This is a genomic window from Pseudodesulfovibrio halophilus DSM 5663 (assembly GCF_059568665.1).
In genome coordinates this window covers 1-57,671 of record NZ_JCANTV010000010.1, presented here as the reverse complement: position 1 = coordinate 57,671, position 57,671 = coordinate 1, and the positions used below count along the sequence as shown (strand labels likewise).

Here is a 57,671-nt window from a genome sequence, read left to right as displayed (position 1 = left end):
CTGAAGACGTGGCCTATACTCTCGAGCGCCTGAAGAAGTCCGATGACTTCAAGGGCCTGTTCGAGCCGTTTGAAAAGGCCGTGGCCGTGGACTCCCACACCGTGGACCTGATCACCAAGAAGCCCTACGGCCTGACTCTGGCCATGTCCACCTACATCTTCCCGCTGGACAAGAAGTTCTACGAAGGCAAGGACGAGATCGTTAAGTCCGGCCCCTCCTTCGCCAACGAGAACGAGTCCGGCACCGGTCCCTACGAAGTGACCAAGTACGTTCCGGGCGAACAGGTCGTCATGAAGGAATTCGACGGCTACTGGGCCGACCGCGGCAACGTCGAGGAACTGGTCATCAAGGCCATCCCCAACGCTCCGGCCCGCGTCGCCGCCCTGCTGTCCAAGGACGTGGACTTCATCATGCCCGTCCCGCCGACCGACATGAAACGCATCGAGGAAACCGAAGGTCTCAAGCTGACCACCCTGCCCGGCTCCCGCGTCATCACGTTGCAGCTCAACCAGGAGCGCCGCCCCGAGTTCCAGAACCAGAAGGTTCGTCAGGCCATCGTGTACGCCATCGACAACGTGGGCATCGTCAAGAAGATCATGAAGGGCTTCGGCACCCCCGCCGCCCAGCAGGGTCCGAAGGGCTACGCCGGCTACGTCGAAGAACTGCAGCCGCGCTATGACCTGGAAAAGGCCAAGCAGCTCATGAAGGAAGCCGGTTACGAAAACGGATTCGAGTGCACCATGATCGCCCCGAACAACCGTTACGTGAACGACGCCAAGATCGCGGAAGCCGTGGTTTCCATGCTCTCCAAGATCGGCATCACGGTGAACCTGAAGACCATGCCCAAGGCCCAGTACTGGGATCAGTTCGACGCCCGCTCCGCCGACATCCAGATGATCGGCTGGCACTCCGACACCGAGGACTCCGCGAACTTCTCCGAGTTCCTGCTCATGTGCCCCAGCAAGGAGACCGGCTACGGACAGTACAACTCCGGCGAGTACTGCAACCCCAAGGTTGACGAACTCGTCATCGCTTCCCAGTCCGAAACCGACATGGCCAAGCGCGCAGAAATGCTGCAGGAAGTCGAGCGTCTGCTCTTCGAAGACGCAGCGTTCGTGCCCCTGCACTGGCAGGACCTCGCCTGGGCCTCCAAGGACAACATGAACACCGAAGTCATCGTCAACACCATGAACTTCCCGTACTTCGGCGACCTCGTGGTCGAATAAGGGAAGCACCCAGAAGACGTCATCAAAAGGGGAACCTCCGCTCGGAGGTTCCCCTTTCACAACAAAACATACTGGATTAGACGCACATGTTCGCCTTTATCGTAAAGCGAGTCGCGCAAGCCTTGCTGGTCATGATGATCATCGGCTTCATCGGCTTCGCCATCAAACACAACTTCGGCGACCCCGTCCGCGATCTCGTGGGACAGCGGGTCACCCCCGAAGAGCGGGCGGAGATTCGAGAGCGCCTAGGACTGAACGATCCCTTCTTCGTGCAGTACGGCCGCTTTCTGAAGAACGCCGTTCAGGGGGATCTGGGCCGGAGCTTCTTCTTCAAGAAGCCCGCCATGGATGTCATCATGCAGAAGGCTCCGGCCACTCTGGAGCTCGTATTCGCCAGCGCCTGCATCATAGTATTTCTCTCCGTTCCGCTGGGAATATTCTGCGCAATACGACCACGACACTGGTTTTCGAGATTCACGATGGGGGGGTCCATCGTCGGGGTTTCGATGCCGGTCTTTTTGACGGCCATCCTTCTCATTTATGTATTCTCGGTCGAACTCGGCTGGCTGCCGTCATATGGTCGCGGTGAAACCGTCACCCTTTTCGGATGGTGGAAGAGCGGTCTCCTGACTGCCGACGGACTCGAACATCTCATCATGCCGTCCATCGCGCTTTCCTCCATCATGCTCCCGCTGTTCATCAGGCTCATACGTTCAGAAATGATGGAAGTGCTGGAGTCCGAGTACGTCAAGTACGCGTGGGCCAAGGGCATCAAGCCCAGCCGCGTCTGGATCGTGCACGCCTTCAAGAACACCTTGCTGCCTGTCATCACCGTGGGCGGCGTCCAGCTCGGCATCATGGTGGCGTTCACCATCCTGACCGAGACCGTGTTCAACTGGCAGGGCATGGGATCCATGTTCATCGAATCCGTGGAACGCGCCGACACGTCGCTCATGGTCGCGTACCTCGTCTTCGTCGGCTTCATCTTCGTTATGGTAAACACCTTGGTTGACATCATCTACGGACTGATCAACCCCATGGTCAGGGTTACGGGGCGGAAATAATGAGATCCAAATGGCAACGCTTCAAGGAATCCTACTTCCTCTACAGTTTCCTCCGGGACCCCATCGCCTACATCAGCTTCGGCATTCTCCTGGTCCTGGTGGTATCGGCCTTCGGCGCACCCATCATCGCGCCGCACGACCCCTACAACCCGACCACCATCGACATCATGGACGCGGAGATGCCCCCGGCCTGGTATGAGGGCGGCACCACCGAATTCCTGCTCGGCACCGACGCGCAGGGCCGCGACATGCTCTCCACCATGCTCTACGGCATGCGCGTGTCCATCATCATCGGTCTCGGCGCCGTGGCCCTTCAGGCGGTCATCGGCATCGTGGTGGGCCTGCTCTCCGGCTACGTGCGCAAGCTGGACAACATCCTCATGCGCATCGCGGACGTGCAGCTCTCGTTCTCGACATACATGGTGGCGATATTCATCGGGGCCATCTTCCAGACGGTCTTCGGCGTGGGCAACTACGCCAAGGTCGCCATTCCGCTGCTGATCATAATCATCGGTCTGGCCGAGTGGCCCCAGTACGCCCGTACCATCCGCGCCAACGTGCTTGCCGAACGCAAGAAGGAATACGTCGAGGCCGCGCGCATTATCGGGCTGTCCAAGAAGCGCATCATGTGGCGCCACATTCTGCCAAACACCCTCTCGCCCATTCTGGTCATCTCCACCGTGCAGGTGGCGAACGCCATCATGAGCGAGGCCGCCCTCTCGTTCCTCGGGCTGGGCATGCCGGTCACGCGCCCCTCTCTCGGTTCGCTCATCACCGCGGGCTTCGAGTACATATTCTCCGGTGCATGGTGGATCACCATCTTCCCCGGCATCATCCTGGTGGCGCTGATTCTGGTCATCAACCTTCTGGGCGACTGGCTCAGGGATTACCTGAACCCCAAACTGTACAAGGGGTAGACAGTGGAACATCTGCTAGACATAAACAACCTCAGCGTGGAGTTCGCCCTGCGAAGCGGCAACGTCCGCGCCGTGAGGGACGTAAGCCTCTCGCTGGGCAAGGGCGAACGCCTCGGCCTGGTGGGCGAGTCCGGCGCAGGAAAATCCGTGCTCGGCTTCTCCATAATCAACCTCATCTCCAAACCGGGCTTCATATCCGGCGGAGAGGTCATCTTCCAGGGCGAGGACATCTCCAAATATCCCTACGAGAAGATGCGCCGCATCCGGGGCAACAGGATCTCCATGATCTTTCAGGACCCCATGATGACCCTCAACCCCGTGCTGACCGTGGGCACCCAGATGAAGGAAACCCTTCGCGCCCACATGAACATCTCCGACAAGGAAGCCACGGCGATCTGTATCGACAAGCTCAAGAAGGTCTACATCCCTTCTCCCGAGAAGCGCCTCGAACAGTATCCGCACGAGTTCTCCGGAGGCATGCGCCAGCGCATCGTGGTCGCCATCTCGCTGCTGACCAACCCGAACCTGATCATCGCGGACGAGCCCACCACCGCGCTCGACGTGACCATTCAGGCCGAGATAATGGACCTGCTCCTGGAGCTTTGCGAAACCGAGAACATGGGCCTGATGCTCATCACCCACGACCTCGCGGTGGTTTCCGAAGTCACCCAACGCATCGCGGTGCTCTACGCCGGACGCGTGGTCGAGGTCGGCCCCACGAAACGCATCATCGAAAATCCGCAGCATCCGTATACAAAGGGACTCATCAAGGCCCTGCCCCAGAGCGCGCACGGCAACCGCCTGAACCAGATTCCGGGCATGATGCCTTCGCTCAGGGACATGCCCGACGGCTGCCCCTTCTGTCCGCGCTGCGAGAACCGCAAGGACTACTGCGCCACACAGACGCCGCCGCTGCGTCAGACCGAAGCCGGCGGATTCGTGGCCTGCTTCATGGAGGAAGCCTGCAATGAGTAAGCTCCTCGAAGTCAAGAACGTCGACAGACACTTCGACATATCCGGCTCCATCGTGGACCAGTTGTCCTTCAAGGGCGGCAAGGTCACGCGGGAAAAGACCCTCGTCAAAGCCGTGAACAACGTCAGCCTCGACATCCGCAAGGGCGAGACCCTCTCGGTCGTCGGCGAGTCCGGCTGCGGCAAGTCCACCCTGGCGCGCACGGTCATGGGGCTGTATCAGCCCAACGCAGGGGAAATCCACTACGACGGCACGCGCATCGACACCCTCACGGGCCGTCGACGCCGCCCCTATCGCACGCGCATGCAGATGGTCTTTCAGGACCCATACGCGTCACTGAACCCGCGCATGACCGTCAAACAGATTCTGGAAGAGCCCGTCAGGTTTCACAACCCGAACCTGAACCGCAAGGAAGTGCGCGACATCATCCTGAACACCATGGATCAGGTCGGCGTGAACACCGCATGGATCGACAACTTCGCCCACGAGTTCTCCGGCGGCCAGCGCCAGCGCATCAGCCTCGCGCGGGCTCTCGTGCTCGACCCTGAATTCGTGGCTGCGGACGAACCCATCGCAGCGCTGGACGTGTCCATTCAGGCGCAGATCCTGAACCTGATGATGGACGCGCAGGAACAGCGCGGTCTGACATACCTGTTCATCAGTCACGACCTGTCCGTTGTGGAACACATCTCCACCCGCGTGGCGGTGATGTACCTCGGCTGCCTGTGCGAACTGGCGGATGTGAAGGAACTGTTCGGCAACCCGCAACACCCCTACTCCCGCGCCCTGCTCTCGGCCATTCCAAGGCTCGGCGGTCAGGCGGGCGGGCACATTCGCCTCTCCGGCGACGTACCCACGCCCATCAACCTGCCAAGCGGCTGCGTCTTCCACGGACGCTGTCCGCACGCGGACGAGCGCTGCCGCACCGAGGTTCCCGAGCTGCTCACGCTCGAATCCGGAACCCGCGTGGCCTGCCACGGCATCGAGGAAGGTCGGGTCTAGCTACCGGTTTCGACCGACAATACAATAAGGCCGCCCCTCGGGGCGGCCTTTTTTTTCGGCTACGGGACACGCGGCCTGAGGCCACATGACTGACGGTACAATCAGATGAGTGTCAGCTGGTCATCGCCGTCCTCAAGCCGCATTCGCAGATGTTTGTAGGCTTTGGGAGTGGCGACGCGCCCGCGCGGGGTACGCTTGAGAAACCCGCACTGGATGAGAAACGGCTCGTAGATGTCTTCGATGGTGCGCACTTCTTCGGCACACGCGGCGGCAAGAGTCTTCACGCCCACCGGCCCGCCACCGAAATGTTCGATCATCAGCGTCAGGATACGGCGGTCCATGTGGTCCAGCCCGTAAGGGTCCACGTCGAGCCGGTCCAGCGCCATTTCCGCCAGTTCGCGGTCGATGTTGCCGTCGCCGTGAACCGAGGCGAAGTCCTTCACACGGCGAAGCAGCCTGTTGGCGATACGGGGCGTACCGCGGGAGCGTTTCCCGATGGTCAGGGCGCCCTCGTCAGAGACCTTCACATCTATGATGGTCGAGGCGCGTTTGACGATGGCGGCCAGTTCTTCCGGCGAATAGAACTCAATGCGAAAAATACAGCCGAAGCGATCGCGAAGCGGCGATGTCAGCAGGCCGATGCGAGTGGTTGCGCCCACGAGAGTGAACGGCTCAAGGTCCAGCTTGACCGTGCGCGCGCCCGGGCCGGATCCGATCACAAGATCAATCTGGAAGTCCTCCATGGCCGGGTACAGCACTTCCTCGACCGTGGCGGGCATGCGGTGAATTTCGTCGATGAAAAGGATGTCGCCGCGCTCAAGGTTGGTCAGGATGGCGGCAAGGTCACCGGAGCGTTCCATGACCGGCCCGGAAGTGGAGACCATGTTCACCCCCAACTCCGATGAAATGATCCGCGCCAGCGTGGTCTTTCCGAGGCCGGGGTTGCCGTAGAACAACGTGTGGTCCATGGCGGTCCCGGCATTCTGAGCGGCCTTGATGAAGACTTCCAGATTCCCGCGCAGGTCGTTCTGGCCGATGAAGTCTCCGAGTTTGCGTGGACGAATGGTGTCATCCGGCATGGTGCACTTGCTCATGAACGGTCCTTGGCGATCTGTTTGAGCGTGGCCCGGATGGCACCGGCCGCGTCGAGGTCTGGCTCGTCTTCAAAGACGGCCTTGAGCATGGGCCTGACTTCTTCTTCGGAGTACCCGAGGTTCTTCAGGGCTGTCAGCGCGTCGAAATACTGTCCCTGAGGGCCTGCGGGCGCGGCGTCGCGGGTCGGGATGGTCGTGCCCTTGCCACTGGAGGCGAGCTTGTCCACCTTATCCTTGAGGAACCACAGGATCTGCTTGGCGGACTTGGGGCCGATGCCGGGCACCGTTGCCATGGTGTCCACATCCTCGCGAAAAGCTATCTCGCGCAGATGATCGGCGTCGAATTTCGAAAGAATGGCCAGCGCCTTCTTGGGACCGAGCTTGTCGATGGAAATGAGCGTACGGAACAGCCGCAGATCGTCGGCGGAGCCGAAGCCGTAGAGGTCGATGGCCTTTTCCGCGACGGCGGTATGGATATGCAGCTGCACCTCCCCGCCCTTCTGCGGCAGACGGGAGAGCACCGTCGTCGGCGCCAGAATCTCGTAGCCAACGCCCCCCTGCGTGAGCAGCACAAGCGATGTATCGTCGAATCCGAGCAGTCGTCCTTCAAGATATGCGATCATGATTTCTCCGGGGGCGCGGTCTTTTCCGCCCGCTGACGAGGCACTTTATACCATTAGGGCCAGACATTCAAAGGAAAGGGGCGGGCCGAACGCCAATGAAAAAGGCCGCCCGGAGCGAGCGGCCTTTTCGAAATCGTTCGGTCAACTGCCGGTAAGTCTGCGCATCCGCCGCTCGTTGAGGTGACAGATGGCTATGGCCAGCGCATCCGAGGCGTCTTCGGCCCAGTCCGGCTTTTTCACGCCCAGCGTCTGGGCCACCATGAAGGCGACCTGATCCTTAGGGGCGTTGCCCACGCCCACGAGGTTCTTCTTGACCTTGGACGGCTCGTATTCCGCAACGGAAAGCCCGGCCACGGCGCACGCCGCCATGGCGGCACCGCGCGCCTGCCCCAGCTTGAGGGCCGACGTGGCGCTCTTGGAGACGAAGACACTCTCGATGGCGGCCTCCACCGGGCAGTGGCTGCCTATGAGCTCCGCGAGCCGGGAATGAATCACCCCCAGCCGCATGGCCATCTGCTTCTTGACCGGTGTCCGGATGGTTCCAGTTTCCACAAGACTGACCTGACCGGACAGCTCCCGGATGATGCCGTAGCCCGTCACCCGCGAGCCGGGGTCAAGGCCGATGACCACGAGGCCGCAGGCGTCATCCATGCGTTATTCCATGCCTTCCATCAGATCGTCGGGGAAATCGGCATTGACGTATATGTTCTGCACGTCGTCGTTGTCTTCGATGAAGTCCATGAGCTTGATGACCTTCTGGCCGGTCTCCTTGTCCACGGGCACGAGGTTCTCGGGCACCTGCTGCAGCTCGGAGGATTCATAGGTCATCTCCGCTTCGTCAAAGGCCTGCTGGACGGCAACGTATTCGGAGGGGGCGCAGTGCACGGAGAGCATTTCCCCCTCGTCGATGATGTCTTCCGCACCGGCTTCGAGGCCCACTTCCATGAGGTCATCCTCGGAGTAGGATTCCTTCTTGAAGGTGATGACGCCCTTCTTGTTGAACATCCAGGCCACGGAACCGGCCTCGCCCATGTTTCCGCCATGCTTAGTCAGCAGGTGGCGGATTTCGGCCACGGTGCGGTTCTTGTTGTCGGTGGCAGCCTCGATGAGCATTGCCACGCCGCCGGGAGCATACCCCTCGTAAGAGACTTCGTGGATGTCGCCGCCCGCGATCTCGCCGGTGCCCTTCTTGATGGCGTTTTCAATCCTGTCCTTGGGCAGGTTGACCTGCTTGGCCTTCTGGATTGCCAGCCGCAGCGCGGAGTTGTCCTCGGGGTTGCCGCCGCCGGCCTTGGCGGCGAGGATGATGTCCTTGGCCGCCTTGGTGAAAAATTTCGCCTTTTTGGCGTCCTGACGGCCTTTGCGGTGCTGAATGTTGGCCCATTTACTGTGTCCAGCCATGTATTTCCTCCTGAGAATCGTATCCTGAATGTTGTGGCGCGAGTATATTACCCGTCATCGCCCTTGAAGCCAAGTCCGACAATGAAGACCTCCTTGCTTTCCGCACGGCTGCTCTTGGGCTTGAAGGTCTTGACCTTGCCGAAGCTCGGACGGATGCCGTCGATGTACCCCTTGGTATCCGGTCCCTCGAAGTTCTTGACCACGAAGTGGCCGCCCTTTTTGAGGTGCTTCAGAGCGATTTCAAACGCTTTTTCGCACAGTTCAAGACTGTTGGCCTGATCCGCGAACTTGACGCCGGTGGTTTTGGGTGCCATGTCGCTTATGACGAGGTCGAACGGGAGAAGCGGCTCCATGGCGGCCAGAAGATCCGGCGAGTCGGAAAAGACGTCCTCCTGCAGAAAGGTGACGTTTTCCGGAAAGACGGTGTCCGTGTCCTGAATGTCCACGCCGAGAACCCGGCCGCCCTTGGCGACCTTTTTGGCAGCCCAGAGCGTCCACGACCCGGGGGCCGCGCCGAGGTCGATGACCGTCTTCGCGCCCTTGAATATCTGAAACCGCTTGTCGATTTCCTGCAGTTTGTAGACGGACCGGGCCGGATAGTTATCCTGCTTGGCCCGCTTGAAATAGTGGTCCTTGTATTGTTTCACGGCATATGCCTCCATCTGCGGCGTGGAGCTTCTTTAGCCGAATCCGCCGCACAAGCCAAGTTTTCCCATGAGCAACCGTCCCGAGCGCCAGCGCATCGTCAACGAACTGGGTCGAAAACAGACCATGCCCGCCGAGAAGGAACACTTCGAAATCTTCGGCTCAGGCGTGGAAACCGTGTTTCTCGGCCTCGGGCCGGAACCGGAACGGCTGCCGGAGCTGTTTCCCGAATACCGGGCTCCGCTCTTCATCGAATGCCCGGACTTCGAACAGCAGATCCCGGATTTCGCATCGCGTATTCCGAGCTCGTTCTGGCGCATCGAACCGGAAATGTTCACTTCGGATTTCGCCGGACAGGTACGCGTGGTGCGGTACCGGCCCAACCTCAAGGCGTTCCCCTCGTTCTGGGGGCCGCTGGCCGGACGGCTGGCCGCGACGGGCTCGAGGTCGCGCTGCGCCAAGCGCCGGGTCTGGCTCCCCTACCAGACCGAAGACCTGCTGGGCAAGGAGCTGTCCCGGGCTTTTCAGGCCGGGGACATCGCCGTCTCCATCCCGGACGCCGAAGCTGTGGAGCGATCGCCCGGCACAGAGCTGCCCGGAATGCTCGAACAGAAGAAGCCCGAGCTGTTCTTTTCGGTGAACTTCAAGGGGCTGGATCCGTTCGGACTCGGCTTCAACCTGCTGCGTGAAGCAGGCGTTCGCGTGGCGATCTGGATGGTGGACAATCCGTTCAACCTGCTGCCGTGGATGAAGTCCCCGTTCTGGAAGGAAGCAGACCTGTTCGTTACGGACGCCAGCTTCATACCGTTGCTTGAGTCGCAGGGCGCGAAGAGCGTGCACCATCTGCCGCTGGCGGCCAGTCCCGAGACCTTCCGCGAGGGGGGACATCTGCCTGAGCACGCAGGGGACGTATCCAAGCATCCGATCTTTGTCGGTCGCTCCGAGTTTCCCAAAAAGGATGCTTTTTACGCCGGCCTCTCCCTTCCAGACGAGGCCATGCGAGAGGCGGAGGCCATGCTGCTACGCGGCGAACGGCCGGACTGGTTCTGGTGGCGTGAACGCCTCGGCATCGACGCGCTCTGGCCCGACAACGCGGTCCGCAAGCCGTCGCTGGGCGCCGAGGAATCCGGCAAACGCTGGCGCAGCATGTGTTTGCAGGCCGTGGAGAATCTCACGGTGTTCGGCGACGACGGCTGGAAAAGCGAAGGTCTGCTCGACGTGCGCCCCATGCTGGATTATTACGCGCACCTGCCCGCGGTATACCGCACTGCCCCTTTCACGCTGAACATGACCAGCCCTCTGCTCCCGGCCGGGCTGACCCAGCGTCATTTCGACGTCTGGTGCGCTGGGGGCTTCCTGCTCACGGACGAAACCCCGGGGCTGGACATTTTCCCGCACGACCTCGTGCGGGCGGTCAGCTTCAGGACGCCGAAGGACATATCCGCCCTCATGGACGAGTTTTCCGCCAACGAAGCCTTCCGGCGTGAACTGCGCGCCGCGTGGGAATCGCTGATTCTGTTGGAACACACCTACGAGAACCGCATCACCACGCTCCTGAAAAAGCTCGGGCTGGATTGACGGCCTTTTTCAAGCCGAACCGCGCACATGGCGAAAAAAGTCTTGCCGCCGCCCCCCTTTTGGGGCTAAAAATCCTTCCACCAACGGGGACGTAGCTCAGCTGGGAGAGCACTGCCTTCGCAAGGCAGGGGTCGAGAGTTCAAATCTCTTCGTCTCCACCAAGAAAAACAAACGGTTGCATGTATTACTGCATGCAACCGTTTTCTTTTTTGCTACCCTATAGCTACCCACTGAGCGAACACCCCCCTTTTTCATACTGCACAGCGTGCGAAAAAAACGCGGGCGCGGTAGCGACCGCATCCACTTCGAACAGGAGGCTGGCCGCATGCCCATCCCCTTTTCTTTAACGAGCAAGACCAGAAGAGACTGGTTTCTCCTTGCATCTTGGGTCTGAGCGACAGGGTACCGGAACGCGGCAAACTTCACCACCAGAGTGTACCTAGCTACCGCCCCGATTTATCTTGTATCCAAAGCCTGAATTCCATACAAAACGTGGGAGCCCCTACTTTTTTGGACTTGATCCCCCAAGCCAGGTCAAGGCAATATAAGGTGGCCTCTTCGTAAGTGGAAAAAAGACTTTTCTAGGCTCCACTAACTTAAGGGAGTATTGATAGCTTTATCAAACTCATGGAGTATTTTTTGTGAAAAACGTCGTTATTCTCAAACCACCACGCTCTGATGGCAAGTTCGTCAACTACGAAAATACCGACCTCGGCACACCAAAGAACGTCCCTGAAGCCATGCTGCTGCTGCCACAACTCGCTGCCGAAGCCAAACGCTTCAAAGAGATTAAGGTGCACTGCATGGACTGTCAGATTGAAGAAATTCCGTTTGAGAGCATGCACCGTAAACTGGAGCAGATCAATCCCGACCTGCTCATCGTTCCAGTCCAGTTTTTCAATCTCGCTGATGAACGCAAATTCCTTGAAATGCCGTGGCCCACACTTGGGATAATGCTGCCTACCTCAAGCCCACTGCTCGAAATTCTGCAAAAATATTCACTGAATGGATGTTATTTCGTAAACGGGGATATCGTTCACGGCGTTCGGGCCGCACTTGCGGCGGTGGCAGCCGATACGCCTTTAAACAAAGAAAGTGGCTACCTTGTCCGAAGCGGTGAGTTGGGCCGGATTGAAAAACCTCGCCCGAATTTCAACAAGATTTACGGCCAGGCCCCCGTGCCTGATTTCGAAGCCTTCCAGACGAGACGATATCTTGACCACATCCAATCCAAGACTGGCAAACGCAAGCTCACCACCCGCATCAGCAGCGGGTGCCCGTTCCGTTGCGGTTTCTGCGGCAACAAAGCTTTAAGCAATCGACGATTCTTCGCCTGGCCCGTGAACTACGCTAAGTCCGTGCTTAACATGCTGTTCACGCAATATAAGCCCGAAGAAGTCCGTTTCAAAGACGCTACTTTTTCCGCTGTCCGTCCTTTTGCTGTAGAAATGCTGGATTGGATTCATGAAAATCACAATGGCATTCCCCTTCACATCACGGAGCGGGTAGACTCCCTTGATAAAAAGTACTTGGACTACCTGAAAAGTCGAAACGTGGCGCAGGTGGGGATCGGCATTGAAAGCCTTGACCCCGTGGTGCAAAAGAAAATGAACAAAAGATTCAGCATGAAACAGGCCGTGGAACTATACCGCCACGCTCTTGACATCGACTTACGCATGGACGCTTATCTTACAGTTGGGCTTCCTGGTGAGACGCCACGTAGCTTGGAGATGATGAAAGAATTCATCGACCGCATACATCCTCAACAATGCTCGGTTTCTATTCTCTACATGCGTCCCGGTTCAAAATTTTTCTGGGACTTCATCAGAGAAGGTAAAGTCTTGCACAATGACTGGCTGCAATACAACAACAAAGAAGAATTGCTTTACAAGCATGATTCTTACACTAGCTATGCACAGCTTCTGGCCGCCATGGACGATCTTCAGACTTATATAAAATCAAAACATGTAAGATAATAAGTTAAATAGGATTTTTGCTGTTTCAAGTCTTCACAAGGCACGTTGCTTTTGTATCTCGGCCTCAAAACAAATTGGTCCTAGGGCGTTGCATGTGAAATATGACCAAGCGCTATGGACACAGGGAACTCCTTGAGCAAGGAGACCTCTATGCTTGCTGAAGAAGCGTTTACGCTTGGCTTGGTGTTGCCCCCATGGCGGGTCACTGGTCAAAGTCTTGATAATGAACAGTCTCCTTGCCGCTGAAAACGTGGAAAATGACCCACTGTTTGACCCCACCATGAATGCCCTTGGATCATTCGAGAAGCACCTTCTTCGAATAATCAAACGCTGAAATCCACTGTACACGAACACACGACAGGAAGGCCTTAAGAGACTCTTTCAAGCAGCTTGGGCTAGAGCGAGAGGGCACCGAAACGCGGCAAACTTCATCACCATGGTGTACCTAATTGCAGCCCCGATTCAGCTTGTAATCTAAGCCTTAATTCCACACGAAACGGCAAGGCCATCCATTTTCAATGGATTCCGACATACTCCTCACCAGTTTTCACCAATCCTTTTCCCATTCTTCTCATCAAGACCACCGAATCGTAACACAGCAGCATTCATTCCGAGTACCAATGGCGGGTGACCTTATTGAAACAAGCGGGACACACAGACCATGTTACGATCTTTCCTTTCCAGAATTCGCCATCAGGACGATCTCAGTCAGCCCTCTTGCAAGGCCGGACTGCAACCATGGACGCCGGACCTCAGCAGGCCGGTCATCGTTCTGCTCGTCACCATCCGCGACTTCGCCCTCTATAACGGGGTCTACGGAAGCGAAATAACCGAACGCATCGAAACCGAGCTCTCCAGAGCCGTGCGCGAAGTCGTGGATGAAGTGCTCCCGGAGCATCGAACCAGAGCATTGCCGTCCGAGCCGGGTGAGTACATAATCGCATGGGATTGCGGCGAAAACAGCCAGCCCGATCCGGCTGACCTGACATATGCCGTCAAAGTGCGGCTTCAGAGCGCGCTCAAGAAAACCATGCTGCAATGGACCGGCATAGGCATGGAAGTGGGCGTGGGGTACTCCATGACAGGCACCAACGAGGCAGGCGACGTCCTCGAGCTCCCCGCCGCTCTGTCCGAAGCGCGCCGCATGGCCTCCCTTCCGCTGGAGCTTCGCAACACTCGCATTGCCGCGGAGTTCGAGGATATCCTCAACAACGGGCGCATTCGGTCGAGCTATCAGCCCATACTCGACCTGCGCCAAGGGGAAGTGCACGGCTGGGAGGCGCTGGCGCGCGGTCCCCGCAACAGCAGACTGGAATCCCCGCTGATGCTCTTCGAGCTGGCGGAGCCGCTCGGCAGCCTGTTCCGCCTCGAGCAGCTATGCCGCGAGCGGGCCATCAGCGGCCTCGGCTCCATGAATCAGCATCAGAAGATATTTCTCAACATCCACCCGAAGACCCTCGCCGACCCTCTCTTCACCCCCGGCAACACCCTCGACCTCCTCGAACGTCAGGGACTCGCCCCGGAAAACGTGGTCTTCGAAATCACCGAACGACAGAGCGTTCAGGATTTCGGCCTGTTCTACAAGACGCTCGCGCATTACCGCAGTCAGGGATTTCTGGTTGCAGTGGACGACGTTGGCGCAGGCTACTCCGGGCTCTCCGCCATCGCGGAACTGCAGCCCGAATACATAAAACTGGACAAGTCCCTGATTCTGGACATCCATCGGGATCCGGTAAAACGCGCTCTGGCCGAAACAATCACCAGCTTTGCTGACAAGATCGGCTCCCGGATCGTGGCGGAAGGCATCGAAAACCGCGATCAGGCCATCTGTCTCATGGACATCGGCGTGCACTGCGGACAGGGGTATTACCTCGGCCGACCGAGCAGGCACAAACGCAACGCCCACAACAACTGGGACGAGCTCAAGTCCATCGCCCAGGTTTCCCACAAGATGGTTACCTGCTCCATTCCGGTGGGAGAAGTGGTTGAAGCGCCACACGCCATCGCTCCGGACGCGCTGGTGTCCTTTGCGCAGGACTTCTTCAAGAGAAACAACCAGTTCTCCAGTCTTGTCGTAACCGAGAACGAGAGCCCCACCGGCCTCGTGACGGAATACTATCTCAACAGGCAGCTCTCCTCGCAGTACGGCGTGGCCCTGTACTACAAGCGCGAAGTCACGTCGGTCATGGATGACAATCCGCTCATCGTGGACGCATCCATGCCCGTGGAACAGGCGGCCCGCCTCGCCATGGACCGTGACGCCATGAAGGCCTACGACGAGGTCATCGTGGTGCGACGCGGCAAGCTGTACGGCACCGTATCGGTTCAGAAGCTGCTCGACACGCTCGCCAAGGTGCAGGTGGAGATGGCCAAAGGCACGAACCCGCTCACCGGGCTGCCGGGAAACGTGGCCATCGAGCAGGAACTGGAGGCCCGGATGCAGCGCTCGGAACAGTTCTGCATCATCTACGCGGATCTGGACAACTTCAAAGTCTATAATGATTCCTACGGCTTTCGAAACGGCGACCGCATCATCAAGCTTTGCGCGGACATCATAACCTGGGCCACGCGCAAGCATGGCCCTTCGGACGCGCTCGCCTGCCACATCGGCGGTGACGACTTCGTGGTCATCACCTCCAAACAGGCCGTCGAGCGCACCTGTCAGTCCATCCGGCGCTGTTTCCAGCGTACGGTAAAGGGATGTTATACCGAAGAGGACCGCAAGGCCGGCTGGATCAAGGCCAAGGGGCGGGACGGGCTTGAGCGCGAATATCCGATCGTCAGCGTATCCATGGGCGTGCTCGAGGTCGTGGCCCCCTGCTCCCTTATGGAAGTGGGCGAACGCGCCGCTCACATCAAGAAATACGCCAAGTCCATGCCCGGAAACTCCGTGGCCATGGACCGCCGCCCGCCGCTCGGCAGCGCGGAAATCGAATGCATCGACCGTTAAGCCGCCTGCAGAAAAGCGCGAAGGGTCGAGCCTCCGCAGCTCCTACTCGAAGCGGTAGGCCGCGATGATGGAGACCGGGTCAACCGGCACGTCGTCGAACCCCTGAAAGGAACGCGTCTTGGATTTGGCGATCTTCGTCACCGCATCCATTCCATCCACCACCTGACCGAACACGCAGTAGCCGAAGCCCTCGTCGGAGTCGTCCCTGTAGTCGATGTCCGAGTTGTCGGCCACGTTGATGAAAAACTGGGCCCGGGCGCTGTGCGCCTCGGGTTCGCGGGCCATGGCGAGGGAGCCTTCCACGTTGGAGAGACCGTTGTTCGCCTCGTTTGCGATAGCCTCGCGCGCGGGCTTCTCCTCCATGGAGAACGTCAGACCGCCGCCCTGAATCATGAATCCCTTGATGACCCGGTGGAAGAGCGTTCCGTCGTAGAACCCTTCGTCCACGTATTCGAGGAAATTGCGGACGCTCTCGGGCGCTTTGTCGGGATACAGTTCAACGAGTATTTCCCCTGCGGGGGTCTCAAGCAGGACAAGCGGATTTTCCATTTCTTCATCTCCTGGCGAACGGCAGCTGGCTGCCCCTCCTTGCATTGTTTTCGGGAGGCGCAAGATACCCGCACATCCGCGAAACGGCAAGCCTCCCGAGGCAACCATTCCCTACCCCGGGTGTATATATTTTATCGTGGCCTTTCAGGAGCGAAACGGGTACGATTTCCGGCTCAAACGCAAGAAAACGGAGGAACCGTATGGCCGAAAAAGGCAATTCCAAGACCATTATCGTGGCGGTCCTCGCCTTTCTCGCCGGGGCGTTCGTGAGCAACGCGGTCACTGTCATGACCATGAGTTCCGGCTCGGGCGGCAGCGCCCATCAGGCGCAGGCACCGGCACAGATGCCCACGCAGGCTCCGACGCAGGATCAGTCCGGCAAGCTCGTGCAGGCGGTGGAGAACCACCCCGAGGACCCGCGCGCATGGACCGCGTTGGGCAATCACTACTTCGACCACGACCGCCCTGCAAAGGCGGTGGAGGCGTATGAAAAGGCGCTGGAACTGGACCCGTCCAAACCCGGCGTGTGGTCGGACCTCGGCGTGATGTATCGCCGCACCGGCAAACCGGAAAAGGCCATCGAGGCCTTCGACAAGGCCATGGAGCTGGACCCGGTACACATTACCCCGCTGTTCAACAAGGGCATCGTCCTGTTCTATGATCTGGAGAACGCACAGGAAGCGGCCAAGACATGGCGCCGCGTTCTGGAGATCGACCCGGACGCCAAGGCACCCAACGGGATGCCCGTGCGGGAGTTCATCAAGATGGCGCTGGAAAAACAGTAAGGACGCACACGGCAACCAACAAAGCGGGCGGAGCTCTCTCCGTCCGCTTTTTTATTGGCAGAAAATCGACAGAGCGACCGGATCAGATGGAAACACCACGTCGCAGAACCCATGCCACCAACAGCCCCACCCCGAAGGCCCACGCCAGATTGAAGGCCAGCGCCACGCCCACCATCACCAGAATCACGAACAGCTCATCCCGCTGGCGCATGTCCAGTATGGTCAACCCCAGCTGTGCCCCGGCAAAGATCAGCAGTACGCCGAGCGCGGCCATGGGCAGCAGGTGCAGGATGTTCAGGATGCCCGTCCCGAAGAGAATCGCCAAAGCAAGAAAAATGGCGCCGATGATGACGTTCGACCCGCCGGTGCGGGCGCCGAAGCGATAATGCGCCGCCAGCCCTCCGGCCCCGTGACACAGAGGCATGCCGCCTAACAGCGCGCCTACGGCGTTGGCGATGCCCATGGTCACGCACAGCGCGCGGTCGGTGACCCTCCTGCTGTTCTCGCCGAAATATTCAAGGCTCAGGTCGCGGTTGGCGATGACGGCGTTGCCCACCGTCATGGGCAGCTGCGGCAATACGAGGGTGAACAGGGCCAGCGTGAAATCCGCACCGGAGGGAAATCCGAACGGCAGCAGCGGCGGCGGGTTGAATCCGGTGGAGAGTTTGCCCAGCCCGGAAGCGGCACCGAGCAGCAGTCCGCACAGGGCGCCTGCGGCGACCACCACGAGCCCGGCGGGATACCGCTTGTTGTCCAGAAGCAGCAGCGCGGCGACGCCGAGGAGTCCCCCTATGATGATGCCCACGGGGACGGGGCCGACCATCTGGAAGGCGAGAAACGGTTCCGCCATGCCCTGCCCCTGCTGAAACGGGGACGTCCCGGCTATGAAGCCCGCCCCTTTGGACATGAGCAGGATACCTGTTGAGAGCTGCACGCCGCGTATGACGGGTTTGGGAATCATCCGGGCCACGTTGTCCACGAGCCCGGTCAGGCCCAGAAAAAGCAGGCAGGCGGCCATGAGCCAGCCGGAGGCCATTATCTGCGCCTGCGAGGCGGCAGTGACGATGGCGTAGGCGCTGATCACCTTCATTGGCTGCACGGCGATGGGCACGCGGTAGTAGCTGCCGCCGAGCACATAGAGCAGCCCCACGGTGACGAAGAGGCCCACAGGGTCCAGCCCGTTGACCATTATCATGCCCATGGCCAGCGGGAGCAGGGTTCCCAGATCGCCGAGCGATCCGGCGAATTCCACCCGGTTGAATCGGAACTCCTTCACCGCGTCCTCCTTGGTTGCCGGTCACGATAGGTGATTTCCGCCCCTCCTGACAAGGGCATCCCGCCGGATTCACGACACCTTCCTTGCCTTCTTCCGCGCCATGGATGTTGACAGCCGCGCTCCGGGCGGGCAACTATCCGTCAACGGAATCAAGAAGACGAGGAACACAATGGAAAAGAAACCCATCGGCCAACGCGACATGAAGCGCTACCAGCTTCAGGCGGGCAGCATCATCGAGACGCTGCCGTTCATCCGCGAATTCTACAAGCAGACCGTGGTCATCAAGTACGGCGGCAACGCCATGATCGACGAAGACCTCAAGCGCGCCTTCGCGCTGAACGTGGTGCTGCTCAAGTTCATCGGCGTCAACCCGGTCATCGTGCACGGCGGCGGTCCCCAGATCGGCGAAATGCTCGAGGCCCTGAAGATTCCGACAGTATTTCGACAGGGCTATCGCGTCACCGACGACGCCACCATGGACGTGGTCGAGATGGTGCTCGTTGGCAAGGTCAACAAGCAGATCGTCAACCTGCTGAACATGCACGGCGGCAAGGCCGTGGGCCTGTCCGGCAAGGACGGCATGCTCATCCGCGCCGAACCCAAGGAGCTGGCCATCGAAAGCGACGACGAGACCGCCCCCGAGATCATCGACCTCGGCAAGGTCGGCGAGGTGGCCGACGTGAACGTGGACGTCATCCGCTCCATGGAGCAGTCCGGTTTCATCCCCGTCATCGCGCCCGTGGGCGTGGATGAGGAGGGCAACACCTACAACATCAACGCGGACTCGGTGGCCGGCGCCGTGGCCGCCAAGCTCGGCGCCAAGCGGCTGCATCTGCTTACCGACGTCCCCGGCCTGCTGGACAAGGACGGCGAGCTCATCACCTCCATGACCCGCACCGAGGCGTTCGGCGTCATCGAGGACGGCACCGCCAAGGGCGGCATGATCCCCAAGATCAAGTGCTGCCTCGAAGCCCTGCCCGAGGTGGAAAAGGCCCACATCATCGACGGCCGCGTGGAAAACTGCGTACTGCTGGAGATGTTCACCAAGTCCGGCATCGGCACGGAAATCACGCCCGACTAGCTTCCTCCTCAACCCGTAAAAAAAACGCCCGCCGGAGTCATCCGACGGGCGTTTTCGTTTATTCGCGAATCGCGTTCTAGGCCTTGCTCCCCACCTTCTCCATCTTGATGAAGAACATGAGCAGCGCCGGTATCACGAACACCGTGAAGATGGTGGACAGGGCCAGCCCGCCGAGCACCACCGACCCAAGCCCGCGGTACAGCTCCGAACCGGGGCCGGGAGCCACGGCCAGCGGGAGCATACCGAAGATGGACGTGGACGCCGACATGTAGATGGGCCGCAGCCGCGTTCGGGTGGCCTCCAGCACCGCCTCCAGATGCTCCATGCCGTGCTCGCGCACGTTGTTGAGCGACTGGTGCACGATAAGGATCGCGTTGTTGACAACGACCCCCACGAGGATGACGAAGCCCAGCATGGTCAGGATGTCCAATGGCTGCTGGGCGATGAACAGGTTTTCCAGTTTGAGCCCGAGGAAACCGCCCGCACCGGCCAGCGGCACGGTGAACAGGATGATGAAGGGATAGATGAAGTTCTCGAACAGAGCGGCCATCAGCAGGTACGTGATGAACAGCGCGAGGATGAAGTTCCACTGCAGCGCGTCGCGCGTCACGGTGAGCTTGTCGGCTGCTCCGGACAGGCGGACCTTGAGTCCTTCGAGAAGGCCCATGCCCTTCACCGCCGGGACCAGCTTGTTCTGGATGGTCTCCATGGCTTCCTGAAGCGGCATGTTCTCGGGCGGCGTCACCTGCAGGGTGATGGTGCGCCTGCGCTCAAGGTGGCGGATCTGGTTCAGGCTGTAAGTCCGTTCGACCTTCGCCAGCGAGTCGAGCGGCACGGCGCCGCCGTTGGGCGTTGCGATGAGCGCGCGCTCCAGGTCCTCGGGCGTCCGCACCAGCTCGTCGGCGCCCTTGAGCACCAGATCGATCTTCTTCTTACCGGCGGCCTTGTAGTCGCCTATCTTGCGCCCGTCGAGGATCACATCCACGGCCTCGCCCAGATCCCGGGCGGTGAGCCCGGCGGCCCGCACGCGGTCACGCATTGGGTTGAACCGAACCTCCGGGTACAGTAGCTCCAGCGAGGGTATGGGACGCACCTGTGCGCCGGGGATTTCCTTCATGGCCATGCCGAACATGGTCCCCGCGGCCGCGACAATCCGCTCGAGGCTGGTGCCGCTGATGTCCACGGAGATATTGCGGCCCTCGCCGAGCCCCTGCTCGAAGATGCTCGCCTGAAGCGATACGCCGTACACGCCGGGCATGGAATTGAGCACCCGCGAGAACATGGGGATCAGCTCCCCTGCGCGCTGTTCCTGCTCGGCGATGACGCCGAAGAGGTTGATGGTGGGCGCCGAGACGTAGAACATATCCTTTATCTGCGGCAGACCGTCCACCTGCTCCTTGAAGTGGGGCGCGGTCATGTCGAACACGTTGCGCCCCATCTCCTCCCGCTCGCCGTAGGAAAGCCCCGGAGGCGGAATGAGAATGTTCAGGATGAGGTTCCGGTTGCCCTGCGGCAGATACTCCATCTTGGGGAAGAAGGCCCAGACGATGAGCACCGAGGCCAGAGTCAGGGACAGGATGGTGACCACCCGCCCCTTCCATGTGGCAATGCCGACACGCAACAGGGCCATCACCATGTCCGAGATGCGACCGCCCAGCGCGGTCACCGGCTTCATGACGCGCTTGAGGAACTTTTCCCTTTCCGGCTCATCGCCACCCTTCGCCCGCTTGGCCTGGCGCTTGGCAGCGAAGGAATACAGACGGTTGGCGAGCATGGGGATCACCAGCACGGAGACGAACAGCGAGAGGATGATGGCGCAGGTGACGGCGATGGCGATGTCCTTGAACAGCTGCCCCGCCTCCTGCTCCATGAAGACCACGGGCAGGAAGACCGCCACGGTGGTCAGGGTGGAGGCAAGCACCGCCCCCCACACTTCGCTGGCCCCGTCATAGGCCGCCTTGAAGGCCGACTTGCCCATGTTCCGGTGCCGGTCGATGTTCTCCAGAACCACGATGGCACTGTCCACCAGCATCCCCACCGCGAACGATATGCCCGCCATTGATACCACGTTCAGACTTCGTCCCGCTATGCCGAATATGATGAACGAGCCGATGATGGATATAGGGATGGCGACCGCGACGATGATTGTCGCGGTTCCGCTCTGCAGGAAGATCATCAGCACGGCGATGGCGAGCAGGCCGCCGATGATGATGTTTCGCTGGACGAGGTCGATGGCGCCGTTGATGTAGGAGCGCTGGTCATAGACCCAGTCGAAGGCGACCTGATTGTCCTTCATTATCCCCGCGTTGAGTTCCTGCACCACGTCATGAACGCGGTCCGTCAGCTCGAGTACGTTGCTGCCCGGCTGTGGCTCCACGCCGATGGCCACGCCAGTCTCGTCGTTATGCAGCATGACCACGGTGCCCTTCTCGTGGCCGAGTTCGACGTCGGCCACGTCGCGAAGCTGCACGCGAAACTGCCCGGAGGAGCTGATCACCGTGTCGAGCAGCTTCTGCGGCGTATTGAGGTCGGCCGGGGTACGCACGCGATAGTCTCGCCGTCCCAGACCGAGGGTACCCGCGGACATGGAGACGTTGGCGGACTGGAGCGCGGCCTTGAGTTCGCCGATGGTCAGGTTGTACGCGGCCAGCTTCACCGGATCCACGATCACCTGCATCTCGTCCTCGCGTCCGCCGCCCATGAACAGGTCGGACACGCCCTCGACGCGCTCTATGTACTGGCGCACCTCGTCTTCGAAAAAGGTGCGGTACGTCTGCGGATCCCGGTCGTTGCCCGGCAGCGTGCGCAGAATCATCCAGATGACCGGCGAGGCCGAGGCGCCCGAGGCGGAGATGATCGGCTTGTCCACGGCGTCGGGATAGTTCGGCACCTCGTCGAGCTTGTTGGACACGCGCAGGAGCGCACCGTTGACCTCGGTCCCGATCTCGAATTTCAGCGTCAGTTCGCCCATCCCGTTGGAGCAGGTGGATTCCATCTCCACGAGGCCGGGCACGCCCTTGAGCACCTTTTCCTGCTCTTCGATGATGTCGCGCTCGATTTCATACGGCGTGGCACCCTGCCAGGTGGTGGTGATGGAAATCTCCGGCTCGCTCACGTTCGGCGAGAGCTGGTACGGCAGGCCGATGAGAGCGAGCGACCCGAAAAGCAGGATCAGTATGACGGCCACCAGAACCGCGACCGGCTTGGTGATAGCCGTTTTGACGATATCCATTGCGCCCCCTACTGTTCCTTGCCGCCCTGAACGGGCCGCACCGGCTGTCCGGGACGCAGGCGTTCATTGCCCTTGACCACCACGGGCATGCCTTCCTTGAGCCCCTCGGCGACCACCCCGGCCTCAAGGCCGCGGAATCCGGTGACCCGAACGGGGATCGGCGTGGCCTTGCCGTCCGCGATGGTCCAGACGACCATCTGACCGCGGGAGGAGATAACCGCGTCGCGGGGGACGATCAGCGTCTCGCCGGGAGCGGAAGAAGGCAGAGAGACCCGAGCCTCCATCCCTTCGGCCAGCCAGCCGGGACTCTTGACCCGAATCTTGACCGGGAAGGTGCGAGTGGAGACGTCTCCCTTGGGGATGATGGCGTAAACCCGTCCATCGAGTTCACGTTCGTTCACGCGCACGGTCACTTCAAGCCCCTCCTGCACCACTCCGGCGGCGCGGGCGGGGATGTTGCACTCCACGTCGAACTCGTCGTCGCGCCCCATGACCAGCACCACGGAGCCTGTGGAGACCCATTCGCCGCGGCTGACGTTTCGCTGCACTACGACGCCGTCATAGGGAGCGCGGATGGTTTTCTTGCGGCGCTCAAGTTCGAGACGATTCAGCACGGCGCGCGCCGCCACCATCTTCATCTCGGCCGACTCCGCGCCGAGACGCTTGGCGTCATATTCGCCCTCGGCAACGGACTTGCTGTCGAAGAGCTTGGTCACGCGCTCGCCCTCAAGGCGCGCATTTTCATACTCGGCCTGCGCCTGATTCAAGAGCGCACGCGCGTTGGCGACCTTGCGGTCGATGATGTCGGTGGAAAGCTGCACGAGCACGTCGCCCTTCTTCACTCTGGAGCCGTGGTTCACCGGGATGTCCACGACCTTGCCGGCCACTTCCGCCGCCACATCGGACTGTTCGGTGAAATAGACGGTGCCGATGTATTCGGTACGCGGCGCCACCTTGCCCTGAGTCACCTCGCCGACGACCACCGGCGCGGGCGGGCGGCCGCCTTTCTTGTCCTGAGCCTGCGCCGCCACGCTCCCCGTCACGAGAAACGCCAGCACGGCCAGTGCGAAAATCATATTACGCATGTCGCTTATCCTTCCTGTTTTTCAGGTTCCCGAACGGTTTGAAGACTGACAGCCACACCATCAGCAGCAGGACGCCCACCTGCACCGTTCCCCATTGAAAATTCAGTGTCTGATTGCGGAGGTACTGCGCATTCGTCAGTGCATCGGCGCCCATCACGCCCGTCAGCTCCATCATGGCGGTCTCCCATGGGCCGAGATAATACGTCCCGAAAAGAATGGCGCCCACGGTGAGTATCCACTTGGCGACAATCCAGCCGTGACGCAGGAAGCCCCACTCGGTCAGCAGCGAGTAGGCCAGCCCGGTAAGCAGGCAGCCGAACGCCCCCGGCACGACCACCACCGCCATGTCCACCTGATGCGCGGCCCGGTTGATGCCGTGCACCACCGCGCCGTCAAGCAGTCCATGCTTGAGAAACCACAGCGAAAGCAGCGAGACCGCCCCGCCGATCCAGCACGCCGCGGCGGCCAGATGCAGGACCTTCAGCCATTTTCGGCCGGTCGTCGGCAGCCTCATTCATCCTCCTCTTCACCGGGCGGCTCCTGAGAGCAGGCCACGGCGGGGTCGGGATGTCCCAGAAGATTCTCCAGCACCTTGTGCATCACTTCCTTTGCCGAGGCCAGCCTTTCCGGCGCGATGCCCTCTTCCACGACATCGTTGACCTCATGCATGAGGACTATGGTTCTTTCAACAAGTTCGCGTCCGGCGTCGGTGATGAAGAGCCGCTTGAGCCTTCTGTCCTGCGGGTCTGACTCGCGGCGCACGTAGCCATGCCGCTCCAGTCCCGCCACCAGACGGCTGATGCCGGTCTTCTCCTGCATGAGCACTTCGCCGATGCGCCCCTGCGGCAGTCCGTCCACCTTGTTCAGCGGCATCAGCACCCGCCACTGTTCCACGGTGACGTTGATCCCGTTCTCCGCAAACTTGGCGGCAAGGGCATTGGATATGACGCGACTTGTCTTATAACTGAGATAGCCTAGGGAGTCCCTCGCTTTGAGCATGTCGGTTTTCATGGCAGCCGTTGTATGCGCAACCAACAGCACCCGTCAAGGTGAAATATGTCTGTCCGGGTTGCAATATCGGACCGTTGGGCATAGTGTTTCGGCCATGGAACGTTTCACCGCCGACCTGCACATTCATTCGCGTTTTTCGAGGGCCACCAGCAAGAATCTGACCATACGGACGCTTGCCGCATGGGGCCGTGTCAAGGGCCTGAACGTCCTCGGAACCGGCGACTTCACCCATCCCGGATGGCTGGAGGAGATCGAGGAGAACCTTGTGGACGACGGTTCCGGGTTGCTGACCCTCAAGGATCCGCAGGGACTCGAGGACATCGTCCCCGGAACCCAGGGGCCGCTGGCCGGGACCACCCGCTTCATGCTTCAGGCGGAGATAAGTTCCATATACAAACGCGGCGGCAAGACCCGCAAAGTCCACAACCTCGTCTACATGCCGGACATCGAGTCCGTGAAGCGCTTCAACGAAAAGCTCGACGCCATCGGCAACATCGAATCCGACGGGCGCCCCATCCTCGGGCTTGACTCCCGCGACCTGCTGGACCTCGTCCTGAACACCAGCCCCATGGGCTTCGTGGTTCCCGCCCACATCTGGACCCCGTGGTTCTCCATCTTCGGCTCCAAGTCCGGCTTCGACTCCATAGCCGAGTGCTTCGGCGAATACTCCCGCGAGATATTCGCCATGGAAACCGGTCTGTCTTCAGACCCGGAAATGAACTGGACCTGGAGCGAGCTGGACCGCGTGCGGCTCGTATCCAACTCGGATGCGCACTCCGGTGAAAAACTGGGGCGCGAGGCCAACCTCTTCCGCGCCGAGATGTCCTACGAAGGCATCTACCGCGCGCTCAAGGGCGAGGGCCTCGGCAACAAATTTCTCGGCACCGTGGAGTTCTTCCCCGAGGAAGGCAAATACCACATGGACGGCCACCGCAAGTGCGGAGTGGTCATGGACCCGCGGGAATCCGAATCGCGCGGGGGCCTCTGCCCTGTCTGCGGCAAGCCGGTCACGCGCGGCGTCTACGCTCGGGTACTCGAACTGGCGGATCGTCAGGAACCGGTGCAGCCCGCCAACCAGCCCGGCTACACCTCGCTCATCCCGCTCAAGGAAGTGCTCAGCGAGGTCGTCGGCGTGGGCCCCGGCTCCAAAAAGGTGCACAAGGCCTACATGGACCTCATCGCGGAGTTCGGCTCCGAGCTGAACGTGCTGCAGCGCGTGCCCGAAGAAGAGCTCAAGCGCTTCGGCTGCCCGCTGGCAGAGGGCATCGGGCGCATGCGCGAAGGCCGGGTCATCCGCACACCGGGTTACGATGGCGAGTTCGGCGTCATAAGCGTCTTCACCCAGCAGGAACGCGACCAGATCCGCAACGGCGCAACGCTGGTGGACATCCCCCGCCCCGCAAAGGGCGAAGAGGCCGAGGCCGTGTGCGTCTCCCCGTCCGTGCCGGCGGCAGCCGCCGCAGCTGAACCGGAGACCATCACCTATAACAAGGCACAGCAGAAAGCCATCAAGGCCGGGCCCGACCCGACGCTGGTGCTCGCCGGTCCGGGAACTGGCAAGACCCAGACTCTCATGGGCCGCGTCAACCGCCTGCTCGACGAGGGCGAACGCGCCAGACGCATCCTGTGCCTGACCTTCACCCGTCGCGCCGCTCAGGAGCTCCGCGACAGGTTGAAGCGCGAACGCACGGATGATGAACAGCCGCAGGCCGGGACCCTGCACTCTCTCTGCTTCGACTACTGGAAGCACGCCTACTCAGAAACCCCGGTCATCCTGCCCGAAGACGCGGCCATCAAGCTGTTCCACGAGGTAAACCCGGATATTTCCAAAAAGCACCTCAAGCACTACTGGAACAAGTACAATCTTTCACGCGAGCGACTCGAACCGGTCCCGGACGATCTTTTCGACGCCCACATCAATTACGGCAACCAGAAGAATCACTGGAACCTGCTGGACCACACCGACCTGCTGGAATTCATGCTGGAGCAGACCGAGGCGCCCACCTTCCATCAGCCGTGGCAGCATGTGCTCGTGGATGAGGTGCAGGACCTCACCGCGTTGCAACTGGCAGTGATAAAGGGCATCGCCCCCGAATCCGGCAAGGGCGTTTTCTGCATCGGCGACCCGCGCCAGTCCATTTACGGATTCCGTGGCGCCACCGACAACGCCGAGGAGCAGCTCAGGCGCTTCTGGCCATCGCTGAAGACCATCACCCTCGAGGAAAACTACCGCTCGGGGCAGAGCGTACTCACCGCAGCCCAGCGCCTCTTCCCGGACGACGCGCCCATCCGCGCTGTCCGTGACCGGGAGACCGTCCTGCACGCGTTCGACGCGCCCGACGACACCCGCGAGGCCGCGTGGATCGCGGACCGCGCCAAGCAGCTCATCGGCGCCACCAGCCACACCCTCGCCGACGAGACCGGCCATGGCTCCATGGCACCCGGCGACATCGCCGTGCTGGTGCGCTTCAAAGCCCTCGTTCCGGTGCTCGAGTCCGCGCTCAAGCGGTTCGGACTGCCCGTGGCCACCCCCGAGACCGAACCGTTCTGGAACGACGAACGCTGCAAGATCATTCTGGACGCCGCCGGAAGTTTCCTCGGCATGACCATGATCGGCAGCGAGGAAGTGCTTGAGGTACCGGAACACATCCTTGCCAAGGGGCCGATCGGCCTCTCTGCCTATCTTGAGGAAGTGCCGCCCTTCGACCAGTTCTTCTGGGAGAGCAAGCCGTTCAAGCAGCTCAAGGCCGAATTCGACAGGCGCGGCGGCTGGGCCGGACTCGTCAACTGGGTCAGCCTGCAGAGCGAGACCGAACTCATCGGCAAATCCGCCGAAAAAGTTCAGATAATGACCATGCACGCGGCCAAGGGTCTGGAGTTCGATGCGGTATTCATCCCCGCGCTGGAAGAAGGCATCATGCCCTTCGCCGGACTGGACCTGCTGACGGCCAAGGTGACGCTCACTCCGGGAAGGGGGCAGTCGTTCGCCGAGGAACGCCGCCTGCTGTATGTCTCCATGACAAGGGCGAAGAGGATGCTTTTCATGAGCCGTGCCGAAAAACGGCACCTGTTCGGCAAGGAGCTCAACCTGCCGCCCTCCCGCTATCTCCGCGAAGTGCCTGCGGACATGTTCACCCACAGCACCATGACCGCCAAGAAGGTCACGAAGGAAAAGCAGATGAGCCTGCTCGGCTAGAACGGGAACATCAGCTTATACAGACAGGTTTCATAGACACGGCAGACCACGCGCGCCGCGCGGATATTCATACCGACCTGCCGCAGTCTGCAGAAGACGTGCAGGGGATTGAACGTGTGCTGTGCAATGTTTCGTATGGAGTTCATGGCCTCGCCCTCCGGACAGGGTTTCCGATGTCAACAGAATCAGCAATAGTCATGCCCCGAAAAGATAGTCTCCATTTTTCAACCGCTTGTTCCGACGAGCAGACCGCCGCACCTACGGAACGGGAAGAAACGTCCGGCAAATGCGGACATTTTTCGCGCATCCGTCGGGTTTTCGACACCGATGTGCGCATCGCCGCGCCCTCGTTCGTGATTCCCGACACCGTGGGAGGGAACTGCCGCTATCTGGAAGGCATGGTGGACGAGGTGAGCCTGACGTTTTTCGAAACCGAATCCTGTCTGGCTTACGACGAAAGCGACCTGCCCCCGGACCTGCCGGAACTTGAGCTGGAGTACAGCGTGCATCTTCCGCTGGACCTGCCATGGCAGGAGGGGGTTGAATCGGTGGCCGAAGCCGTCCTCGGACTCGCGCGCAAGGTTGACTATCTTCGCCCGACGGCCTATGTCCTACATCCCCCCGACGACGCCCGGAAACTCGGGCAACTCTCCCAACTTCTCGCAGACGGCGGTATCGCCACCGAAGCAGTGCTCATCGAGAACATCGAGGGCAACGACCTTTCGGCCTGCTGGGGGGAGATCGTCGAGAACGGCTACGGGGTGTGTCTGGACATCGGCCACCGCATCGCCTTCGCTCAGGACGGGCTGGAGACGCTTCCTGGCCTTTGGGATCGGGTCAGGATGCTGCATATTTACGGCCCCGGCCCGCGAGGCGAGCACGGCCCGCTGGACGGACTTGACGAAGAAGGCGCAGATATGTTGCGCCGATGGGTCGGGCTGCTTCCCAAGGACGGCAGCCTCGTGCTGGAGGTTTTCCGACAGCGGCAACTGACAGACTCGCTGCGCCGACTGCGCGAACTGCTCGACGATCGGGAGGACGGCGCATGATAACGCTGGTGCTTGGCGGAAACAAATCAGGCAAGTCCGATTACGCGCTGGAACTGTTGGAGCAGGCCCCCGGTCCAAAAGCCTTCGTGGCCACCGGAAAAGCGGGGGATCAGGAATTTCGAAGGCAGATAAACACCCACCGAAACGAGAGAAATCCTCTGATCGAGGTACTCGAGGTCGGGGGGGACTTGCCTCAAAGACTCAGACAAGCTAACACGGACTTTCGCTCCGTGCTTGCGGACAGTCTCGACTTCTGGCTCTTTGCATGCCGGGAGGACGGGACGGAAACGGAGGCCGTGCAGCAACTGCTGGACGCGCTTCAAAACTGGAGAGGAGCTGAGCTTATTCTGGTTTCATGCGAGGCCGGCCTCGGACCGTTGCCCATGTCGGGCGAAGTCCGTGCCTTCATACGAAGCCTCGGCGAACTCAACCGCCGGACGGCCCGCATCGCGGACCGCGTACACCTCGTGGCCGCGGGCCTGCCGCTCAAGCTCAAATAGGAACAGCATGGCTATTTTTCGCCAACTGGATGAACACGTCGAGAAACTACTCGCCATGTTCAAAAAGGACGACGCCTGGCTGATCGTCATCAACGCCGACCCGGACGCACTCGGGTCAGCACTGGCCCTCAGGCGCATCATGGCCCGAAAGGTGTCCCACGTGGGCATCGGCCAGATCAACGAGATCAAGCGGCCGGACAACCTGGCCATGATCCGCTACCTGCGCATCCCCACGCGCAAGCTCATTCCGAACCTCGCGGCCCAGTACGACAAGTTCGCACTGGTGGACTCCCAGCCGCACCACAACCCGGAATTCGAGCAGTTCGACTTTTCCGTGGTCATCGACCACCACCCCCTGCTCCGTGAAAAGAAACCCGAGGCCGACTTTGTGGACGTGCGTCCGAAGTACGGCTCCACCTGCACCATGCTCACCGAGTACCTGTACAACATGCGCATCCGACCCGCGAAGCTGCTGGCCACCGCGCTCATGTACGGTATCAAGAGCGACACCAGGAGCTTCGAGCGAGAATTCATCGACGCGGACATGGCGGCCTTCAAGTACCTGAACAAGTACGCCGACACCAAGCTCATGAACCGCATCAGCCGCAGCGAGTTCCACCTCGACTGGATGCGCTACTTCTCCCGCTCATTCTACAATCTCCGCCGCGTCGGGCAGGGGCTGTTCGCCCATGCCGGGAAAGTGGAGAACCCCGACATCCTCGTGATTGTGGCCGACTTCTTCACCAGAATCCACGGCGTTCCGTGGCTGGTCGTCTCCGGCGTCTACGACGGGAAGCTGGTCGTCATCTTCCGTGGCGACGGCATGCGTCGCGACATGGGCAAGATGGCCGGCAACCTCTTCGGCGAACTCGGCTCGGCCGGGGGGCACAAGGAGGCCGCGCGGGCGGAAGTGGATCTGGAAAACCTCGGCGACGAGGACCCCGAAATCTTCATGCTCAAAAAGCTCGGGAAGGGCAAACGGGGCGTGATCAAACGAATCTAGCCCTGAGACGGCACCATCATGTCCCTGATAGAACAATTGAATTTCGACAAGGAACCCGTCTTTCTCATTGACGGGACCGCCCTGCTGTACCGCTCGTTCTATGCCCGCTCCAACCTGAGCCGGTCCGACGGCTTTCCCACGGGCGCCATCAACACCACGCTGCGCACGGTGCTGAACCTTCTCAAGAAGGAAAAACCCACCTTCTGCGGGTTCATCATGGACGGCAAGGGGCCGAACTTCCGACACGAACTGTACGACCAGTACAAGGCCAACCGCCCCGCCATGCCCGAGGACCTCGCCGCACAGATCGAGCCGGTCCGCGAAGGCGTACAGATGCTGGGCCTCAAGCTGCTGGTCTCCGAAGGCGTGGAAGCCGACGACTGCATCGCCTCGCTGGCGGCACGCTACAAGGGCGGCCGACCCGTGGTGATCGTGGGCTCGGACAAGGACCTGAAGCAGTGCCTCGACGAGAACGTGGTCATCCTCAACCCTGCGGGCAAGCAGGAAAAGCTCATCACGCTGGAGAGCTTTCGGGAAGAGGAAGGCATGGAGCCCCACCAGTGGCCCGACTTTCAGGCACTCATCGGCGACTCTTCGGACAATATCCCCGGCATCCCCAAGGTGGGCCCGGTCACGGCCAAGAAGATCATGGCCGACTACCCCACGCTGGAAGACCTGCGCGACGGCTACGAAAACCTGCCGCCCAAGCTCAGGGAAAAAGTCGAGCCGGAACTCGAGAACATCTTCATGTACCGTGAACTCACGCGCATGAAGCTCGACTGCTGCATGGACAAGCTCGAAATCTTCGAGGTGCGTGACCCCGAGGCGGAGAAGCTGCGCGACTTTCTCATGAACTACGAGCTCAAATCGCTTGCAGCAAGCATCCCCGCGCCGGCGGCGTCATCCGGAAAGACGGTCCCGGCCGATCCCAAGCCATCCGGGGACAACGGGCAGAAGCAGCTTTCCCTCTTCGGCGAGGCCGTGGAAGAGAAAAAGGACCAGCCGCCGCTGGAGATGACAAAGACCGATGCGGACGGCCTCCCGTCGCTCAAGGACGGAGAGGTCGGCCTCTGCGTCACGCCGGACGGTTTTCGAGTCGGCTTCGAGAACCGGGAGTACCTGTGCACCTCCGAAGCCCCGGAGCTGGCCGGGAAAATCGGCCAGGCCAGACTCATCGCCACGCCGAGCCTTCAGGAGCTGCTTCGCGACCACGAGTGCTGGGAATCCATCCCCAGCTCGCAGTGGTACGACCTGAGCCTCGCCGCCTATCTGCTCGACCCCGAATCGCGGGGCTACGAGTGGGACCGCCTGAAACAGTCCCTGTTTTCCGGACAGGCCTTCAGCAATATCGGCGCAGACCTGCACCCCGACACAGACGGTCTGGCCGCGCTGGCCTACATGCACGGCGTGTCCCCGCAGATCGACAACGCCAAGCTCGGGCCGCTCATGCGCGATCTTGAGATCCCCCTGATTCCGGCGCTGGTGGAAATGGAAAAGGCCGGGGTCGCCATCGACCGCGAAGCCTTCGACGGCTTTCTCAACGAAGTCAGCCAGCAGCTCTCCGGCCTGACCCGCGACATCATCGACAAGGCGGGCGAGGAGTTCAATATCCGCTCCAGCCAGCAGCTCTCCGGCGTGCTCTTCGACAAGCTCGGGCTCAAGCCAGCGGGCAAGACTGCCGGCGGACAGTACTCCACTGCAAACACGGTGCTGGAAAAGATCCGGGACCAGCACCCCGTCGTGGACGATGTTCTGGAATACCGGATGCTCGAAAAGCTGCGCTCCACCTACCTCGAACCGCTTCCGAAGCTGGCGGGAGACGACGGACGCATCCACACGCATTTCAACCAGCTGGCCACGGCCACCGGCAGGCTCTCCAGTTCCCGGCCCAACCTGCAGAACATCCCCATTCGCGGCAGGTACGGCAAGCGCATGCGCGCATGCTTCACCGCCGAGGAGGGCAACCTGCTGGCAGCGGCCGACTATTCGCAGATCGAACTGCGCGTGCTGGCTCACTTCTCACAGGACCCGGCGCTGGTGGAGGCGTTCCGCGAAGATGCGGACATTCACACCGCCACGGCCGCTCTGCTCGCCGAGAAGACATCCTCGGACGTAACCGACTCGGAGCGCCGCAACGCCAAGACCGTCAACTTCGGCCTGATCTACGGAATGGGACCGCAGAAGCTCTCCCGCGAACTCGGCATCACCGTGAACGAAGCCAAGGAGTTCATCGAGCGATACTTTGAAAAACTCGCCACGCTCAAGGGCTTCTACGAGGGCATCATCGAGGACGCCACGGAGAAGGGTTTCGTCACCACGCTGGCGGGGCGCCGCAGGTTGCTTCCGGAACTGCACTCCCGCAACAATCAGGTGGTCTCGCAGGCCCGCAGGCAGGCGGTGAACACCGTGATTCAGGGCAGCGCCTCGGACGTGATCAAGATGGCCATGATAAAAGCCCGTGACGACAAGCAGCTGCGCGACCTTGGCGCCGTGCTCATCCTTCAGGTGCATGACGAACTCGTGGCGGAAGTACCCGAAAACCGGGCGCAGGAAGCAGGCGACCGCCTGCAGGAAGTCATGCAGTCCACGGTGGACCTGAGTGTGCCGCTGAAGGTGGACGTCGGCGTTGGCGTGAACTGGGCCGAGGCGCACTAACGCCGGCTTAGAGCCATTTCTTTTTTCGGAAATACAGGACCATGCCGCCGCCAAGGGCGACAATGACGCCCCAGAAGACGGGATAAGCCCAGCGCAGGGCGAGTTCCGGCATGTGCTCAAAGTTCATGCCGTACACCCCGGCCACGAAGGTCAGCGGAATGAAGATCGTGGCGAACACGGTCAGAAAACGCATGACGTCGTTGAGCCGGTTGGCCATGACCATGTTGTAGGCGTTGAGGTGGTCGCCAAGCATGTCCCGATACAGGTCGGCGGCCTCGGAGGCCTGATCCGAAAGATCCGTCAGTTCGTCGAGGTACGGGCGCATGTCCGGGCCGAACAGCTCTGACTCACCACGCGCCAGCCGGTGCACCATCTCCCGCATGGGACGCAGATGCTTTCTGACATAAGCCATCTCGTGCCGGTATTCGTGAATTTCCTCAAGCAGTTCGGGGGTCGGATCGTCCAGCACCTCCTCGCCCATGTCCTCTATCCGCTCTCCGAGCACCTCGATGACGCGGATGCAGTTTTCCATGACGGAGTCCAGCAGAGCGCAGGCAAGATAGGGCGCTCCCCGCCTGCGCACCTTGCCCCTGCCCGACCTGATACGCTGGCGCGGCATCGAAGACGTCTCCGGTCCGCTCCTGAAATGTGAGAACGACCGACGGGAAAACCGCCATCCCGAGCTGCTCCGCATGTACCCTGCGATCATCGCCCAGCCACAACATGCGGGCGCAGACAAAGGTGAACGCATCAAACTCCTCCACCTTCGGGCGCTGGTCGGTATTGGCCACGTCCTCCAGCACCAGCGACGGGAGGCCGAACCCTGCCCCGATACGCTGCAGCACCGACTCGTCATGCAGCCCGTCGAGATTCCCCCAGAGGACACCTCCGTGCGAAGCGGCTGACTGCAACTCCTCCACCGTCTCCGGCTCGCCCTCCGCCACGGTCTGCTGATCGAATCGAATAAGGCGCAGCCGGGGCCGCTCCATCTTCCGTTCACCGACAAAAATCACGGCTCCGGGCGGCTGTCCGGCTCTGCGCTCAATCTTGCGAAGAAACCGCGCCATTCGGTGCTACCTCCCGTGCCTGCGCAAGCGGGCAACCAGATAACCGGCCACAAAGCCCAGTAGCAGCAGTCCCGGCAGCATCACGAATCGAGGAAGCGCGAAGGTTCCCCACAGGAAAGCCACCTGAACGGTTTCATTGTTCTGTATGAAAAACAGCAGGACAAGGGCCACGAGAAGCGTCACCAGAATGAGCCTGACGCGCTCCTTGAGAGTCATGGTTTCCCAGCGTGCGAGCAAAACGACCTCCTTTTCACGACTGCCGGACGAAACGGAAAGAGCCTCGAGTCAGTCCGGAGCCGAAGACAGCATTGATTTGGCCGCACCATAACGCGATATGCGAGCTGTTGCCAAGGACCCGCAACCAATTCCAGTCCGGCAATGTGAGGGAAGTCGATGAAAAGGAGACTACTCGGCGGAGTCGGGACGATGAACGGGAAGTGTGAACCGGAAGACGCTGCCCTCGCCGTATTTCGATTCCGCCCGGAGACTGCCGCCGTAGCGCTCGACGATCTCCCGGCAGATCGTCAGGCCGAGACCGGTACCGCGGACTCTGATGTTTTCACAGTCCTCCTGCCCCACCTGCGTGAACTTGCAGAAAATTCTGTCGAGGTCTTCGCTGCGGATGCCGATGCCCGTATCCGCCACCCCAACCTCGATGCTCTCGTCGTCCACCTGCCGGGCCGTCACCGAGACCCTGCCCGAGTGCGTGAACTTCGCCGCATTGCCGATGAGGTTGGTCAGCAGCTGGTCCATTCGGTCAGGGTCCACGAACACGCGCGGCAGCCCTTCCTCCACCTCCCACTCAAGCTGCACTTCCGCCTTGGCGGCAAATGTGCCGTAGCAGGAGCGGACGGCCTGCTCCACGCATTCGGACAGGTCCAGAAGCCTGTCGCGCCACTCCATGTGGCCGGATTCGATCTTGTTCAGGTCCAGCAGGTCGTTGATGAGCCGAGTCAGCCTGTCGCCTTCGGTTTCGATGATTTCGAGGTTGGAGACGATCCGCTCCCCCTTGCGGGAAAGGGTTCCGTCCTCGCGGGCCAGCGGCATGAAGAGCCTGTCGAAGTCACGATGAATGACCTTGGTGAAACCGAGGATGGAGGTCAGCGGAGTCCTGAGTTCGTGGGAAACCTGAGAGAGAAGCGAAGACTTGACGCGGTCGAGGCTTTGAAGCCGCTCGTTGGCCCTTTCGAGCTCCACGGCCTTTTCGGAGAGCCGCTCGGTACGTTCTCGGACCTTTTCCTCAAGCTCGCTGTTGAGCCTTTCCAGCCCGGCCTCGGCCTGACGCCGCGCCCGCATGCTCATGTTGAGGTTGGCGGTCATCACGTTGATGTTGGAAGCCAGACGGCCCAATTCGTCACGCCCGGTTCCGCTTATGCGGTGTTCGAGGTCCCCGGTGGCGATGGTCCGCACCGACTCCTCAAGCCTGTTCACGGGGCGCACCAGAAAGCGTTGCAGGAAATGGGTCAGGGTCAGCACCAGTAGCGCCCCGGATCCCATGATTCCGGCTATCAGCAGCGCGAACATGCGGTCCACTTCCGCCTCGGCAGGGGCCAGATCCACGCCCACCACCACGCGCCCTACGAAACCGGATTCAATATGCCGGGCCACCACGTCGCGGCTGATCACGTGAACGCTGTCATCAGGAAGCGCCCCTTTCCCGGCAAAAGGAAGCAGATTGACCCCTTCAGTATTATAGACGTTCACGAAGCGGACGTTCTCTTTACCCATGAGGCTTTTGGCGTTGTAATACAACATGCCGTAAGCCTGACGGGCGAGCTGGTCCTGCGAGAGCTCTGCAAAGAGCTCCACCATGCGCTCCGCGTCGCGCCGTACGCTTTGCAGGTGCTTGTGCCGGTAGGTTTGCGCCAGCAGGAGCGCGGGCAGGAGCATCAGCAGCACAAGGCATACCACGACCACGGTGTTGATTTTGAGGGATAGCCGGGAGCAGATGCCCTCCCGAAGATTCCTAAGCGTCCTCCTCATCCTGTCACCTGTACGCCGTGGGAACCTGAATCGTTCCGTCGATTATCTCCTGCCTGAGGGACCGGATTTCCTCCTGTAGCTCTTCGGAGAGCAGGTGCCGGGTATGATGCATGGGGCTCAGGGCGACCCCGCCGCTGGACAGATCAAAGGCGTAATCACGATTCTCGAAGCGCCCTTCGGATATCTCGCCCACAAGGTCCTCCACCGCCACATCCATGCGCTTGATGACGCTGGTTATGATCTGCCCCTTGGCGAGATAATCCTGATCCGAATCAACGCCGATGGCGTACTTGCCCGTTTTCTTGATGTAGTTGAAGACGCCGAGGGCAGACGCGCCGGCGACAGGGAAGAACAGGTCCACACCGTGCTCTTCGGCCATGGACTTCGCAATGGACGCCGCGGCCGAAGGGTTGTTCCACACTATTCCGGAGTCATCCACATCGTCGATGTACTGCTCGCGGATGCTGACGCTCTCTCCGGCGGCCATGGCCCCCTCCCGAAAGCCGAGGACGAACTCGCGAACAGGGACTACGTCCGTGCCGCCTATCACGCCGAGACTCTCGCTCAGGTGAGCGGCGATGTAGCCCGCAAGGTAGGACGCCTCTCCGGTGCGAAACGTGATCGAAGCGGTGTTGGGAAGGTAATCCAGAAGGCGGGTATCCATTAGTACGAAAAGCACGTCGGGGTGGTTTCTCGCGGCAAGCTGCATGGCCTCGCGCATGACCAGACTGGTACAGAACACGGCACGACATCCCTGCGCCACGAGATGCTCCAGGTCTGCCAGCGCCTCCTTCACTCCGTCGTCGCTCTCGCGCTGGCCGACCACGAAGCGGGCGCCATACCGCTGGCAGCCGCGCACGAGCCCCTGATACTGCATGTCCAGAAAGCCTCTGTCCCCAAGGCCGCTCGCATCAAGATACATCCCGAAGAGAACCCCGCTGTCCTCCACGGCACCCTCGTCCGGGCTGAACTCCTCCGAGCTCTCCGCCCCGCAGCCAAGCGACACAAGCAGCGCCAGACACAACGCAACAGCCCGAAAAACGGTCCAAAAAGATCGTAATGTGTTTTGAGATACTTGCCCGCCGGCAGTTTTCCCCATGCTCCCCCCATGCGATGGATGAATATCGATAGCCGCCGTCCCGGCTCATGAACGAAAAGTTGCACAAACGAAATGCCTTGGCAAGGCGCCTATTCGGTCCATACTTGACAAAATCAGACCTTCCCCAAGCATGTCGATCTGTTGCGAGTAAAGATGATTTCTCTGCACCGCGCTTCATTTTTCGACATCAACGGACAACTTCGATGCAATTCTCGTCCGGTCTTCTCTACTCGATTATCAATCGGAAAGGTTGCAAGACTGTTTCATTCTGTTAAAGATTGGAGTCTGGAATAGTCCTCTCCCGAGAACCGATCAGGCTCGTCCACGGAGCCTGCAGGAGCGGCCCCGCGAGGCTCCATGCGGACGAAAGGAGGCATTGTAACGTGATAGCCGAAACCATTCGGGAACTTATGGAATCGGCCGACATCTCCCTCAACGGCGAAAGGCCGTGGGACATCCGGATTCACGACGACAGGTGGTATGCCCGCATCTGGCGCGAGCGAAACCTCGGCCTTGGCGAGTCCTACATGGACGGCTGGTGGGACTGCCCGCGGATCGACGAAATGATCAATCGCCTGCTCGCGGCCCGGCTGGATGAAAAGGTCAAGGGAAGCCCCCGACACCTGCTGCGCATGCTGCCCGGGATGGTCCTCAACCTTCAGTCCAGACTGCGAAGCCGCATGGTGGCAGACCAGCATTATGATCTGGGCAACGACCTCTTCCTGTCCTTTCTCGATGACTACCTTCAATACAGTTGCGGCTGCTTCGAGGACACCGACGACCTGAACGAAGCGCAGCGAAACAAGCTCGCCCTGATCGCGGACAAGCTGAACATCGAGCCGGGCGACTCCGTGCTCGACATCGGGTGCGGCTGGGGCGGTCTCGCCCGGTATCTCGCCGAGAGCCGCGACTGCGAAGTCACGGCAGTGAACATCTCCAGGGAGCAGCTCGCCTTTGCCGCCGACTTCTGCAAGGGACTCCCGGTTCATTTTGCCGAGATGGACTACCGCGACATCACCGGCCAATACGATAAAATCGTTTCGGTGGGCATGTTCGAGCACGTCGGATACCGCAACTATCGCAACTTCATGCGCACGGCCCATCGCTGCCTCAAGCCCGACGGCATATTCCTGTTGCACACCATCGGCGGCAACGAATCCTGCACCGGATGCGACCCCTGGATCACCCGCTACATCTTCCCCAACGGCATGCTCCCCAGCACGGCCCAGATCGGTCGCAGCGCCGAGGGACTCTTCGTCATCGAGGACTGGCACAACCTCGGCCCCCACTACGACACCACCCTCATGAACTGGAACGAGAACTTTCAAAAGAACTGGCCGCAGCTGGCTGACACCTATGGAGAGCGGTTCAAACGCATGTGGGAGTATTACCTGCAATCCTGCGCCGGGGCCTTCCGCGCCCGCGACATCCAGCTATGGCAGGTGGTCATGACCCGCGACGACGCCTGCCGGGAGCAGCCTTGCTGCCGCCTGTAACCGAAAGCCGCCGGTGCCATCCGTGCCCCCGCGAGATTCCGGACATTTGACCTGCATCAAGGAAAGTGTCCGGCTCAGGGGGTATCCCTACCCTTCCTGACACACCGCCATTTTCGAAAGGAGGCACGCACCGCATGATCTCACGCTCGTTCATCAGAGGCAGAAACGCCACCTGCAAGACCCAGATTCTATGGTCATGGATCGGCGCATTCGCCGGCATTGCCTCGGTTTCCTTCATTACGAGCTTCCTGCTCAAGGGAACCGGGCTGACCCTCGTCATCGGCTCCTTCGGGGCCTCGGCCGTGCTCATCTACGGCGCGGTAGACAGTCCGCTGGCCCAGCCGCGCAACCTCATAGGCGGGCACACCCTCTCCGCCGTGGTCGGCGTCGCAGCCATGCAGCTCTCCGGCGGCCAGATGTGGATAGCCGCCCCCGCAGCCGTAGCAACGGCCATCGCCCTGATGCAATTCACCGACACACTCCACCCGCCCGGCGGCGCCACCGCGCTCATCGCTGTCATCGGCGGCCCGCAGATCCACAAGCTGGGATATCTATACGCCCTTTTTCCTGTCGGCACGGGCGCCCTCTTGATGCTGCTGGTGGCCCTTGCCGTGAACCGAATGGCGCCGGGGCGCGTCTATCCGCGTCCCGTCTGCCCTGCCGAATAACGCTTTCTCCCTCCGGCGTCCCGGAAGCGGCCCAAGCTGCTCCGGGACGCCGTGCGGCGCAATGAACTCACCATTTTGTTCAAGGCTTGTAGAAAATCTACAACATTGTCAAAACGACCAAAAACCACACCCACCCAACAATCTGTAATAAAACAACTTTATAATAGTTGCTTTGGCATCCATCCTGCTCGTGCAGGTGTATGCATACGCCCATCCGCAAACTGAAGCTCTCCGCTCTTCTGGCTATCTGCCATGTGATCGATCGCGCTCTTGATCTGGAGCGGACTCTGGGCGACATCCTGCGCATTCTGTCCGAAAAGCTCGCCATGCAGCGGGCCACGGTGACGCTGCTCGACCAGCACAGCGGTCTGCTGAACATCAGCGCATCCTACGGCCTGCGGCCCGAAGAAGAACGGCGTGGGGTGTATCGTCTGGATGAAGGCGTCACCGGGCGGATATTCCAGACGGCGCAGCCCTACTACGTACCCGACGTAAGCCGTGAGCCACTTTTTCTGGACAAGACCGGGGCGCGCGCCGTGCAGAAGAAGACCCTGTCCTTCCTCGGGGTGCCCATACTGCTCGGCGGGTCGCCCATCGGCGTGCTGAACGTGGACCGTCTGTTCACCGATGACGTGGATTTCGGCGAGGACATGGAGTTTCTCTCGGTGGTGGCCACGCTCATCGCCCAGTTCATCAGCCTGAACGAGAAGGTGAAGAAACGCGAAGAGGTGCTGCGGGCCGAGAACGTGCAGTTGCGCAGCCAGCTCTCCCGCGAAAACAAGGGGCCTTACATCGTCGGCCGGTCCCACGCCATGCAGGAGGTCCAGCGCCAGCTCGAACGCGTGGCGCCGACCCGCGCCACCGTGCTTTTGCTGGGTGAATCCGGGGTGGGCAAGACGCTGATCGCACGGATCATTCACGAGCTTTCCGACCGCAAATCCTACCCGTTCATCAAGGTCAACTGCGCCTCCATCCCGGAGAACCTGCTGGAGAGCGAACTGTTCGGATACGAGAAGGGAGCCTTCACCGGCGCGGCGGGCACGCGTCCCGGACGGTTCGAGGAAGCGTGCGGCGGCACCATCTTTCTGGACGAGATAGGCGAGCTCGCCATGCCCGTACAGGCCAAGCTCCTGCGAGTGCTGCAGGAAAAGGAATTCGAGCGCCTCGGCTCCAGCCGGACACGCTCGGTGGACGTACGCATCGTCACCGCCACCAACCGCGACCTTGAACACCTCGCGGCCCACGGCAGCTTCCGCCCCGACCTCTTCTACCGTCTGAGCGTCTTCCCCATGACGGTACCGCCGCTGCGCGAGCGCAAGGAGGATGTCCCCGGCCTGCTCTCCCACTTCATCAAGAAGGCCGAGGAGGACTATGGACGCTCCCTGTCGCTCACGCCGCGGGCGCTTGACCTGCTCACGGGATACGATTGGCCCGGAAACGTGCGAGAAATGGAGAACCTCATCGAACGGCTCGTCATCATGGCGGATCAGGAGCGCGTGGACCACGACTTCATACGGAGTTTTCTGACGCCCGGGACGCCCACCGCTGACCCCGACCCGGAGCAGTACACGCCGCCCGCACATTCCGAGCAGTCCGGCAGCATGGGCTCGCTCGCGGACATGGAGCGCAGCGAAGTCATCGCGGCGCTCAGGCGCGCGGACTGGATACAGTATCGTGCGGCCGAGGACCTCGGCATCACGCCCCGCCAGATGGGATACCGCGTTCACAAGTACGGCCTCGAATCCATGATAGCCGAAGGTCGGGCCGAGTTGCGACGTCACAAATAATTTCCCCACTCCCATCGCTCCTCAAAAGAACGGCCCCGGTCTGAACGCAGTGACCGGGGCCTTTAGGGGAGGTGTGCCCACAACGGGCACAATGTCGGGGTGTCACGTCTATCCGCACCCGCCGCCTCCGCCCGAGCAGCCTGTGCCGCAGCCGCCACCCCGACGGGCGGCAAAGGCGCTCAGGTCGCCGGTCCGGTAGAGGGCGGCGAGGTTGTCGGCAATGAACCCGGTTACCGCGTGCGCGGGAAGACCGTTTTCCTCCAGAAGCATTCTGGGCGTCTCGCCCATGGCCGCCGCGAGCACTGCGCGACAGTCCTTCAGCGTTCCGGCCAGTGCCTCCCAGCGCTTGGGTCCGCCGCCCATGGGCGGCGCGGGACGATCCTCTATCTTGACGAAACCGGCGTCATCTGAGGCGCGCCCCCATATCTGAAACGAGCGGGCCTCGCCGAGATGCATGTTCACCAGCATCCCTTCACGGCTGGCGACTGCGACGTAGGGACGGTCCTCGTCATCGTTGGTGGGCAGCAGCCGGGAGCAGGCCCCCAGCGTATCCGCGAACTCGCCCGAACGATCCGCTTCGAGCAGACCCACGGCATCGGCCCGGCAACGCTTGCAGTGCGTCATCTGCTCCACATGCTCGCCCGCCGTCCTGCGAAGCTCACTGACCATGGCGTGCGAAGGTTCTTCTACATCCGCAAACGGCGTTTCCTTGTTGGGATACACCGGAATGCAGTTCTGCAGCGTCGCGCCGAGTTCACCGACCACTTTGGCCACTTCTTCCACGTGATGATCATTGTACCCCGGAATGACGATGGTATTGACTTTCACGGTGATGCCGCGCTTCACAAGCCCCTTGACGGATTCGAGCTGACGCTCGATGAGAATCTTCGCCGCATCCTTCCCGCGGTAGATGACCTTGCCGTCGCGGGCCCAGGCGTAGATGCGCTCGGCGATGTCAGAGTCCACCGCATTCACCGTGATGGTGGCGTGAGTCACCCCCAGTTCCTTGAGGCGGTCCAGATACGGAGGAAGCCCCAGTCCGTTGGAGGACAGGCAGAAAAGCATGTCGGGATACTGTTTCTTGACCAGCCGCATGGTTTCCAGCGTTTCCGCAGGATTGGCCATGGGGTCGCCCGGCCCCGCGATGCCGACCACAGTGGTGTTCGGCGCGGCCTCCATGACCTTGTGCAGATACGCAAGGGCCTGATGGGGTTTGAGCACAGCCGATGTCACGCCGGGACGCGACTCGTTCACGCAGTCGTGCCTGCGGTCGCAATAGTTGCATTTGATGTTGCACTTGGAGGCTACCGGAAGATGAACCCTGCCGCATTCACCGATGGAAGACTTGTCGAAACAGGGATGCTTTTTCGTGCTCATGGCGAATCTCCTAGATATATCCCCAGCCAATGGGGCTGTCGGACTGCTTTTTGTCGATCAGGGCGTTGACGATGCGATCGAATAGTTCCTGCGTCCCCTCGTAGCCGATCCCTTTCAGACGCTGTCCGCCGAAGCGGTCGTGAATGGGGAACCCCGCCCGGACCAGCGGTGCGCTCCATGCCCTTGCGTAGCGCTGCCCCTTGGAATTGCCGAGCACCAGCTCGGGGCTCAGGACCTCGGCCTCTTCCGCGATGTCGTGAAAGTCCACCCCCTCGCAGACCACGGGTTGCTCTCGAAGCAGGTCGCCGCAGGCGCGCTCCACGGCCTCGGCGAGGCGTTTGCCCTCGGCGCCGGTTCCCACCAGCACGGGCCGCACGCCGATCTCAGCCAGAAACGCGGTCAGCGCCACCACGAGGTTCTCCTCGCCGTACACCACGGCCCGCTTGCCGAAGACATACTTGTGGCCGTCAACATAGGCGTCCACCAGCCGTCCCCGTTCCTGCTCGTAACGACGCGGAACGCAGGCGCCGGCAAGATCGGCCAGAGTGTCGTAGAATTCGTCGCAGGCACGGACGCCCAGCGGGATCGGAAGGCGCGTATTCAGGACACCGAACCGTTTCTCCAGACAGGTGCCGCCGGAAGCCCCGGGAAGGCAGCTGCCGAACTCCACGGAAGCCGCCGCACCGGGCAGAGCCTTGATGTCTGCCACCGGAGTTCCGCCGGAAGCCACGGGTTCGTAGTCTTCAAGCGCGGGACCGTCGAGGGTGTCGGAGATATCCGGGAGCACCGTCGGCGTCAGCCCGAACTCGTGGAAAATATCTTTGAGCAGGCGGATGTCCGCGGGCGAGACCATGCCCGGGAAAAGGGCGATGCGCTCGCTCTTTTCCGCTTCGGGGTCGGCCAGCTGATCGGTCAGGGCGTGCACCGCGCGATGGAACCCGTCGGAATGGGTACCCTGATAGCTCGGGGTGGACACATGCACCACGTCCGGCAGATCCAGATCACCGAATTCTTTGCGGAACTCGTGCAGAATCATCCCCATGTCGTCGCCGATGGTTTCTGTGAGGCAGGTGGATGCCACACCGACGAGGCCGGGCGAATATTTTTTCATGACATTGAGGATGCCCTTCTTCAGGTTCGGGCCTCCGCCGTAGACCGCGTGCTTTTCCCCGAGGGCCGAAGACGCTATGTCGATGGGCTCCCGAAAATGGGAAATGATGTAGCGGCGCATGTAGGTGGCGCAGCCCTGCGAGCCGTGCAGGAACGGCACCGCCCCTTCCACGCCCTTGAAGGCGAGGCTCGCTCCAAGCGGCGTGCACAGCTTGCAGGCGTTGGTGGTGGAAACGGCGTTCTTTGCAGCGGGATTATTCGTCATGGCTGCACTCCTTTCCGGCATCGCGGTGCCGCGCTTCTCTGCGCGGGACGAAGTTCCAGACCGGGCTCATGGCCGAAGCATGCACTTCCTTTGCGAAGTTCAACATGCCCTCGAACCCTTCAAGCGGTATCTTCCGTTCGTGGTTGTGGTCGCAGAATCCGACGCCGAGTTTAAAGGCGATGGGCCGTTCCTTGACGCCGCCCACGAAGACATCCACGTCCTTTTCCTTGATGAATTCCTGCAGCTCCAGCGGGTTGGCGTCATCCACGATAATGGTTCCGGGATCGGTCACTTCCGCCAGTTCCGCGTAATCTTCCTTGGTGCCTGTCTGGGAACCGACCACGGCCACTTCCATACCCAGGTGCCGGAAGGACTTGATGAGCGAGAACGCCTTGAACGCACCGCCCACGTAGACCGCGGCCTTCTTCCCTTCCAGATCGGCGCGGTATCGCGCCAGCCCCGGCAGGATCTTTTCCAGTTCGTCGCGCACCAGTTCGGCGGTGCGCTCCATGATGCCGGGGTCGAGGTGCGCGAAATGTTCGGCGACCTTGTAAAGCGATTCGGCCATATCCTCGATGCCCAGCCACGACACGCGGCAGTGCGGCTTGCCGAATTTCTCTTCGATCATCTTGGCCAGATCGAGCGTCGCGCCCGAACACTGCACCATGTTCAGCGAGGCTCCGTGGATGCGGCGAAGCTCGTCCACCCTGCCGTCGCCGGTGACGCTCGCCACCACGGTCAGGCCCATGCGCTCCAGATAGTCCTTGATGATCCACGTTTCTCCGGCGATGTTGAAGTCGCCGAAAATATTGACCGAAAGTTCCGGGACATCCGAGACGTCGGCGGTTCCCACCAGCCGGAACATGGCCTTGCAGGCCGCGAGATAGCCTTCGCGCTTACTGCCCTTGAAGCCTTCGGACTGCACCGGAAGCACCGGGATGCCCGTCTTCTCCTCCACACGGCGGCACACGGCTTCCATGTCGTCGCCGATCAGCCCGACGATGCAGGTGGAGTAGACGAACGCGGCCTTGGGTCGATTACGTTCGATCAGTTCCAGCAGCGCGGCTTCCAGCTTTGGCTCGCCGCCGAAGATGATGTCTTTCTCCCGCAGGTCCGTGGTGAAGCTCATGCGATGCAGCTCCGGACCGCTGGAAAGCGCCCCGCGGATATCCCAGGTGTAGGCTGCGCATCCCACCGGGCCGTGCACCAGATGCAGGGCGTCGGCGATGGGATAGAGCACCACCCGGGACCCGCAGAAGACGCAGGCGCGCTGGCTGACCGCGCCGGCCAGCGACTGCCGGTTGCAGGCGATGTCGATGTCCCCGCTTCCGCTGCGGAAGACCTGCGCCCGCCGTTCGTCGAGTATGGTGCTGTCATTGGTCATGCGTTCTCTCCCGGGTTCATGTTGCGGCGGATGCAGATCAGCCGCGTGAGACTCCATCCGATCCTTGCGTAAAATTTCATGGCGGGGTCGTTATCCCGGTCCGCAAGCAACTGAAGTCGGGATGCCCCGCTTCCGGCTGCCCATCTGCCGATATCCGATAGCAGCGCCCGGGCCATGCCCTGTCTGCGGCAGTCCTTTCGGACCACCAAGTCCTCCACCAGAGCGGACCAACCGCCCTCGGCGGTGGAGACCACGAGCTGCCCGGTGCACATGCCCACGACTTCCCCGCCCTTTTCAGCGACCGTGACGCGTCCGCGATCTCCCTCCATCAGCATGAACAGTCCGGTCTGCTGCCGCTCTCCGTCCGGCCGGAAATCCGTCTCTATGGAGAAAAGCTCGGACAGCAATCCCGTCATGGCCCTCACGTCGGCCGGGCGGGCCTGCCTGATGATGAAATCCGCATGGACGCTCACGGCTGCCTCCTAGGCGATGAGATAGCCCTCGGCCGGTTCGCCGTCCTCGACGCCGTCGAGAATGGCGTCGATGGCTTCCTCGCTGTCCACGCCCCGGAACCACCAGTTTTCGGGCATGACCACCATTACCGGTCCCTTCTCGCACTGCTTGAGGCAGCCGGTGGCGGTTACGAGGCAGTCGAGGCCGCGATCAATGATCTCTTCCTCGATGTACTGAAGGAATCCGTCGGTCTGTTTGTGGCAGATGCCCTTGGGATCGCCGCCCGCGCGAAAGCTCTGGCAGAGAAGGATGGTACGTTCGGTGGTGGCCATGGATGAATCCTCTTTGTTCTCGGTTGATTCCCATTCAGGGGTGCCGCCTTCGGCGGATCGGTTCCGGACATCGCCCCCGGCGGCCAAAGGGGCGGCGCCCCTTTGGACTCCCGCTCTGGCGGGAGGTGTTGCCGGATGGCGTTCGTTTGCAGCCGTGGCTACAGAACGAGTTCGAAGGTTTCCTCGGGATCGTCCCGGTCCTTGCGGTCCAGCAGCGCGCCGAGCATCTTTTCCAGCAGTCGCAGCCCGCCCTTGTAGCCCACGGTGGGGAAGTACTGATGGCCGACGCGGTCGAGGATCGGGAAGCCCCAGCGAATCAGCGGCGTGTCTTCGTCCCGGGCGATGTACTTGCCGTAGGAGTTGCCCATGAGCAGATCCACCGGCTCGTTCTTGACCCACTGGTGCAGCAGGAACATGTCGCCGCCCGCCTTGACGTTGATGTCGAACGGAAGCTCGGCCGCAATCTCCTTGATGCGGGCCTCGAAGCGCTTACCGGGTGTGCCGGTCACAACGTGCACGGGCCACATGTCCATGGAGACCAGGAACTCGCACATGCTGATGAGCTGGTCCGGGTCGCCCCAGAGGGCCACCTTCCTGCCGAAGGTGTACTGGTGCATGTCCGAGATCATATCCACGAGCTGCCCGCGTTCGTGCGCCACGGCATCCGCCACGCTGGTGCCCGCGATGATGCGCAGGGTATCGATGAAGCGGTCGGTGGCCTTCAGGCCGAAGGGCATGTCCAGCACGGTGCACGGCACCTTGCAGTTGGAATCCAGCCACCGGGCCGCGTCAGCGGAACACCATTCACCCAGAGCCATGGTCCCCATGGCGTTGCCCGTGTCGCGAAGCTCGTCCACGGTCACGCCTCCCTTGGGGAACATGTGGTATTCACCGGAGAGCGGGCCGTTGAGCACGCCGGAAGTGTCCGGGAACAGGGTGATATCCACGCCCATCAGGGCCGCGAGGCGCTTGATCTCTTCCATGTCGGCGGGTTCGACCCAGCCGGGGATGATGTTCACCCTGCCGTTTCGCTCGCCGGTGTTCTTGGCAAAGGTCGAGGCCATGGACTTGACCATGTTGGAAAAGCCAGTGACGTGCGAGCCGACATAGCTGGGCGTGGACGCGCCGAGCATGTCCTTGTCCTCGGGGATCTTGCCGTCCTTGCGTGCCTTGGTGATGATCTGGTTCAGGTCGTCGCCTATGGTCTCGGACAGGCAGGTGGTGTGCACCGCGATGACCTCGGGCTCGTAGACGCTGAAGATGTTGTTGATGGCCTGCAGCAGGTTGGCCTGTCCGCCGAAGACCGACGCGCCTTCCGTGAAGGAACTGGTGGCGGCCGGGATCGGCTCCTTGTAATGCCGGGTCAGCGTGGAGCGATGGTAGGCACAGCAGCCCTGCGAGCCGTGAGAGTGCGGCAGGCACCCGTGGATTCCCAGCGCGGCGTACATGGCCCCGATGGGCTGACAGGTCTTGGCCGGGTTGACGGCCAGCGCCTTGCGCTCCGCGACCTCTTTCGGCGTATGTCTGAGCAACGTCATTGCGTCCTCCTTATTCCCACACGTAGGTGGCCGAGAGTTCGGGATTCTCCTGCCAGGGAGCCTTCATGTAGCTCCAGACCCGGCTGGTGACGAGGCGGTCGATCTCCTTGTAGAAGTTGATCGCACCGCGGAATCCGGCATAGGGGCCGCCCGAGTCGTAGCTGTGCAGCTGCTTCATGGGCACGCCCAGCTTCTGGATGGAGTACTTCTCCTTGATGCCCGCGCAGAACAGGTCAGGCTTCATGATCTCCACCAGCTTTTCGGCCTCGTACTGGTTCAGGTCGTCCACCACGATGGTGCGATGATCCATGTCGGGCAGCATTCCGTCGTAGTCCCTGAAGCGGAACCCGGCCTCTTCCAGCCTGCGGGTCTGCTCGTCGGTCTTGCGCGGCTTGTAGAACTTCTCGTCCGGCGCCACCTCGATCTCCTCGATGTTGCGGGAGTCCGCATCAACCTTGAGGTTCGGCAGGACTTCCCGGCCTTCGTAGTCGTCGCGGTGCGCGAACTCGTACCCGGCCGAGAGGGTCTTCATGCCCATCTCCCTGAAGAGCTCCTGATAGTGATGCGCGCGGGAACCGCCTACGAAGAGCATGGCGGTCTTGCCGGTGGTGTGCGGCAACACCTCGTCGCGCATGGCTTCCACATCGGGCATCTCCTCGGCGATGACCTTTTCGATGCGCTCCATGAGCTCCTTGTCCTCGAAATACTGGCCGATCTTGCGCAGGGACTTGGCGGTGGCCTCGGCGCCGATGAAGTTCACCTTGATCCACGGAATGCCGTATTTTGTCTCCAGCATGTCCGCCACGTAGTTGATGGAACGGTGACACATGACGCAGGACAGGTCCGCGTGCTGGGCCGAGGCGAACTGCTCGTAGGTGGAGTTGCCCGAAAAGGTGGCCACATTGGTGACGCCGCACTTGTTCAGGATGCGGTCGATCTCGAAACCGTCGCCGCCGATGTTGTACTCGCCCAGCAGGTTGATCTTGTACTCGCCCTTCACCGGCTCCTCTTTTTCGCCAACGAGGTAGCGGAAGACCTGGTTGTTGGCGATGTGGTGACCGGCGGACTGGCTCACGCCCTTGTATCCCTCGCACGAGAAGGCGAAGATGTTGCAGTCGCCGAGCTTCTCGCGCATCTTTTTGCAGACGGCGTGGATGTCGTCGCCGATCAGGCCTACCGGGCAGGTGGCGAACACGCAGATGCCCTTGGGATGAAACAGGTCGTAGGCTTCCTGAATGGCCGCCTCCAGCTTCTTTTCCCCGCCGAAGATGATGTCCTCGTCCTGCATGTCCGTGGAGAAGGAATACATCATGTAGTTTTCGGCATCCGGGTCTGACACGTCGGTCTGGTTCCGGCGGGTGAGCCAGGAATAGAACCCGCAGCCGATGGGGCCGTGGGTGATGTTCACGATATCGCGGGTGGGGCCCATGATGACGCCCTTGCAGCCCGCGTAGGTGCAGCCGCGCATAGTGATGATGCCGGGCACGGTGCGCACGTTGGCCGTGATCTCGGGCGTTTCGCTGCCCTCGGCCTCGTTTATGAGGATCTGCTTGGCGCGCTTTCTCGCCACCTTGGGAGGGTACTTGCTGAGCAATTCCTCCTTTATCTCGGCGGGATCCCAGTGCACCGTCTTGTTCTTGGTCGCCATGGATATCTCCTTTGCTGAATGATCAGCTTATGGATTTGATGCCGCTTTCGCCGGTGCGGACCCTGACGGCGTCCTTAACGGGAAGGACCCAGATTTTGCCGTCGCCGGGCTTGCCGGTCCTGTTGGTCTCGATGATGGTTTCGACGATGCCGTCGACCTCGTTCTCCGGGACCACCACGGTGAGGATGCGCTTGGGATACAGCTTGCCCTTGCCGCCGAGGTGCTCGACCGCCTCCTCGTAGCCGCGCTCGGCGCCTTCGAGGAGCATGAGGTTGGCGAAGCCCTGACCGCGCCCCTGCGCCTCGTTGGCGAAGAAGGCGTCCACTCCGGCTTCGGTCAGGGCGGCCTTGGTCCGGTTCATCATGTTCATGCGTACGACCGCGATGATCTCCTTCATGCGGGAACCCCCTCGGCCGCCATGGCGGTTTCCTTCACGCCGGAAGAGATGGTGAAGACGTCCTCCACGTCGGAGATGAATATCTTGCCGTCGCCGAAGGCTCCCTTGGTTCCGGAGCGGGCGGCCTTCATGATGGTGTCGAGGACGAAGTCGCGGTCGACTTCGGGGACCACGCTCATGAGCATGGTCTTGGGAATCTCGTCGTAGGTGACTTCGCCTATCTTGATGCCGCGCTGCTTGCCGCGACCGGCAACGGAATACTTGGTCACGGCCGGGAATCCGGCATCCATCAGGGCGGCCAGTACGTCATCGGCTTTTTCGGGACGCACGATGGCTCGGATCATGATCATGGACATGGGTGTTTCTCCTTGAAATTCGTGTTGCTAGGCTTCCAGGATGCCGTAGTCGAGCAGCAGCTGCTCAAGGTCTTCGATCTCCAGCGGGGTCGGGACCACGAACATCTCGTTTTCATCGATGGCCTTTGCCAATCCACGGTAGACATCGGCCTGAGGCGCTTCGCCCTTCCATTCTATGACGGTCTTGCGGTTGATCTCCGCACGCTGCACGTCGTTGTCGCGGGGGACGAAGTAGATCATCTGGGTGCCGAGCCTGCGGGCCAGCTCCTCGATCATCTCCTTTTCGTTGTCCACGTTACGGGAGTTGCAGATCAGCCCGCCGAGGCGAACGCCGCCGGACTGCGCATATTTCATGATGCCCTTGCAGATGTTGTTGGCCGCATACATGGCCATCATCTCGCCGGAGCAGACGATGTAGATCTCCTCCGCCTTGCCGTCGCGAATAGGCATGGCAAAGCCGCCGCAGACGACGTCGCCGAGGACATCGTAGAATGCGTAGTCGAGCTTCTCGTCCTCCTCGTAGGCGCCGAGGGATTCCAGCATGTTGATGGAAGTGATGATGCCACGGCCGGCACAGCCGACGCCCGGCTCGGGGCCGCCTGACTCAACACTCCACGAGCCGCCGAAACCCTTCTTGCGGATATCCTCCAGTTCGACGTCCTCCCCTTCTTCGCGAAGGGTATCCAGAACGGATTTCTGGGCCAGCCCGCCGAGCAGCAGCCGGGTGGAGTCGGCCTTGGGGTCGCACCCCACGACCATTACCTGACGGCCCATTTCCGCAAGGCCTGCCACCGTGTTCTGCGTGGTGGTGGATTTACCGATGCCGCCTTTTCCGTAGATGGCTACCTTTCTCATCAGGGATCTCCTTCGTCTCAAAGGGTTGTCGTGTTGAAAGCCTGCCCCTCTATTGGCAACCGGCGTGCCACCAGCGACATAACTAGCTAATTAGCTGCAATTAAAGACTTAACACTCAAAAATCTTTATTGGTTGCTTCCGCCGTTTTTGTAGGTCGCAACACTCGTGAATCCACGAAATCGTAGAATCCTACACTTCCGTGGATTGAAGATCGCCTGTGCGACGCAAAGACAAACCCATTGAAATCGGGACATTAGTCTTCGGGACCCCAATGGCACCAAAGTTGCCTCCCGCTAGTGCGTGCAACACCAAAAAGCAGGAGGCGACATGCTCATAGACACCACACTCCGCGAAGGGGCACAGATGTTCGGGGTCCGCATGGGACTTGAGGACCGCCAGACCGTGGTCATGGGTCTCTCCGGCATGGGCGTGGACGAAATCGAAGTGGGCTGGGCAGGCCTTGAAGAACTGGAAGCACTTTGCCGTTGGTCGGGACGCAAGCTAGGAGGTTCCGCCATCTCCGTCTGGAGCCGCTGCCGGGAATCGGACGTGATCGAAGCCGCGCGCATCGGTGCCGGACGCATCAATATCGGCGTCCCGGCCTCGGACGACCATCGGCGCAAGCGCCTCGACATCTCTCGCCGGGCACTGACAGGCCGCATGAAGGCGGTTGTCTCGCTGGCACGCAGCTACGGTATGGAAGTGTCCATCGGACTCGAGGACGCATCCCGAGCCGACGCAAAATGGCTGCGCAAGCTGGCGCTCGCAGCCGAAAATGCAGGGGCGTTTCGGGTTCGCCTGTCGGATACCGTGGGCATCTGGACCCCGGTCAAAGCAATGAAGGCGGTCTCCGCGTTACGGGAACGGCTGGTCATCGACATCGCCGTGCACTGTCACGACGACTTCGGCATGGGCACGGCCAACGCCGTTGCCGCGCTGGATGCCGGCGCGGACTGGGCGGACGGGAGCCTGCTCGGAATCGGCGAGCGCTCCGGCCTCGCCGCCACGGAAGAACTGGCCGGGTATTTCGAATTGATCGAGACGTCAGGGAACTACCGCATGGAAGGTGTCGCCCCGCTCTGCGCCCGCATCGCCCAACTTGCAGACCTGCCGGTGCCTCGGAACAAGGCGATGGTGGGAAACGACATCTTTGCCTGCGAAAGCGGGGTGCATCTGCACGGCATGGCGCGCGACACGAGCCTCTTCGAGCCGTACGCACCGGAGTCCGTGCGCGGATCACGGCGCTTCGGGTTCAGCGCAAAGAGCGGCCGCTCGCTGCTGAGGGCGGTATTGGGCGAAAAAACGGGGGGCGATGCCGACGACCTATTGGAACGCATCGGAGCCCACTCCTGCCGCACGGGACGGCCCCTGACCATGCAGGAATGCTCGGACCTAGCCGGGAACTGATCAGCTCCCTTCGGCCTCCTCGTTGCGGCCGACGGCTGCCTGCTTTCCGTCGGAGCGGGGAATCGGCGCGCAGGAAGCGGTGCCGATGATCCGCCATTCCGCCTTTGGTTCGAACTCACTGTCCGCGGTGAACAAACGGATATTGCCGCCAGGGGCGATGGCGAAGAGCGGAATCCGCTCCTCCTCGCATTGCTCGACGTAGTCCTTGAAGGTGAACTGTTCCGTCAGTGGCGTGGTTTTCAATTCGGCCCCGCTCTCCAGCATTTTTCGCAGCTTCTGGTACGTGACGCCCTCGCCGAACAGTTGTCGCCCGCCGGACCGAATGGTGGTCTTGGCTTCGTCCTCCGGCCCCTCTTCGCTAGGCAGGCGAATGGCGAACACGTTGGCGGCCCCGAACTCCATCCGGTACTGCTGTGCCGCAAGCGCGTTGAGCTCCCGGCCGGGGCTCAACGCGAGCAACCTCCCTATGCCGACAAGGCTCAGGTGCCGCTCCGCGTGCTCCGAGGCCGGGTTGCCCCAGTACGCGCGCAGCCCCTCCATTCTGGCCGTGACGACATTGTCCCAGTTCTGATCCGCCAGCTGCACCCGGAACCCGTTCTCCTGCAACTCAAGAGCGATGGTCCGAGCCACGAGGTCCGCGCCTACGATAAGGAAGCCCTTGGGCTCCGGCTCAGCGACCTTGAGCAACTTGGCGATGGGGCGGGCGGTGGCACTCTGCAACAGCACCGTCCCCACGATTACCATGAAAGTCAGCGGCACGAGCTTGGAAGCCTCGGCATATCCCAGTTCCCCGAGTTTGATGGCGAACAGCGCCGATATGGCGGCAGCGATGATGCCCCGAGGCGCGATCCATGCCAGAAAATGTCGTTCCGCCATGGACAGCCGCGAGCCGAAGGCCGAGGCCTGCGCCGCCAACGGTCTCGAGATGAACTGGATCACCGCGAACAGGGCCAGCGCGGGCCAGCCTAGAGCCGTGAACTCCGCCAGCTCCATCCGCGCCGCGAGGAGGATGAACAGCATGGAGATCAGCACCACGCTCAGGTGCTCCTTGAAGTCGAGAATCTCGTCGAGCTCCACTCCCTTGGTGTTGGCAAGCCACACGCCCATGACCGTTACGGACAGCAGTCCGGATTCGGCTTCCAGCGTTTCCGAGATGGCGAAGATCGCGCAAACGAGGGCCAGCGCCGCGTAGTTGTGCAAATAGTGCGGAATCCAGTGCTTGCGAAGCACCACGCCGAAAAGATACCCGCCGATCGATCCGAGCACACCGCCAATGAGAAGGATTCTCCCGAAGACCGCCAGCATCCCGGCGATGCCGCTCTGAAGGCTGCCGGCCACAATGAACTGGAACACGAGCACCGCCAGCGTCGCGCCGATGGGATCGATGAGAATACCCTCCCACCGCAGGATGTGCGACACACTCTCTTTTGGCCGCACAGTCCGCAGCATGGGCACGATGACGGTAGGTCCGGTGACCACCATGAGCGCGCCGAACAGGAACGAGACCTCCCACGAGAGCCCCATGAGATACTTCGTACCGACGGCGGTGACGAGCAGCGTCACCACGACGCCGAGCGTGATCATGTTGCGTATGACCTTTTCCAGACCCGGAATGTCGTGAAGTTTGAGGGTCAGGCTGCCTTCAAAGAGGATTATCGCGACCGCCAGCGAGATGAACGGGAACAGCAGGTCGCCGAACAGCTGATCCGGATTCAGGAATCCGACCCCCGGCCCGAGCACGATGCCGCTGAGGAGCAGAAAGAGAATCGCAGGCAGCTTCACCCGCCAGGCGACCAGCTGACAGACGATTCCCACGAGCAGAACCACGGAAAGCGCCACAAGCGCATGCGCGTGCATCGGACCTCCTTGTGCTTGCACATCGGCATCACCGGATAAGGATACTCTATTCTGCCTTACCGATATAGCCGAATCCCGTCAAAGGGTTCCGGCAGGCTGCCTGTTGTTAAGAGGGTTTGCACGCCATGTATGCAGGACTTGCCTATAGACGATGAAAACTATGCTTCACTTGCACGCCGCCTTCATTCCCGATTCATCGTAACTATGTAACCGAAGGCTCTGCGAGTTGAAGTGGGAATTCATAACTCGAACGACCTTTCGAGTGGTTCCAGACATACCGACTTACCATCGGCACGCATTTGGAAAGAGGATCTCGGCGGATAAACCAAGTCTTGGGCAGGCAGAATTCTTTCTTTGAATACTGTTCCTTCGACACAAGCTGGCTGCGACGCTGAATTTGGTGGAGTTGGACAGAATGGAGCTGACGACCTCTTGAATGCCATGCTAGACGCTAGCCTTGTATTCCTAGAAATCACTACTAATTTCCAAGACATGACACCTCTTTTTGGCAAAAAGCCGTGATTTGCGCCTGAGGGAAGGTGTCCAAGTTGTATTTACGGAAGATAGCTTTTGACCTTCTCAGGACAAAGGCTCATGGCTGTATCCAGTGCCTCTTCTGGTGTTGAACGCACGACACAAAACCAATGCCCACCAGGAGGAAACTCCTCCTTGGGAACTACAATGGTTGTTTCCCCTCTTCGCACTGTAATGAAATCGTGAAAACAGTTTGTAATGAGTTCTTTCAGATGGCTTTTTGTGGCATCCACATCAATGCATGCCACAAAGACTGTTTTCTCCTTTCCACCAGAAAAATGGTCTGTTCCTTTACTTACTACAATTCCCTTAACATCTTCACAGGAAAGACGAAGGTCGCATGCGAGTGCCTGCATCCCACAAACAAGCATAAGAAAAAGAGTCAAAGAGAAACAAGCAAACCTGTTAACCATCCCAATCCTCATAAATTATCGTGTAGTCAACTTGGATATTGTCTGAACCGTGAGCCAGCAATCGAATTGTCCATGTTACAGGGGGATCCTCATCGGCAGTCAAATTGATCGTGTGAGAAGCTTGAGGGCGACAGGCAATATTCTCTTTGGAGTCAACGTTAACTTCAATCCAAACCCCAGTTGTGACTCCGCCCCCCTTCAATCGATATGAACGTGTTTTCCCCCTTTGAACCGGTGCCACTCATGACCACTTAAAGAACTATTAATATACCGTTTCTGTTTCCGCAACGGATGCTTTTTTATCTAGCATTTACAATTCGGATGAGGACGGTCCGGCTCTTCCATGAATTCCTTGCCAGCCATAGACTGACACTTCTCACATGCTTTTGGTTTTGGATGAACCGTCCAGTAATAATCTCCCTTGTGATCAAACTTGTTGGCCCGATCATTCCTTACGTACTCAGCTTCAGATATCTTGAACTTTGCCAAGCTCTCTTGTGTTGAAACTCCGACCATCCGCTTCGGCATACCATAAACGAGCAGGTCGTCACCGATGTGCTGTACCCAATCATTTGTCATTTCAATTCTCCTTTTAACCATAGGGCTGTTCGTTTCTTTGCGAAGAACCTACCTTTTCGGAGAAAATCACTGAAACACGGCGGTGTCGGTGAAGTACACCTTCGTGTCGGCGGAATGCAGGCTATGGTCTATGAAATACAATCAAATTTCTCTAACTTGCTCTTGACATCTTTTTGAGAGTCCCTGCTTCAACTCGAACTATTTATATAACCTTTTGCATATTCCACGAAAAAAGGCTTAGAAGGAAAACCTTCTAAGCCTTTAAAGAAAATTGGTGGAGCTGGACAGAATCGAACTGACGACCTTTTGAATGCCATGCATGACGACAGGCGTGCAAGCTTTGAAATACTTTGACTTTTTACTTTGATATCAACAGGAAATCTGTGGTGTTGGAGGTGTGTTGAAGGCGTTTGGTTGACCGGATGGTTGACCAATTTTTGGTGCTAATCCGAACTATTTCAACGCTCAATATACCTCAATTCTAAGTGAATTTATTGTTGAATTAATTTCTGGCAAGGTTTATAGAAAACGCCAACAATGCTCAAGAGTTTCCAATGCAAGAAATCGTAGGTTTTCTCCTAATGGTTGCAGTAGGTTTGGTTGATCCACTACTACTCATTGCCTATTATGCTGGCTGGTGGTGCCGCCAATTGTGGATTGCTCTGAGTATTGGTGCAATAAACGGCATAGCCGCCATTGCAATTGTTGGTCTCATGGCAAACCGCACCCCACCTGGCAATGTAGCTCTGTCTAAAACTATTGCCGGTATTGCAGCCACTGCTCTCGTCTATGGAATTGCAAAGAAAGTGAGACAACCCAAACCTAATTTTTTTGATGCCAAGCAAAAATCGAAATTGCAGAAGAATGAAGCCAGCGATCATGCAAACACAATCGTAAAGAGGGAAAAACTTTCGGGTTGGCATCGACTGTTATTATGTTTGACAGTTGCATGGTTAGTTGGTGTTTCATTTCTTGCTGTGCCTGAATTCAAAAATTATAGAGGGTGGGGAGTCGGTGCAGGATGCTATGAAGTAGCCAAAAACAAAATGCTCGACAAAGTGCAAGAAAACTATCCTGCGTTTAACCGCAAAGCGTACGTCGAACACGCTGAATATCCGAATGGGCGGTATGCAAAAAATTCAATGTTGGGAACAGTGCCTGCAGACCGGTTAGATATTCTTCCTATCATTGCTAGAGACTATAAATCCATTAACTTCAAACCCATATTTAAAGAAATGAACTTGTGCATTGAGACTCAGATATCTCGTGCAAAGTCTGCTTCATTCAAACGAAATCTAAACACAGCACTGTACTATTATGGGCTATTAGGGATGCTTCCTTTGTTGGGTCTGTACGTAATTGGACGGCTTGTCATTCTTTGGATCATAGATGGCTCCAAAGAAGAATCGTGACCACTGCTATGAATACTACAAGACCAAGATTGGAATTACAGCTTGTGTGTTGACCGCTTGACTAGAAGTCAAGTACTCTTCCACTCACCATCGAAGCTACATAGCCTCCCTTACCCATCCCCATAGTTCGCGCAAAAACCCCAATCCTGAGCATTTACGAAATCCCTGGCCAACCCTGCCCCACCCCCCAAAACGGGCAGGAGGCGCAAAATTATCGCACTCCGAAAAATCACCACTAAGCACTGGCTAAAGCCAATCCCACCTCACACCCCCTCAAACACAGCTCATACACGCCTTTAATCTGTGATCTTAAACTCTTTGGTCAACAACCGGTTGACCATCCGGTTCACCACCAAAAGGAAAAGGGCCGCCTAGCCTACCAAGCTAAACGGTCCTTTTTCTTAAGAAAATATGGTGGTGGAGCTGGACAGAATCGAACTGACGACCTCTTGAATGCCATTCAGTCCACCACCCCTTCCTAAAAACACCCTATAGCCTAGAAATACAGGACTTTTTTCGCCGTCACGCTTCGATTTTACTGTCTGTGCATCATGTGCATGGGGTGTATGATTTCAAAAGGTTAGCATGGTGTCGAAATCTGAGCGGACACATAACGGACACGAGACTGCGCTGGGCTTATACGAAGCCAGCTGGAATTGCCGGGAGGTAACCTGAAAGGGCACGGAAAAAAAATGTGAAGTGCGCTTTCACCTAAACTTTGGACCGCCGGTTTAGGTGGAGCCTGCGTCAGGTCCACGCCCCTGCGGGAGGGGCGACCAGTGT

50 protein-coding genes and 1 tRNA gene (1 of these 51 running past the window's edge) are annotated in these 57,671 nt (G+C 60.1%); 22 read left to right on the top strand and 29 right to left on the bottom strand.

Translation table 11 applies throughout. The annotated features are described in order from the left end of the window. From BR24_RS07165 to BR24_RS07145, 5 genes are all read left to right on the top strand, one after another. On the top strand, positions 1-1,226 hold the 3' portion of the coding sequence (locus BR24_RS07165; protein ID WP_496540815.1) for an ABC transporter substrate-binding protein. 376 nt of this gene lie to the left of the window's left edge; 1,226 of the gene's 1,602 nt are visible here — the last part of the coding sequence; its start codon lies off the left edge, out of view; the stop codon is at positions 1,224-1,226. 86 nt (positions 1,227-1,312) lie between these two features. Then, complete coding sequence (locus BR24_RS07160) at positions 1,313-2,290, top strand: ABC transporter permease (protein ID WP_496540814.1); 978 nt, start codon at positions 1,313-1,315, stop codon at positions 2,288-2,290. Further along, positions 2,290-3,207 carry an ABC transporter permease gene (locus BR24_RS07155; protein ID WP_496540813.1) on the top strand — a complete coding sequence of 306 codons (918 nt, stop codon included), beginning with the start codon at positions 2,290-2,292 and terminating at the stop codon, positions 3,205-3,207. The genes BR24_RS07160 and BR24_RS07155 overlap by 1 nt, the downstream gene beginning before the upstream one ends. Before the next feature lie 3 nt (positions 3,208-3,210). Beyond that, a complete protein-coding gene (locus BR24_RS07150) occupies positions 3,211-4,182 on the top strand; it encodes an ABC transporter ATP-binding protein (protein WP_496540812.1) in 972 nt (323 codons plus the stop codon). Then, positions 4,175-5,182, top strand: a complete 1,008-nt coding sequence (locus tag BR24_RS07145) for an ABC transporter ATP-binding protein (RefSeq protein ID WP_496540811.1) — start codon at positions 4,175-4,177, stop codon at positions 5,180-5,182. The genes BR24_RS07150 and BR24_RS07145 overlap by 8 nt, the downstream gene beginning before the upstream one ends. Positions 5,183-5,283: 101 nt before the next feature. Here the strand turns inward: BR24_RS07145 and ruvB are convergent, their stop codons facing one another. The 5 genes from ruvB to BR24_RS07120 all read right to left on the bottom strand — a co-directional run bounded on the left by ruvB (position 5,284) and on the right by BR24_RS07120 (position 8,947). Then, positions 5,284-6,276 (bottom strand): Holliday junction branch migration DNA helicase RuvB, encoded by a 993-nt coding sequence (ruvB, locus tag BR24_RS07140; RefSeq protein ID WP_496540810.1) that lies wholly within the window; start codon positions 6,274-6,276, stop codon positions 5,284-5,286. Then, a complete protein-coding gene (gene ruvA, locus BR24_RS07135) occupies positions 6,273-6,899 on the bottom strand; it encodes a Holliday junction branch migration protein RuvA (protein ID WP_496540809.1) in 627 nt (208 codons plus the stop codon). The genes ruvB and ruvA overlap by 4 nt, the downstream gene beginning before the upstream one ends. Before the next feature lie 141 nt (positions 6,900-7,040). Next, complete coding sequence (gene ruvC, locus BR24_RS07130; protein WP_496540808.1) at positions 7,041-7,550, bottom strand: crossover junction endodeoxyribonuclease RuvC; 510 nt, start codon at positions 7,548-7,550, stop codon at positions 7,041-7,043. A 3-nt stretch (positions 7,551-7,553) separates the two neighbouring features. Then, positions 7,554-8,300 (bottom strand): YebC/PmpR family DNA-binding transcriptional regulator, encoded by a 747-nt coding sequence (locus tag BR24_RS07125; protein ID WP_496540807.1) that lies wholly within the window; start codon positions 8,298-8,300, stop codon positions 7,554-7,556. Between the two features lie 47 nt (positions 8,301-8,347). Continuing rightward, positions 8,348-8,947, bottom strand: a complete 600-nt coding sequence (locus BR24_RS07120; RefSeq protein WP_496540806.1) for an RlmE family RNA methyltransferase — start codon at positions 8,945-8,947, stop codon at positions 8,348-8,350. 67 nt (positions 8,948-9,014) lie between these two features. On the opposite strand from BR24_RS07120, the gene BR24_RS07115 reads away from it, so the two are divergent. The 4 genes from BR24_RS07115 to BR24_RS07100 all read left to right on the top strand — a co-directional run bounded on the left by BR24_RS07115 (position 9,015) and on the right by BR24_RS07100 (position 15,449). Further along, complete coding sequence (locus BR24_RS07115) at positions 9,015-10,523, top strand: glycosyltransferase family protein (RefSeq protein ID WP_496540805.1); 1,509 nt, start codon at positions 9,015-9,017, stop codon at positions 10,521-10,523. 85 nt (positions 10,524-10,608) lie between these two features. Next, a tRNA-Ala gene (locus BR24_RS07110) sits at positions 10,609-10,684 on the top strand. A gap of 480 nt (positions 10,685-11,164) precedes the next feature. Then, positions 11,165-12,499 (top strand): B12-binding domain-containing radical SAM protein, encoded by a 1,335-nt coding sequence (locus BR24_RS07105; protein WP_496540804.1) that lies wholly within the window; start codon positions 11,165-11,167, stop codon positions 12,497-12,499. A gap of 661 nt (positions 12,500-13,160) precedes the next feature. Further along, positions 13,161-15,449, top strand: a complete 2,289-nt coding sequence (locus BR24_RS07100; RefSeq protein ID WP_496540803.1) for a GGDEF domain-containing protein — start codon at positions 13,161-13,163, stop codon at positions 15,447-15,449. Positions 15,450-15,491: 42 nt separating this feature from the next. On the opposite strand, the gene BR24_RS07095 is transcribed toward BR24_RS07100, so the two are convergent. Beyond that, the gene (locus BR24_RS07095) at positions 15,492-15,998 is read right to left on the bottom strand and encodes a peptidylprolyl isomerase (RefSeq protein ID WP_496540802.1); all 507 of its coding nucleotides are present in this window, start codon (positions 15,996-15,998) and stop codon (positions 15,492-15,494) included. A gap of 200 nt (positions 15,999-16,198) precedes the next feature. Here BR24_RS07095 and BR24_RS07090 point away from each other — a divergent pair, with 200 nt between their 5' ends. Further along, complete coding sequence (locus tag BR24_RS07090) at positions 16,199-16,783, top strand: tetratricopeptide repeat protein (protein ID WP_496540801.1); 585 nt, start codon at positions 16,199-16,201, stop codon at positions 16,781-16,783. An 82-nt stretch (positions 16,784-16,865) separates the two neighbouring features. Here BR24_RS07090 and BR24_RS07085 read toward each other — a convergent pair whose 3' ends face one another. Beyond that, a complete protein-coding gene (locus tag BR24_RS07085) occupies positions 16,866-18,059 on the bottom strand; it encodes a putative sulfate/molybdate transporter (RefSeq protein ID WP_496540800.1) in 1,194 nt (397 codons plus the stop codon). Positions 18,060-18,228: 169 nt separating this feature from the next. On the opposite strand from BR24_RS07085, the gene argB reads away from it, so the two are divergent. Continuing rightward, positions 18,229-19,140 (top strand): acetylglutamate kinase, encoded by a 912-nt coding sequence (gene argB / locus BR24_RS07080; protein ID WP_496540799.1) that lies wholly within the window; start codon positions 18,229-18,231, stop codon positions 19,138-19,140. A 76-nt stretch (positions 19,141-19,216) separates the two neighbouring features. On the opposite strand, the gene BR24_RS07075 is transcribed toward argB, so the two are convergent. Genes BR24_RS07075 through BR24_RS07060 form a run of 4 tightly spaced genes read right to left on the bottom strand, consistent with a single transcriptional unit; the run spans position 19,217 to position 24,468 of the window. Then, a complete protein-coding gene (locus BR24_RS07075; protein ID WP_496540798.1) occupies positions 19,217-22,372 on the bottom strand; it encodes an efflux RND transporter permease subunit in 3,156 nt (1,051 codons plus the stop codon). An 8-nt stretch (positions 22,373-22,380) separates the two neighbouring features. Then, on the bottom strand, positions 22,381-23,457 hold the full coding sequence (locus tag BR24_RS07070; protein ID WP_496540797.1) for an efflux RND transporter periplasmic adaptor subunit: 1,077 nt from the start codon (positions 23,455-23,457) through the stop codon (positions 22,381-22,383). Beyond that, positions 23,450-23,971, bottom strand: a complete 522-nt coding sequence (locus BR24_RS07065; protein WP_496540796.1) for a hypothetical protein — start codon at positions 23,969-23,971, stop codon at positions 23,450-23,452. The genes BR24_RS07070 and BR24_RS07065 overlap by 8 nt, the downstream gene beginning before the upstream one ends. Then, positions 23,968-24,468, bottom strand: a complete 501-nt coding sequence (locus tag BR24_RS07060) for a MarR family winged helix-turn-helix transcriptional regulator (protein ID WP_496540795.1) — start codon at positions 24,466-24,468, stop codon at positions 23,968-23,970. The genes BR24_RS07065 and BR24_RS07060 overlap by 4 nt, the downstream gene beginning before the upstream one ends. Positions 24,469-24,562: 94 nt before the next feature. Between BR24_RS07060 and BR24_RS07055 the strand changes: the two genes are divergently transcribed. Then, a complete protein-coding gene (locus tag BR24_RS07055; RefSeq protein WP_496540794.1) occupies positions 24,563-27,664 on the top strand; it encodes a UvrD-helicase domain-containing protein in 3,102 nt (1,033 codons plus the stop codon). Here the strand turns inward: BR24_RS07055 and BR24_RS07050 are convergent. Beyond that, a complete protein-coding gene (locus tag BR24_RS07050) occupies positions 27,661-27,810 on the bottom strand; it encodes a hypothetical protein (protein ID WP_496540793.1) in 150 nt (49 codons plus the stop codon). The two genes, BR24_RS07055 and BR24_RS07050, sit on opposite strands and share 4 nt — an antisense overlap. A gap of 51 nt (positions 27,811-27,861) precedes the next feature. Here BR24_RS07050 and cbiR point away from each other — a divergent pair, with 51 nt between their 5' ends. Genes cbiR through polA form a run of 4 tightly spaced genes read left to right on the top strand, consistent with a single transcriptional unit; the run spans position 27,862 to position 32,871 of the window. Continuing rightward, complete coding sequence (gene cbiR, locus BR24_RS07045) at positions 27,862-28,713, top strand: cobamide remodeling phosphodiesterase CbiR (RefSeq protein WP_496540792.1); 852 nt, start codon at positions 27,862-27,864, stop codon at positions 28,711-28,713. Next, the gene (locus BR24_RS07040; RefSeq protein ID WP_496540791.1) at positions 28,710-29,213 is read left to right on the top strand and encodes a bifunctional adenosylcobinamide kinase/adenosylcobinamide-phosphate guanylyltransferase; all 504 of its coding nucleotides are present in this window, start codon (positions 28,710-28,712) and stop codon (positions 29,211-29,213) included. Before cbiR ends, BR24_RS07040 begins: the two co-directional genes overlap by 4 nt. Before the next feature lie 7 nt (positions 29,214-29,220). Continuing rightward, entirely contained in the window at positions 29,221-30,216 is a 996-nt protein-coding gene (locus BR24_RS07035; protein ID WP_496540790.1) for a DHH family phosphoesterase, read from the top strand. 18 nt (positions 30,217-30,234) lie between these two features. Further along, positions 30,235-32,871 (top strand): DNA polymerase I, encoded by a 2,637-nt coding sequence (gene polA / locus BR24_RS07030; RefSeq protein ID WP_496540789.1) that lies wholly within the window; start codon positions 30,235-30,237, stop codon positions 32,869-32,871. A gap of 7 nt (positions 32,872-32,878) precedes the next feature. Here the strand turns inward: polA and BR24_RS07025 are convergent, their stop codons facing one another. Then, positions 32,879-33,490: a magnesium and cobalt transport protein CorA gene (locus tag BR24_RS07025; RefSeq protein WP_496540788.1), complete on the bottom strand. Its 612-nt coding sequence runs from the start codon at positions 33,488-33,490 to the stop codon at positions 32,879-32,881. Between BR24_RS07025 and BR24_RS07020 the strand changes: the two genes are divergently transcribed. After that, on the top strand, positions 33,456-33,776 hold the full coding sequence (locus tag BR24_RS07020) for a hypothetical protein (RefSeq protein WP_496540787.1): 321 nt from the start codon (positions 33,456-33,458) through the stop codon (positions 33,774-33,776). The genes BR24_RS07025 and BR24_RS07020 overlap by 35 nt on opposite strands. A 168-nt stretch (positions 33,777-33,944) precedes the next feature. Here the strand turns inward: BR24_RS07020 and BR24_RS07015 are convergent, their stop codons facing one another. From BR24_RS07015 to BR24_RS07005, 3 genes are all read right to left on the bottom strand, one after another. Then, positions 33,945-34,175 carry a LapA family protein gene (locus tag BR24_RS07015; RefSeq protein WP_496540786.1) on the bottom strand — a complete coding sequence of 77 codons (231 nt, stop codon included), beginning with the start codon at positions 34,173-34,175 and terminating at the stop codon, positions 33,945-33,947. Between the two features lie 168 nt (positions 34,176-34,343). After that, a complete protein-coding gene (locus BR24_RS07010) occupies positions 34,344-35,921 on the bottom strand; it encodes a HAMP domain-containing sensor histidine kinase (RefSeq protein ID WP_496540785.1) in 1,578 nt (525 codons plus the stop codon). A 4-nt stretch (positions 35,922-35,925) separates the two neighbouring features. Beyond that, on the bottom strand, positions 35,926-36,927 hold the full coding sequence (locus BR24_RS07005; RefSeq protein ID WP_496540784.1) for a BMP family lipoprotein: 1,002 nt from the start codon (positions 36,925-36,927) through the stop codon (positions 35,926-35,928). 476 nt (positions 36,928-37,403) lie between these two features. Here BR24_RS07005 and cfa point away from each other — a divergent pair, with 476 nt between their 5' ends. From cfa to BR24_RS06990, 3 genes are all read left to right on the top strand, one after another. Beyond that, the gene (gene cfa / locus BR24_RS07000; protein WP_496540783.1) at positions 37,404-38,516 is read left to right on the top strand and encodes a cyclopropane fatty acyl phospholipid synthase; all 1,113 of its coding nucleotides are present in this window, start codon (positions 37,404-37,406) and stop codon (positions 38,514-38,516) included. Positions 38,517-38,650: 134 nt separating this feature from the next. After that, complete coding sequence (locus tag BR24_RS06995) at positions 38,651-39,184, top strand: HPP family protein (RefSeq protein ID WP_496540782.1); 534 nt, start codon at positions 38,651-38,653, stop codon at positions 39,182-39,184. A 200-nt stretch (positions 39,185-39,384) separates the two neighbouring features. Continuing rightward, positions 39,385-40,971 (top strand): sigma 54-interacting transcriptional regulator, encoded by a 1,587-nt coding sequence (locus BR24_RS06990; protein WP_496540781.1) that lies wholly within the window; start codon positions 39,385-39,387, stop codon positions 40,969-40,971. A gap of 108 nt (positions 40,972-41,079) precedes the next feature. Here BR24_RS06990 and nifB read toward each other — a convergent pair whose 3' ends face one another. The 10 genes from nifB to nifH form a co-directional block, all read right to left on the bottom strand. Continuing rightward, positions 41,080-42,348 (bottom strand): nitrogenase cofactor biosynthesis protein NifB, encoded by a 1,269-nt coding sequence (gene nifB / locus BR24_RS06985; protein ID WP_496540780.1) that lies wholly within the window; start codon positions 42,346-42,348, stop codon positions 41,080-41,082. A gap of 10 nt (positions 42,349-42,358) precedes the next feature. Further along, entirely contained in the window at positions 42,359-43,723 is a 1,365-nt protein-coding gene (locus tag BR24_RS06980; RefSeq protein ID WP_496540779.1) for a nitrogenase component 1, read from the bottom strand. Beyond that, positions 43,713-45,107, bottom strand: coding sequence for a nitrogenase iron-molybdenum cofactor biosynthesis protein NifE (nifE, locus tag BR24_RS06975; protein ID WP_496540778.1), 1,395 nt, complete (start codon positions 45,105-45,107; stop codon positions 43,713-43,715). Before nifE ends, BR24_RS06980 begins: the two co-directional genes overlap by 11 nt. After that, entirely contained in the window at positions 45,104-45,580 is a 477-nt protein-coding gene (locus tag BR24_RS06970; RefSeq protein ID WP_496540777.1) for a GNAT family N-acetyltransferase, read from the bottom strand. Before BR24_RS06970 ends, nifE begins: the two co-directional genes overlap by 4 nt. A gap of 9 nt (positions 45,581-45,589) precedes the next feature. After that, complete coding sequence (locus tag BR24_RS06965) at positions 45,590-45,892, bottom strand: (2Fe-2S) ferredoxin domain-containing protein (RefSeq protein WP_496540776.1); 303 nt, start codon at positions 45,890-45,892, stop codon at positions 45,590-45,592. A gap of 158 nt (positions 45,893-46,050) precedes the next feature. Further along, entirely contained in the window at positions 46,051-47,430 is a 1,380-nt protein-coding gene (gene nifK / locus BR24_RS06960; RefSeq protein WP_496540775.1) for a nitrogenase molybdenum-iron protein subunit beta, read from the bottom strand. Between the two features lie 10 nt (positions 47,431-47,440). Beyond that, on the bottom strand, positions 47,441-49,078 hold the full coding sequence (nifD, locus tag BR24_RS06955; RefSeq protein WP_496540774.1) for a nitrogenase molybdenum-iron protein alpha chain: 1,638 nt from the start codon (positions 49,076-49,078) through the stop codon (positions 47,441-47,443). A 22-nt stretch (positions 49,079-49,100) separates the two neighbouring features. Then, on the bottom strand, positions 49,101-49,475 hold the full coding sequence (locus BR24_RS06950; RefSeq protein WP_496540773.1) for a P-II family nitrogen regulator: 375 nt from the start codon (positions 49,473-49,475) through the stop codon (positions 49,101-49,103). Continuing rightward, positions 49,472-49,831 carry a P-II family nitrogen regulator gene (locus tag BR24_RS06945; RefSeq protein WP_496540772.1) on the bottom strand — a complete coding sequence of 120 codons (360 nt, stop codon included), beginning with the start codon at positions 49,829-49,831 and terminating at the stop codon, positions 49,472-49,474. Before BR24_RS06945 ends, BR24_RS06950 begins: the two co-directional genes overlap by 4 nt. A 27-nt stretch (positions 49,832-49,858) precedes the next feature. Further along, positions 49,859-50,686 (bottom strand): nitrogenase iron protein, encoded by an 828-nt coding sequence (nifH, locus tag BR24_RS06940; RefSeq protein ID WP_496540771.1) that lies wholly within the window; start codon positions 50,684-50,686, stop codon positions 49,859-49,861. Between the two features lie 327 nt (positions 50,687-51,013). Here nifH and BR24_RS06935 point away from each other — a divergent pair, with 327 nt between their 5' ends. Further along, positions 51,014-52,093 carry a LeuA family protein gene (locus tag BR24_RS06935; RefSeq protein WP_496540770.1) on the top strand — a complete coding sequence of 360 codons (1,080 nt, stop codon included), beginning with the start codon at positions 51,014-51,016 and terminating at the stop codon, positions 52,091-52,093. On the opposite strand, the gene BR24_RS06930 is transcribed toward BR24_RS06935, so the two are convergent. The 3 genes from BR24_RS06930 to BR24_RS06920 form a co-directional block, all read right to left on the bottom strand. Beyond that, positions 52,094-53,950, bottom strand: coding sequence for a cation:proton antiporter (locus tag BR24_RS06930; RefSeq protein WP_496540769.1), 1,857 nt, complete (start codon positions 53,948-53,950; stop codon positions 52,094-52,096). A gap of 554 nt (positions 53,951-54,504) precedes the next feature. After that, complete coding sequence (locus tag BR24_RS06925; RefSeq protein WP_496540768.1) at positions 54,505-54,840, bottom strand: hypothetical protein; 336 nt, start codon at positions 54,838-54,840, stop codon at positions 54,505-54,507. 360 nt (positions 54,841-55,200) lie between these two features. Beyond that, the gene (locus BR24_RS06920) at positions 55,201-55,476 is read right to left on the bottom strand and encodes a hypothetical protein (protein ID WP_496540767.1); all 276 of its coding nucleotides are present in this window, start codon (positions 55,474-55,476) and stop codon (positions 55,201-55,203) included. A gap of 554 nt (positions 55,477-56,030) precedes the next feature. On the opposite strand from BR24_RS06920, the gene BR24_RS06915 reads away from it, so the two are divergent. Then, positions 56,031-56,888, top strand: a complete 858-nt coding sequence (locus BR24_RS06915; protein WP_496540766.1) for a hypothetical protein — start codon at positions 56,031-56,033, stop codon at positions 56,886-56,888. The last annotated feature ends 783 nt before the right edge of the window (positions 56,889-57,671 follow it).

What these genes read in the sequence shown, in the direction of transcription:
- BR24_RS07160 (WP_496540814.1), top strand. Translation starts at nt 1,313, where the DNA reads ATGTTCGCCTTTATCGTAAAGCGAGTCGCGCAAGCCTTGCTGGTCATG.
- BR24_RS07155 (WP_496540813.1), top strand. Translation starts at nt 2,290, where the DNA reads ATGAGATCCAAATGGCAACGCTTCAAGGAATCCTACTTCCTCTACAGT.
- BR24_RS07145 (WP_496540811.1), top strand. Translation starts at nt 4,175, where the DNA reads ATGAGTAAGCTCCTCGAAGTCAAGAACGTCGACAGACACTTCGACATA.
- ruvB (WP_496540810.1), bottom strand. Translation starts at nt 6,276, where the DNA reads ATGAGCAAGTGCACCATGCCGGATGACACCATTCGTCCACGCAAACTC.
- ruvA (WP_496540809.1), bottom strand. Translation starts at nt 6,899, where the DNA reads ATGATCGCATATCTTGAAGGACGACTGCTCGGATTCGACGATACATCG.
- ruvC (WP_496540808.1), bottom strand. Translation starts at nt 7,550, where the DNA reads ATGGATGACGCCTGCGGCCTCGTGGTCATCGGCCTTGACCCCGGCTCG.
- BR24_RS07125 (WP_496540807.1), bottom strand. Translation starts at nt 8,300, where the DNA reads ATGGCTGGACACAGTAAATGGGCCAACATTCAGCACCGCAAAGGCCGT.
- BR24_RS07115 (WP_496540805.1), top strand. Translation starts at nt 9,015, where the DNA reads ATGAGCAACCGTCCCGAGCGCCAGCGCATCGTCAACGAACTGGGTCGA.
- BR24_RS07100 (WP_496540803.1), top strand. Translation starts at nt 13,161, where the DNA reads ATGTTACGATCTTTCCTTTCCAGAATTCGCCATCAGGACGATCTCAGT.
- BR24_RS07095 (WP_496540802.1), bottom strand. Translation starts at nt 15,998, where the DNA reads ATGGAAAATCCGCTTGTCCTGCTTGAGACCCCCGCAGGGGAAATACTC.
- BR24_RS07090 (WP_496540801.1), top strand. Translation starts at nt 16,199, where the DNA reads ATGGCCGAAAAAGGCAATTCCAAGACCATTATCGTGGCGGTCCTCGCC.
- argB (WP_496540799.1), top strand. Translation starts at nt 18,229, where the DNA reads ATGGAAAAGAAACCCATCGGCCAACGCGACATGAAGCGCTACCAGCTT.
- BR24_RS07075 (WP_496540798.1), bottom strand. Translation starts at nt 22,372, where the DNA reads ATGGATATCGTCAAAACGGCTATCACCAAGCCGGTCGCGGTTCTGGTG.
- BR24_RS07070 (WP_496540797.1), bottom strand. Translation starts at nt 23,457, where the DNA reads ATGCGTAATATGATTTTCGCACTGGCCGTGCTGGCGTTTCTCGTGACG.
- BR24_RS07065 (WP_496540796.1), bottom strand. Translation starts at nt 23,971, where the DNA reads ATGAGGCTGCCGACGACCGGCCGAAAATGGCTGAAGGTCCTGCATCTG.
- BR24_RS07060 (WP_496540795.1), bottom strand. Translation starts at nt 24,468, where the DNA reads ATGAAAACCGACATGCTCAAAGCGAGGGACTCCCTAGGCTATCTCAGT.
- BR24_RS07055 (WP_496540794.1), top strand. Translation starts at nt 24,563, where the DNA reads ATGGAACGTTTCACCGCCGACCTGCACATTCATTCGCGTTTTTCGAGG.
- BR24_RS07050 (WP_496540793.1), bottom strand. Translation starts at nt 27,810, where the DNA reads ATGAACTCCATACGAAACATTGCACAGCACACGTTCAATCCCCTGCAC.
- cbiR (WP_496540792.1), top strand. Translation starts at nt 27,862, where the DNA reads ATGCCCCGAAAAGATAGTCTCCATTTTTCAACCGCTTGTTCCGACGAG.
- BR24_RS07040 (WP_496540791.1), top strand. Translation starts at nt 28,710, where the DNA reads ATGATAACGCTGGTGCTTGGCGGAAACAAATCAGGCAAGTCCGATTAC.
- BR24_RS07035 (WP_496540790.1), top strand. Translation starts at nt 29,221, where the DNA reads ATGGCTATTTTTCGCCAACTGGATGAACACGTCGAGAAACTACTCGCC.
- polA (WP_496540789.1), top strand. Translation starts at nt 30,235, where the DNA reads ATGTCCCTGATAGAACAATTGAATTTCGACAAGGAACCCGTCTTTCTC.
- BR24_RS07025 (WP_496540788.1), bottom strand. Translation starts at nt 33,490, where the DNA reads ATGCCGCGCCAGCGTATCAGGTCGGGCAGGGGCAAGGTGCGCAGGCGG.
- BR24_RS07010 (WP_496540785.1), bottom strand. Translation starts at nt 35,921, where the DNA reads ATGAGGAGGACGCTTAGGAATCTTCGGGAGGGCATCTGCTCCCGGCTA.
- BR24_RS06995 (WP_496540782.1), top strand. Translation starts at nt 38,651, where the DNA reads ATGATCTCACGCTCGTTCATCAGAGGCAGAAACGCCACCTGCAAGACC.
- BR24_RS06990 (WP_496540781.1), top strand. Translation starts at nt 39,385, where the DNA reads ATGCATACGCCCATCCGCAAACTGAAGCTCTCCGCTCTTCTGGCTATC.
- nifB (WP_496540780.1), bottom strand. Translation starts at nt 42,348, where the DNA reads ATGAGCACGAAAAAGCATCCCTGTTTCGACAAGTCTTCCATCGGTGAA.
- BR24_RS06980 (WP_496540779.1), bottom strand. Translation starts at nt 43,723, where the DNA reads ATGACGAATAATCCCGCTGCAAAGAACGCCGTTTCCACCACCAACGCC.
- nifE (WP_496540778.1), bottom strand. Translation starts at nt 45,107, where the DNA reads ATGACCAATGACAGCACCATACTCGACGAACGGCGGGCGCAGGTCTTC.
- BR24_RS06965 (WP_496540776.1), bottom strand. Translation starts at nt 45,892, where the DNA reads ATGGCCACCACCGAACGTACCATCCTTCTCTGCCAGAGCTTTCGCGCG.
- nifK (WP_496540775.1), bottom strand. Translation starts at nt 47,430, where the DNA reads ATGACGTTGCTCAGACATACGCCGAAAGAGGTCGCGGAGCGCAAGGCG.
- nifD (WP_496540774.1), bottom strand. Translation starts at nt 49,078, where the DNA reads ATGGCGACCAAGAACAAGACGGTGCACTGGGATCCCGCCGAGATAAAG.
- BR24_RS06950 (WP_496540773.1), bottom strand. Translation starts at nt 49,475, where the DNA reads ATGAAGGAGATCATCGCGGTCGTACGCATGAACATGATGAACCGGACC.
- BR24_RS06945 (WP_496540772.1), bottom strand. Translation starts at nt 49,831, where the DNA reads ATGTCCATGATCATGATCCGAGCCATCGTGCGTCCCGAAAAAGCCGAT.
- nifH (WP_496540771.1), bottom strand. Translation starts at nt 50,686, where the DNA reads ATGAGAAAGGTAGCCATCTACGGAAAAGGCGGCATCGGTAAATCCACC.
- BR24_RS06935 (WP_496540770.1), top strand. Translation starts at nt 51,014, where the DNA reads ATGCTCATAGACACCACACTCCGCGAAGGGGCACAGATGTTCGGGGTC.
- BR24_RS06930 (WP_496540769.1), bottom strand. Translation starts at nt 53,950, where the DNA reads ATGCACGCGCATGCGCTTGTGGCGCTTTCCGTGGTTCTGCTCGTGGGA.
- BR24_RS06925 (WP_496540768.1), bottom strand. Translation starts at nt 54,840, where the DNA reads ATGCAGGCACTCGCATGCGACCTTCGTCTTTCCTGTGAAGATGTTAAG.
- BR24_RS06920 (WP_496540767.1), bottom strand. Translation starts at nt 55,476, where the DNA reads ATGACAAATGATTGGGTACAGCACATCGGTGACGACCTGCTCGTTTAT.
- BR24_RS06915 (WP_496540766.1), top strand. Translation starts at nt 56,031, where the DNA reads ATGCAAGAAATCGTAGGTTTTCTCCTAATGGTTGCAGTAGGTTTGGTT.